Annotated in this window: 54 protein-coding genes (1 of these 54 running past the window's edge); 25 read left to right on the forward strand and 29 right to left on the reverse strand. The window is 58.2% G+C overall.

Annotation, left to right across the window (positions count from 1 at the left end):
* Together E6W33_RS23205 and E6W33_RS23210 are read left to right on the forward strand one after the other, a co-directional pair.
* On the forward strand, window positions 1-438 hold a 438-nt coding region (locus E6W33_RS23205), incomplete at its 5' end, for an acyl-CoA dehydrogenase family protein (protein WP_282183711.1).
* An 89-nt stretch (window positions 439-527) separates the two neighbouring features.
* Window positions 528-800 carry a SemiSWEET transporter gene (locus E6W33_RS23210; protein ID WP_136419756.1) on the forward strand — a complete coding sequence of 91 codons (273 nt, stop codon included), beginning with the start codon at window positions 528-530 and terminating at the stop codon, window positions 798-800.
* A 21-nt stretch (window positions 801-821) separates the two neighbouring features.
* Here the strand turns inward: E6W33_RS23210 and E6W33_RS23215 are convergent, their stop codons facing one another.
* The 10 genes from E6W33_RS23215 to E6W33_RS23260 all read right to left on the reverse strand — a co-directional run bounded on the left by E6W33_RS23215 (window position 822) and on the right by E6W33_RS23260 (window position 10,830).
* Window positions 822-1,880, reverse strand: a complete 1,059-nt coding sequence (locus E6W33_RS23215) for an SGNH/GDSL hydrolase family protein (protein ID WP_136419757.1) — start codon at window positions 1,878-1,880, stop codon at window positions 822-824.
* 213 nt (window positions 1,881-2,093) lie between these two features.
* The gene (locus E6W33_RS23220) at window positions 2,094-3,131 is read right to left on the reverse strand and encodes an L-threonylcarbamoyladenylate synthase (RefSeq protein WP_136419758.1); all 1,038 of its coding nucleotides are present in this window, start codon (window positions 3,129-3,131) and stop codon (window positions 2,094-2,096) included.
* A 19-nt stretch (window positions 3,132-3,150) separates the two neighbouring features.
* Complete coding sequence (locus E6W33_RS23225; protein ID WP_136419759.1) at window positions 3,151-4,344, reverse strand: 5-(carboxyamino)imidazole ribonucleotide synthase; 1,194 nt, start codon at window positions 4,342-4,344, stop codon at window positions 3,151-3,153.
* Window positions 4,341-4,853 (reverse strand): 5-(carboxyamino)imidazole ribonucleotide mutase, encoded by a 513-nt coding sequence (gene purE / locus E6W33_RS23230; RefSeq protein ID WP_136419760.1) that lies wholly within the window; start codon window positions 4,851-4,853, stop codon window positions 4,341-4,343. The genes E6W33_RS23225 and purE overlap by 4 nt, the downstream gene beginning before the upstream one ends.
* Before the next feature lies 1 nt (window position 4,854).
* Window positions 4,855-5,751: a phosphoribosylaminoimidazolesuccinocarboxamide synthase gene (locus E6W33_RS23235; RefSeq protein ID WP_136419761.1), complete on the reverse strand. Its 897-nt coding sequence runs from the start codon at window positions 5,749-5,751 to the stop codon at window positions 4,855-4,857.
* Between the two features lie 196 nt (window positions 5,752-5,947).
* On the reverse strand, window positions 5,948-7,012 hold the full coding sequence (gene fba / locus E6W33_RS23240; protein WP_136419762.1) for a class II fructose-bisphosphate aldolase: 1,065 nt from the start codon (window positions 7,010-7,012) through the stop codon (window positions 5,948-5,950).
* Between the two features lie 23 nt (window positions 7,013-7,035).
* Window positions 7,036-8,469 (reverse strand): pyruvate kinase, encoded by a 1,434-nt coding sequence (gene pyk, locus E6W33_RS23245; protein WP_136419763.1) that lies wholly within the window; start codon window positions 8,467-8,469, stop codon window positions 7,036-7,038.
* Between the two features lie 43 nt (window positions 8,470-8,512).
* Complete coding sequence (locus tag E6W33_RS23250) at window positions 8,513-9,703, reverse strand: phosphoglycerate kinase (RefSeq protein WP_136419764.1); 1,191 nt, start codon at window positions 9,701-9,703, stop codon at window positions 8,513-8,515.
* Window positions 9,704-9,781: 78 nt separating this feature from the next.
* Complete coding sequence (locus E6W33_RS23255) at window positions 9,782-10,105, reverse strand: AzlD domain-containing protein (RefSeq protein ID WP_136419765.1); 324 nt, start codon at window positions 10,103-10,105, stop codon at window positions 9,782-9,784.
* Window positions 10,102-10,830: an AzlC family ABC transporter permease gene (locus E6W33_RS23260; RefSeq protein WP_247869753.1), complete on the reverse strand. Its 729-nt coding sequence runs from the start codon at window positions 10,828-10,830 to the stop codon at window positions 10,102-10,104. The genes E6W33_RS23255 and E6W33_RS23260 overlap by 4 nt, the downstream gene beginning before the upstream one ends.
* A 338-nt stretch (window positions 10,831-11,168) precedes the next feature.
* On the opposite strand from E6W33_RS23260, the gene E6W33_RS23265 reads away from it, so the two are divergent.
* The 5 genes from E6W33_RS23265 (at window position 11,169) to E6W33_RS23285 (ending at window position 14,703) form a co-directional block, all read left to right on the forward strand.
* Window positions 11,169-12,089: a branched-chain amino acid transaminase gene (locus E6W33_RS23265; RefSeq protein ID WP_136419767.1), complete on the forward strand. Its 921-nt coding sequence runs from the start codon at window positions 11,169-11,171 to the stop codon at window positions 12,087-12,089.
* A 19-nt stretch (window positions 12,090-12,108) separates the two neighbouring features.
* Window positions 12,109-12,309 carry a zinc-finger domain-containing protein gene (locus E6W33_RS23270; protein WP_136419768.1) on the forward strand — a complete coding sequence of 67 codons (201 nt, stop codon included), beginning with the start codon at window positions 12,109-12,111 and terminating at the stop codon, window positions 12,307-12,309.
* 369 nt (window positions 12,310-12,678) lie between these two features.
* Window positions 12,679-13,110: a nuclear transport factor 2 family protein gene (locus E6W33_RS23275; protein ID WP_136419769.1), complete on the forward strand. Its 432-nt coding sequence runs from the start codon at window positions 12,679-12,681 to the stop codon at window positions 13,108-13,110.
* Window positions 13,111-13,149: 39 nt separating this feature from the next.
* Entirely contained in the window at window positions 13,150-14,103 is a 954-nt protein-coding gene (locus tag E6W33_RS23280; RefSeq protein WP_136419770.1) for an alpha/beta fold hydrolase, read from the forward strand.
* Window positions 14,104-14,703: a DUF2946 family protein gene (locus E6W33_RS23285; protein WP_136419771.1), complete on the forward strand. Its 600-nt coding sequence runs from the start codon at window positions 14,104-14,106 to the stop codon at window positions 14,701-14,703.
* Window positions 14,704-14,714: 11 nt separating this feature from the next.
* Here E6W33_RS23285 and E6W33_RS23290 read toward each other — a convergent pair whose 3' ends face one another.
* Window positions 14,715-16,157 (reverse strand): M48 family metalloprotease, encoded by a 1,443-nt coding sequence (locus E6W33_RS23290; RefSeq protein WP_247869764.1) that lies wholly within the window; start codon window positions 16,155-16,157, stop codon window positions 14,715-14,717.
* A 149-nt stretch (window positions 16,158-16,306) separates the two neighbouring features.
* On the opposite strand from E6W33_RS23290, the gene moaC reads away from it, so the two are divergent.
* The 6 genes from moaC (at window position 16,307) to E6W33_RS23320 (ending at window position 24,413) form a co-directional block, all read left to right on the forward strand.
* Window positions 16,307-16,831: a cyclic pyranopterin monophosphate synthase MoaC gene (gene moaC, locus E6W33_RS23295; protein ID WP_136419772.1), complete on the forward strand. Its 525-nt coding sequence runs from the start codon at window positions 16,307-16,309 to the stop codon at window positions 16,829-16,831.
* Window positions 16,832-17,076: 245 nt separating this feature from the next.
* The gene (locus tag E6W33_RS23300) at window positions 17,077-17,805 is read left to right on the forward strand and encodes a glycosyltransferase family 25 protein (RefSeq protein WP_136419773.1); all 729 of its coding nucleotides are present in this window, start codon (window positions 17,077-17,079) and stop codon (window positions 17,803-17,805) included.
* Between the two features lie 59 nt (window positions 17,806-17,864).
* Window positions 17,865-18,158, forward strand: a complete 294-nt coding sequence (locus E6W33_RS23305; RefSeq protein ID WP_136419774.1) for a hypothetical protein — start codon at window positions 17,865-17,867, stop codon at window positions 18,156-18,158.
* Between the two features lie 23 nt (window positions 18,159-18,181).
* Window positions 18,182-19,741, forward strand: coding sequence for a tetratricopeptide repeat-containing glycosyltransferase family protein (locus E6W33_RS23310; protein ID WP_136419775.1), 1,560 nt, complete (start codon window positions 18,182-18,184; stop codon window positions 19,739-19,741).
* 65 nt (window positions 19,742-19,806) lie between these two features.
* Window positions 19,807-21,915, forward strand: coding sequence for a tetratricopeptide repeat protein (locus tag E6W33_RS23315; RefSeq protein WP_136419776.1), 2,109 nt, complete (start codon window positions 19,807-19,809; stop codon window positions 21,913-21,915).
* Between the two features lie 116 nt (window positions 21,916-22,031).
* On the forward strand, window positions 22,032-24,413 hold the full coding sequence (locus E6W33_RS23320) for a tetratricopeptide repeat protein (RefSeq protein ID WP_168798733.1): 2,382 nt from the start codon (window positions 22,032-22,034) through the stop codon (window positions 24,411-24,413).
* Window positions 24,414-24,647: 234 nt separating this feature from the next.
* Here the strand turns inward: E6W33_RS23320 and E6W33_RS27905 are convergent, their stop codons facing one another.
* The 8 genes from E6W33_RS27905 to recA form a co-directional block, all read right to left on the reverse strand.
* Window positions 24,648-25,067, reverse strand: coding sequence for a prepilin-type N-terminal cleavage/methylation domain-containing protein (locus E6W33_RS27905; protein WP_136419778.1), 420 nt, complete (start codon window positions 25,065-25,067; stop codon window positions 24,648-24,650).
* 178 nt (window positions 25,068-25,245) lie between these two features.
* Window positions 25,246-25,857, reverse strand: a complete 612-nt coding sequence (locus tag E6W33_RS23330) for an FHA domain-containing protein (RefSeq protein ID WP_136419779.1) — start codon at window positions 25,855-25,857, stop codon at window positions 25,246-25,248.
* 32 nt (window positions 25,858-25,889) lie between these two features.
* Complete coding sequence (locus tag E6W33_RS23335; protein ID WP_136419780.1) at window positions 25,890-26,717, reverse strand: Stp1/IreP family PP2C-type Ser/Thr phosphatase; 828 nt, start codon at window positions 26,715-26,717, stop codon at window positions 25,890-25,892.
* Window positions 26,718-26,890: 173 nt separating this feature from the next.
* Window positions 26,891-27,772 carry a succinate--CoA ligase subunit alpha gene (sucD, locus tag E6W33_RS23340; RefSeq protein WP_136419781.1) on the reverse strand — a complete coding sequence of 294 codons (882 nt, stop codon included), beginning with the start codon at window positions 27,770-27,772 and terminating at the stop codon, window positions 26,891-26,893.
* A gap of 17 nt (window positions 27,773-27,789) precedes the next feature.
* Complete coding sequence (gene sucC / locus E6W33_RS23345; protein WP_136419782.1) at window positions 27,790-28,956, reverse strand: ADP-forming succinate--CoA ligase subunit beta; 1,167 nt, start codon at window positions 28,954-28,956, stop codon at window positions 27,790-27,792.
* A gap of 48 nt (window positions 28,957-29,004) precedes the next feature.
* A complete protein-coding gene (locus tag E6W33_RS23350) occupies window positions 29,005-29,586 on the reverse strand; it encodes a DUF2889 domain-containing protein (RefSeq protein ID WP_136419857.1) in 582 nt (193 codons plus the stop codon).
* A 295-nt stretch (window positions 29,587-29,881) separates the two neighbouring features.
* A complete protein-coding gene (recX, locus tag E6W33_RS23355) occupies window positions 29,882-30,337 on the reverse strand; it encodes a recombination regulator RecX (protein WP_136419783.1) in 456 nt (151 codons plus the stop codon).
* A 72-nt stretch (window positions 30,338-30,409) separates the two neighbouring features.
* Entirely contained in the window at window positions 30,410-31,453 is a 1,044-nt protein-coding gene (recA, locus tag E6W33_RS23360; protein WP_136419784.1) for a recombinase RecA, read from the reverse strand.
* Between the two features lie 227 nt (window positions 31,454-31,680).
* Here recA and E6W33_RS23365 point away from each other — a divergent pair, with 227 nt between their 5' ends.
* Genes E6W33_RS23365 through E6W33_RS23380 form a run of 4 tightly spaced genes read left to right on the forward strand, consistent with a single transcriptional unit; the run spans window position 31,681 to window position 36,257 of the window.
* Window positions 31,681-32,382 (forward strand): response regulator transcription factor, encoded by a 702-nt coding sequence (locus E6W33_RS23365; RefSeq protein WP_136419785.1) that lies wholly within the window; start codon window positions 31,681-31,683, stop codon window positions 32,380-32,382.
* 8 nt (window positions 32,383-32,390) lie between these two features.
* Window positions 32,391-33,950, forward strand: coding sequence for a sensor histidine kinase (locus tag E6W33_RS23370; RefSeq protein ID WP_136419786.1), 1,560 nt, complete (start codon window positions 32,391-32,393; stop codon window positions 33,948-33,950).
* Window positions 33,947-34,231, forward strand: coding sequence for a DUF4212 domain-containing protein (locus E6W33_RS23375; protein ID WP_247869754.1), 285 nt, complete (start codon window positions 33,947-33,949; stop codon window positions 34,229-34,231). The genes E6W33_RS23370 and E6W33_RS23375 overlap by 4 nt, the downstream gene beginning before the upstream one ends.
* A complete protein-coding gene (locus E6W33_RS23380; RefSeq protein ID WP_136419787.1) occupies window positions 34,221-36,257 on the forward strand; it encodes a sodium:solute symporter family protein in 2,037 nt (678 codons plus the stop codon). Before E6W33_RS23375 ends, E6W33_RS23380 begins: the two co-directional genes overlap by 11 nt.
* 94 nt (window positions 36,258-36,351) lie before the next feature.
* Here E6W33_RS23380 and purM read toward each other — a convergent pair whose 3' ends face one another.
* Complete coding sequence (gene purM, locus E6W33_RS23385) at window positions 36,352-37,395, reverse strand: phosphoribosylformylglycinamidine cyclo-ligase (RefSeq protein ID WP_136419788.1); 1,044 nt, start codon at window positions 37,393-37,395, stop codon at window positions 36,352-36,354.
* Between the two features lie 97 nt (window positions 37,396-37,492).
* Between purM and E6W33_RS23390 the strand changes: the two genes are divergently transcribed.
* Genes E6W33_RS23390 through panB form a run of 8 tightly spaced genes read left to right on the forward strand, consistent with a single transcriptional unit; the run spans window position 37,493 to window position 43,590 of the window.
* Window positions 37,493-38,584, forward strand: a complete 1,092-nt coding sequence (locus E6W33_RS23390) for an AI-2E family transporter (protein ID WP_136419789.1) — start codon at window positions 37,493-37,495, stop codon at window positions 38,582-38,584.
* The gene (gene hda, locus E6W33_RS23395) at window positions 38,581-39,264 is read left to right on the forward strand and encodes a DnaA regulatory inactivator Hda (protein ID WP_136419790.1); all 684 of its coding nucleotides are present in this window, start codon (window positions 38,581-38,583) and stop codon (window positions 39,262-39,264) included. Before E6W33_RS23390 ends, hda begins: the two co-directional genes overlap by 4 nt.
* Window positions 39,264-39,935, forward strand: a complete 672-nt coding sequence (locus E6W33_RS23400) for an HAD family hydrolase (RefSeq protein WP_136419791.1) — start codon at window positions 39,264-39,266, stop codon at window positions 39,933-39,935. Before hda ends, E6W33_RS23400 begins: the two co-directional genes overlap by 1 nt.
* On the forward strand, window positions 39,928-41,289 hold the full coding sequence (gene pcnB / locus E6W33_RS23405; protein WP_136419792.1) for a polynucleotide adenylyltransferase PcnB: 1,362 nt from the start codon (window positions 39,928-39,930) through the stop codon (window positions 41,287-41,289). Before E6W33_RS23400 ends, pcnB begins: the two co-directional genes overlap by 8 nt.
* Window positions 41,286-41,771, forward strand: coding sequence for a 2-amino-4-hydroxy-6-hydroxymethyldihydropteridine diphosphokinase (gene folK, locus E6W33_RS23410; RefSeq protein WP_136419793.1), 486 nt, complete (start codon window positions 41,286-41,288; stop codon window positions 41,769-41,771). The genes pcnB and folK overlap by 4 nt, the downstream gene beginning before the upstream one ends.
* Before the next feature lie 3 nt (window positions 41,772-41,774).
* Complete coding sequence (locus E6W33_RS23415) at window positions 41,775-42,122, forward strand: DMT family protein (protein WP_136419794.1); 348 nt, start codon at window positions 41,775-41,777, stop codon at window positions 42,120-42,122.
* Complete coding sequence (locus E6W33_RS23420; protein WP_136419795.1) at window positions 42,119-42,760, forward strand: deoxynucleoside kinase; 642 nt, start codon at window positions 42,119-42,121, stop codon at window positions 42,758-42,760. Before E6W33_RS23415 ends, E6W33_RS23420 begins: the two co-directional genes overlap by 4 nt.
* 2 nt (window positions 42,761-42,762) lie before the next feature.
* Entirely contained in the window at window positions 42,763-43,590 is an 828-nt protein-coding gene (gene panB / locus E6W33_RS23425) for a 3-methyl-2-oxobutanoate hydroxymethyltransferase (RefSeq protein WP_136419796.1), read from the forward strand.
* Here panB and can read toward each other — a convergent pair.
* The 9 genes from can to E6W33_RS23470 form a co-directional block, all read right to left on the reverse strand.
* A complete protein-coding gene (can, locus tag E6W33_RS23430) occupies window positions 43,587-44,264 on the reverse strand; it encodes a carbonate dehydratase (protein WP_136419797.1) in 678 nt (225 codons plus the stop codon). The two genes, panB and can, sit on opposite strands and share 4 nt — an antisense overlap.
* A gap of 242 nt (window positions 44,265-44,506) precedes the next feature.
* Complete coding sequence (locus tag E6W33_RS23435) at window positions 44,507-45,190, reverse strand: chalcone isomerase family protein (protein ID WP_247869755.1); 684 nt, start codon at window positions 45,188-45,190, stop codon at window positions 44,507-44,509.
* Between the two features lie 105 nt (window positions 45,191-45,295).
* Window positions 45,296-49,507 (reverse strand): EAL domain-containing protein, encoded by a 4,212-nt coding sequence (locus tag E6W33_RS27960; protein WP_136419798.1) that lies wholly within the window; start codon window positions 49,505-49,507, stop codon window positions 45,296-45,298.
* 254 nt (window positions 49,508-49,761) lie between these two features.
* A complete protein-coding gene (gene dnaJ, locus E6W33_RS23445) occupies window positions 49,762-50,898 on the reverse strand; it encodes a molecular chaperone DnaJ (RefSeq protein ID WP_136419799.1) in 1,137 nt (378 codons plus the stop codon).
* A 117-nt stretch (window positions 50,899-51,015) separates the two neighbouring features.
* Window positions 51,016-52,956, reverse strand: coding sequence for a molecular chaperone DnaK (dnaK, locus tag E6W33_RS23450; RefSeq protein ID WP_136419800.1), 1,941 nt, complete (start codon window positions 52,954-52,956; stop codon window positions 51,016-51,018).
* 98 nt (window positions 52,957-53,054) lie between these two features.
* Entirely contained in the window at window positions 53,055-53,588 is a 534-nt protein-coding gene (gene grpE, locus E6W33_RS23455; RefSeq protein ID WP_247869756.1) for a nucleotide exchange factor GrpE, read from the reverse strand.
* Window positions 53,589-53,998: 410 nt separating this feature from the next.
* The gene (gene hemH / locus E6W33_RS23460; protein WP_136419801.1) at window positions 53,999-55,105 is read right to left on the reverse strand and encodes a ferrochelatase; all 1,107 of its coding nucleotides are present in this window, start codon (window positions 55,103-55,105) and stop codon (window positions 53,999-54,001) included.
* Window positions 55,106-55,145: 40 nt separating this feature from the next.
* Window positions 55,146-56,795, reverse strand: a complete 1,650-nt coding sequence (gene recN / locus E6W33_RS23465) for a DNA repair protein RecN (protein ID WP_136419802.1) — start codon at window positions 56,793-56,795, stop codon at window positions 55,146-55,148.
* 30 nt (window positions 56,796-56,825) lie between these two features.
* Window positions 56,826-57,671, reverse strand: partial view of an NAD kinase gene (locus E6W33_RS23470; protein WP_136419803.1) — the 3' portion only. Its footprint extends 72 nt past the window's final position; only the last 846 of its 918 coding nucleotides appear in the window; the start codon falls outside the window, past its right edge; its stop codon occupies window positions 56,826-56,828.

The raw sequence follows: 57,671 nt of genomic DNA on the forward strand, positions 1-57,671 counted from the left end.
AATTCGGCGCGTTACGGCATTGCCTGGGGTGCGCTGGGTGCGGCGGAAGACTGCTGGTTCCGTGCCCGCCAGTATGTGCTGGACCGCAAGCAGTTCGGCAAGCCCCTGGCGGCAAACCAGTTGATCCAGAAGAAGCTGGCCGACATGCAGACGGAGATCACGCTCGGCCTTCAGGGTTGCTTGCGCTTGGGCCGCATGAAGGATGAAGGCACTGCATCGGTGGAAATCACATCAATGATGAAGCGCAATTCCTGCGGCAAGGCATTGGACGTGGCGCGCATGGCGCGTGACATGTTGGGCGGGAACGGCATTTCGGATGAATTCGGCGTGATCCGCCACATGGTGAACCTCGAAGTGGTCAACACCTACGAAGGTACGCATGACATCCATGCGTTGATCCTCGGACGTGCGCAAACGGGCATCCAGGCATTCCAGTAACCCTGCACTGCCGAAAAAAAACCGCATCCGATGCTGTGCATCAGATGCGGTCAAAGCTCGATACTCCTCACACACATCAACACATTCGCATGACTTTTTCACTGTTCCGGCACTTCGATGAACTCGTCGGCGCGCTTGCGGCGACATTCACCACCATCGCATTTGTCCCTCAAGCCTGGCTTACCTGGAAGACACGCCGTGCTGATGGCGTGTCGCTGGGCATGTACAGCATTTTCACGACCGGCGTTGCGCTGTGGTTACTGTACGGCCTGCTGATCGGTGCGTGGCCGGTGATCATCGCCAATCTGCTCACGCTGGCATTGGCGCTTTTCATCCTGACGATGAAACTCCGCTTCGGATGATGGCGCCAATACCGTGATGGTTTACAGCCAGCCCTTCTTGGCCAGCTCCGCAGTGACCAGGTCGGCCAGCACGCGATAGCCATACGGCGTCGGATGCACGCCGTCAGCGAACTCATAGTTGTCGACAGAACCGGCAATCAGATTATTCCGGGTACAAACGAGCGAGGATCCAAGCGGATTCTTTTGCGGAGAGAGATCGCATGCCGGCGAAGTGGTGTTGGTGAAACCGTATTTCGCCGGATTGGCGCTTTCGTCCCGGCTGGCCGTATAGGCGTCGATCGTCAGCACATCGACACCAGACAACCCGGCCGACAATTGCGCATTGAACGTCGTGACCATGGTGTTGATCAATGCCTGGGTCTGCGCACTTTCCGCCAGGGCGAACGGCGTCTTGCTCACGTCAGGCAAATTGATGACGGCAACGTATTTCGCTCCCTTGGCGACGATCTGATTCTTGATGTAGCCTGCCAGCTGGGTGCCGGCAGTTCCCATTGCGGTCACCGCGGCAGTGGATGCCGCATTCGCGTCGCCACCAGCGGCTACCGTCGCACTGAGAGTGGCCAGCTGGATGAATACATCGTTGCCGCCGGCCAGCACAAAGACGATTTCCGAACCGCCGAAGCTCCCGCCTTTGCGGGTGAGGTGGGTCTGAATTTGCGTCGCGACCGGCACGGTGAGCTGGCCCAGAACGGCGTTGACACCGCCGAGCAATTTGTTGCCAGGACCGACAGGATCGGTCACGCGGGCGCCGCCCTGTGCGTAAGCCGTGCAGTTGGTGGAGTTGGTGACCGGAACCGAAAAGCCTTGCGCGGCGTCGCCGTCCAGCCCGGTTTGCGCGGGGCAGGGCGCACTCAATCCAAATTTCGGCGCCATCAACTCGATCCAGTTCTTGCCGTCCGGACCATTGATGGTGTACTTCCCGCCGCCGAGTTGCGCGACCGTACCGACGGCATAGGTGCCGACGTCGCTCAGACTGTCACCGAATGACACCAGGGAAGTGAATTGCGGCTTGACATCGCCGCCACAGGACGCAAGGAATGCTGCGGCCAGTAGCGCCGCTGCGAATTTGGATTGACGCATTGTATCTCCTCTGATTATTCGTATTTATACGAGGAATGAAAAACGAACGAGCGTTCCATTCTCGGTCGCCTAGTATGGCATTGAAGTTCGCGCCTTGACTAGGCAAGTGCGGCGTAAATATTTAGAGCGCGGACTCTAAGCTTCCCGCATGGAAATAAATGAAATGAGTGAAGACAGCGCCTGCGTGGTCAAGCGATGCGCCAGGAACAGCAACTACCGCGCTTCATCCAGCAAGCGAGCAAGAATGCCGGACGAGTCATGCGCCGCCCTGCGCAAACGGTCGTTGACGCCCTGCCACTGTTCGTCCACGGGAGGCGATTCGACGAGAATAATGTCTGCCCCCGCCTCGTCCATCATGCGCAAGGCGGCATACAAATCATGAGCGTAACCCTCAGGCGTTGCCGGCAAGCCGAACTGGGCAACTGCGAGCGGCATCGGCGGCATTGTCCGGCGCAGCGATGCAACGCGGCGCTTGTTGAGGACCAAGCGATCATGAACATGGTTCCACTGCTCCGGCGCGACCAGCGCAACCGGGGTGTTCGGCGCGTAATGCGATTCCAGCGTTCCGGAAGCTCTTGGCGCAGCGGCATCAGGCATACGCGGTCGCATTCCGATGACGCGGGCGATATCGGCCGTACTGATGTGTCCGGGACGCAGCAGCACCGGACCATGACTTGCCATGCGCGACAAGTCGAGAATGCTTGATTCAATGCCGACTTCGCTCTGCCCGCCATCGAGGATGCAGGCAACGGGGCCATTCGGTACGGTACCGAATTCATCTTGCACGTGCCGTGCAGTCGTCGGGCTGACATGGCCGAACCGGTTTGCTGATGGGGCCGCGACACCGCCCTTCCCGCCTTTGAATTCCCGAAGCAATGCCTGCGCAACCGGATGCGATGGACAGCGCAGCCCGATGGAATCCTGTCCACCCGACACCGCATCGGGGATGTGTGCGGCGCGACGAAGAATCAGGGTCAACGGACCGGGCCAGAAGGCATCGATTAGCTTGTTTGCTTCAGGCGGAATCGCCTCTGCCCAGTAACCGATGTCGGCGCCCGGCGCGAGGTGAACGATCACAGGATGATTGGCAGGCCGGCCCTTGGCCGCATAAATCCTGGCAACTGCGGCGGGATTTTCTGCATCCGCACCCAGGCCATACACCGTCTCGGTTGGAAAGGCGACCAGTTCGCCCTCTTCCAGCTTGCGCGCGGCCAATCGAATGGCATGCATATCCAAAGTCATGTCAGGCATGGCGCGCCATTCTTTTCCATCAGAGCGCGATTCCGAGGATTTCGCAGGCGGCACGCAGGCTTTCCTGCGCCTGCGCAAGTTCGGGCGCGACAAAGGTGACGTGTCCCATCTTGCGTCCGCGCCGAGCATCTTCCTTGCCGTACAAATGCAGGTTGGCGCCGGGCAGCGCGAGCACCTTGTGCCATGCCGGCTCGCGCACTTTGTCGCTATCGCCTTCAAACCACACATCACCCAGGATGTTGAGCATCACCGCCGGCGAATGCTGCCGCACATCGCCCAGAGGCATGCGCGCCATCGCGCGTACCTGTTGCGCGAACTGGCTGGTGATGCAGGCATCAATCGTGTAATGCCCGCTGTTATGCGGACGCGGTGCCATCTCGTTGACCACGAGCGATCCATCCTGCAGCACGAAAAATTCGATGCACAGCACGCCGACGTAACCGAGCTGCGCAATGATCGCCAGCGCGGCTGCCTGTGCCTTGCCCGCCGCCTCCTGGCACACGTTCGGTCCGGGTACCGTCGTCGTGAAAAGAATACCTTCACGGTGCACATTCTCGGCAATCGGATAGACAACCGATTGACCATCCGCGCCGCGTGCGGTCAGTACCGAAATTTCATAGGCAAGCGGCAGCATCTTTTCCAGCACACAGTCGACGCCGTTCAAGGCTGCGAACGCCGCGCGCGCCTCTTCACGCGTTTTGACGCGAATCTGGCCCTTGGCGTCATAACCCATGCGCGCCGTTTTCAGGATGCCGGGGAAAAGCGTCTCGGGGATGATCTCGATGTCATCGGCACTAGTTATCGCCTTGTAGGGTGCCGGCAGCACGCCCGAAGTCGACGCGCATTCGGTGAAGAAGCGTTTTTCTTCGAGTCGGTTCTGAGCAATCGACACGCATGCCGCAGACGGCGCGACAAAAGTTCTTTCCGCGAGAAACGCCATACTCTGTGACGGCACGTTTTCAAATTCAGTCGTCACCGCAACGCATTGCTCCGCCAGTTCCTTGAGCGCCGCCTCATCGGTGTAATCCGCGCACAGCAAATGATCGGCAGCATGGCCCGCCGGGCAGTCGCGTGCCGGCTCCAGCACGGCAACCTTGTAACCCATTTTTTGCGCTGCATGGGCGAACATGCGGCCCAACTGGCCGCCACCCATCACGCCCAGCCAAGTTGGGGGCGTCGCGGAGGGAACGAAAGGAGTTAATTTGTCGCTCATGCCGGTAGTGTCATTGCAAGGGCTGCTTGCGTCTGCTTCGCGCGGAATTCCTGCAGACGCGCCGCCAATTGGTCATCAGTGGTCGCAAGGATCGCGATTGCCGTCAGCGCCGCATTGGCCGCGCCTGCCTCGCCGATCGCGAAGGTCGAAACCGGAATACCCTTGGGCATCTGCACGATCGACAGCAGCGAATCTTCGCCGCGTAAATATTTCGATGGGACCGGCACGCCCAGAACCGGGACGATGGTTTTCGCCGCGATCATTCCCGGAAGGTGGGCGGCGCCGCCGGCGCCAGCGATGATCGCGCGCAGGCCGCGCTGCCGTGCCGTTTCCGCGTAGGCGAACATCTGATCCGGCATGCGATGCGCGGAAATCACCTGCGCTTCATGCTCGACGCCGAATTCCTTCAACATTGCGACCGCATGCTGCATCACATCCCAGTCGGAAGACGAACCCATCACCACACCGACCAGCGGTGCAGCGGCTTGATTGGCAGCTTGCTTCGTCATGTCAGTCCCTCAGGGTTTCGCCAGTCAGGCGCTGCAGCGCCTCGCGGTACTTTGCGCCGGTCTTCTCGATCACATCGGCAGGCAAGGCCGGCGCCGGCGCGGTCTTGTTCCAGTCCGTGAGCGTCTCCAGGTAGTCGCGCACGAATTGCTTGTCAAACGACGGCGGCGACATGCCTGGCGCGTAGGAATCGGCTGGCCAGAATCGCGATGAATCCGCGGTGAGCACTTCATCCATCAGGTGCAGGACGCCGTTCTCGTCCAGCCCGAATTCGAACTTGGTATCGGCAATGATGATGCCGCGCGTGGCCGCGTAATCAGCCGCGGTCTGGTACAGCTTGATGCTGACTTCACGGATCTTCCCAGCAAGTTCCTTGCCGATGCGATTTTCCATGTCAGCGAAGCTGATGTTTTCGTCGTGCTCGCCCATCTCTGCCTTGGCGGCTGGCGTGAAAATCGGGGTGGCGAGCTTGTCGGCCTGACGCAATCCCTTGGGCAAGGCAATGCCGCAAATCGAACCGGTCGTTTGATAGTCTTTCCAGCCCGAGCCGATGATGTAGCCGCGCACAACCGCCTCCACCAGAATCGGCTTCAGGCGCTTGGCGACAACCGCGCGTCCGCGCACCTGCTCCACTTCGCCCGCCTGCACCACGGATTCCGGTGCGATGCCGGTCAGATGGTTGGGGACAATATCGCCCAGCTTCTGGAACCAGAAATTCGACATCTGGTTAAGGACCTTGCCCTTGCCGGGGATCGGTTCGTTCATGACTACGTCAAATGCGGACAGGCGATCCGTGGTGACAATCAGAATCTTGTCGTCACCGACGGCGTAGTTGTCGCGCACCTTGCCGCGGCCGAGCAGCGGGAGAGACTGGATGGTGGACTGGTAAAGGCTGTTCATAAAGGCTTTCCAAAAAAGCTAAACCGGCGGGTGCCTGACACGCCGCCGGTTGTTTCTTTCCAAGGCTAGGAATCCGTTCAAGATCCGTCGCGAGCGGTCCGAGGTCGGATCGAGAAGCGCAACCGTACAGATGGTACGGCGAGCATCGCAGGTCCGGGCTTGGACTGCGCAGCAGGATATTGAGCGGGTTCCAATTTTACTGCACGATCTGGGCTAACTCACCCTTTTTGTACTTTTCGGCCATCTTTTCCAGCGAAATCGGCTTGATTTTGGCAGCCTGGCCTTCGCAGCCGAAAGCGATGAAGCGCGACTTGCAGATCACCTTGGCGGCTTCACGGGCTGGCTTCAGGTATTCACGCGGATCGAACTTGGAGGGGTTCTCGATGAAGAAGCGTCGAATCGCACCGGTCATCGCCAGGCGGATGTCGGTATCGATGTTGATCTTGCGCACGCCATGCTTGATGCCTTCCTGGATTTCCTCGACCGGCACGCCATAGGTTTCTTTCATGTCGCCGCCGAACTGGCGGATCTCGGCCAGCAATTCCTGGGGTACGGAAGAGGAGCCGTGCATCACCAGGTGCGTGTTCGGAATGCGCGCATGGATTTCCTTGATGCGCTGGATGGCGAGGATGTCGCCGGTCGGCTTGCGCGAGAATTTGTAGGCACCGTGGGACGTACCGATCGCGATGGCAAGTGCGTCGCATTGCGTCAGCTTGACGAAGTCGGCAGCCTGGTTGACGTCGGTCAGCAGCTGTTCGCGGGTCATCGTGCCTTCCGCACCGTGGCCGTCTTCCTTGTCGCCCTTCATGGTTTCCAGCGAACCCAGCACGCCCAGTTCCGCCTCGACCGTCACACCGATCGCATGCGAGAACTCGACCACCTTGCGCGACACTTCGACGTTGTATTCATAGCTGGCCACCGATTTGCCATCTTCCATCAGCGAGCCGTCCATCATCACGGAAGTGAATCCGGACTTGATCGCGGCCATGCAGACTGCCGGCGACTGTCCGTGGTCCTGGTGCATCACGACCGGAATATGCGGGTAGGCTTCGACAGCTGCTTCGATCAGGTGGCGCAGGAAGGCTTCGCCGGCATACTTGCGGGCGCCTGCGGAGGCTTGCATGATCACCGGCGCGCCAACTTCATCGGCAGCCTGCATGATCGCGGTGACCTGCTCCAGGTTGTTGACGTTGAATGCGGGCAGACCGTAACCGTTTTCAGCAGCGTGGTCGAGCAGTTGACGCATGGATACGAGAGGCATGTTGTTTCTCCAGACAATAAAATTTAGTATTCGCCGATCTTCATGATCTTGAGGGCATTCGTGCCACCGACCTGGCCCATGGGTTCGCCCCAGGTGACCACAATCATGTCGCCTTTCTGCACCACGCCTTTGGCGAGAAGCAAATCCTGCGCGGCTTTCAAGACGGCTTCGCGATCGGTGGAATGCGCCAGTTCAAAAGGCGTCACATTGCGGTACAAGGCGGCCTTGCGCTGCGTGGCCAAAATCGGCGTGATGGCGAAAATCGGGATGTCGATGTTGTGACGGCTCATCCACAGCGCGGTCGAACCGGATTCGGTCAGCGCGACAATCGCCTTGACACGCAAATGGTAGGCCGTGAACAGCGCACCATAGGCGATCGACTGGTCGATGCGAGTGAAGGTGGCATTCAGGAAGTCGGCGTCGAGTTTCACCACATCGGATTTTTCTGCCTCGAGGCAGATCGCGGCCATCGCCTCCACGGTTTCAACGGGATACTTGCCGGAAGCCGTCTCAGCCGAGGTCATGACCGCATCGGTGCCGTCGAGCACGGCGTTGGCAACGTCCGACACTTCGGCGCGCGTCGGCACTGCATTGACGATCATCGATTCCATCATCTGCGTCGCGGTGATGGTCAGCTTGTTCGATGCGCGCGCCATCTTGATCATGCGCTTCTGCAGTGCCGGTACGGCTGCGTTGCCGACTTCCACTGCCAGATCGCCGCGCGCCACCATGATGCCGTCGGACGCATCAAGGATATCCTGCAACAGCGGGATCGCTTCCGCGCGTTCGATCTTGGCGATCATCTGCGGCTTGTGCCTGGTGGCTTCGCCGGCAATGTTCGCGAGCTGCCGCGCCATGATCATGTCGGTCGCATTCTTCGGGAAGGACACGGCAACGTAATCCGCCTGGAAGCTCATCGCGGTCTTGATGTCTTCCATGTCCTTGGCAGTCAGGGCCGGCGCCGACAAACCGCCGCCGAGGCGATTGATGCCCTTGTTGTTCGACAGTTCGCCGCCGATCCGCACCGTGGTATGGATCGCGCTGCCGACGATCTTGTCGACCACCAGCACGATCAGGCCATCGTTGAGCAGCAGCACATCGGCCGGTCTCAGATCACGGGGAAGCTCCTTGTAGTCGAGGCCGACCTGCGCCTGGTTGCCCAGCTCGCAATCGGCGTCGAGGATGAACTTGCTGCCGTTTTCAAGGAAGATCTTGCCTTGTTCGAACTTACCGATTCGGATTTTCGGACCCTGCAGGTCGGCCATGATCGCCACTTCGCGGCCGCACGCGGCGGCGGCCTGTCGGACCAGGCTGGCGCGTTCAATATGGTCCTGCGCCTTGCCGTGCGAAAAATTCAGGCGCACGATGTTCACCCCGGCCTTGATCATCCGCACGAGGATCTCGGGATCGCTCGATGCAGGGCCAACGGTGGCGACGATTTTGGTAGCTCTGATCATTTGACAGCCCTTGATGGGCGGCGCTCAGCCGCTCCCGACGGTTTTACTTCGCGCGCTGCTGCAGAATATCGACAGCAGGCAGTGTCTTGCCTTCCAGGAATTCGAGGAAGGCGCCGCCACCGGTCGAGATGTACCCGATCTTGTCGGCGATGTTGTACTTCGCAATCGCAGCCAGCGTATCGCCGCCACCCGCAATCGAGAATGCCTTGGAATCGGCAATCGCCATTGCCAGCTTCTTCGTTCCTTCGCCGAACTGGTCGAACTCGAATACGCCCACCGGTCCGTTCCAGACGACCGTGCCGGCCTGCGCGATCTGCTGCGCCAGTTGTTCGGCGGTCTTGGGGCCGATGTCGAGGATCATGTCGTCGTCGACCACATCCTTCACATCCTTGACGGTCGCGGCCGCGGTCGGCGAAAACTCCTTGGCGCAGACGACATCGACCGGAATGGGTACCGAAGCACCGCGCTTGGCCATCATATCGATGATCGCTTTCGCTTCGCTGACAAGGTCCGCTTCCGCCAGAGATTTGCCGATCTTCAGGCCGGACGCCAGCATGAAGGTGTTGGCGATGCCGCCGCCGACGATCAGGTTGTCGACCTTGTCGGCGAGGGTTTTCAGGATCGTGAGCTTGGTCGACACTTTGGAGCCGGCGACGATGGCGGCCAGCGGACGTTTCGGCTGGCCGAGCGCCTTGCCCAGGGCATCGAGTTCCGCCGCAAGCAACGGACCGGCGCAGGCGATGGGAGCGAACTTGGCGATGCCATGCGTGGTTGCTTCCGCGCGATGGGCCGTGCCGAACGCGTCGTTGACATAGACGTCGCACAGCTTCGCCATTTTCTGCGCCAGCTCGTCGCTGTTCTTTTTCTCGCCCTTGTTGACGCGGCAGTTCTCCAGCAGGACGACCTGGCCGGGTGCGACATCCACACCATCAACCCAGTTCTGCTTCAGTTCGACCGGCATGCCGAGCAATTCGGAGAGGCGCTTGGCGATCGGCGCGAGCGAATCTTCCGGCTTGCACTCGCCTTCAGTCGGGCGGCCCAGATGGGACGTCACCATCACGGCAGCGCCGGCTTGCACGGCCTGCTGGATGGCTGGCACCGAAGCGCGGATGCGCGTGTCTTCGGTGATATTGCCCGCGTCATCCTGCGGTACGTTGAGATCGGCGCGGATGAAAACGCGTTTGCCCTGGAGTTGGTTGCGTGCGATGAGGTCGCTCAATCGGTTGAATTGCATGGCTGCCAGACAAGTATTGAAAGAATGGAAAAATCGCTATTTTACCGCACCCGACAAGCCCGAAAAACGATTTTCCGCTTACAAAATGATGCGGAGCAAGGTGTACAAACCCATCCCTGCAACGATGGTCCCAAGCAAATGCCGCGTCGTCAGAAAAAACAGCGCCGCGCCAAGCCCCGCCATCAACTTCGGATTGGCCCAGGTCAACTGCAAGGTATTGTTGGCAAGCACCAGGTCCGGGGCGACAATCGCGGCCAGCGCGGCTGCAGGGGCATAGCGCAGCGCATGCTGTACCTTCGGCGGCAACTTCACTGCGTGTCCCAGGAAGAAGAACGAGCTTCTCGTCAGAATGGTAGCGACAGTCAGCAAGCCGATCGTCAGCCAGATATCGCTCTCGCTCATGCATTCTCCTTTTTCTTGTCCAGAGCGGTGTCGACAATCATCGCCGCAACCATGCCAAGAATGACCGCGACCAGCAAACCGAGCCGATAGGGCATGGACGCGGCCACCACAGCGGTAATACCTGCCACGACGACACCGACCAGCGCCGCGGAGTTGATGGTCAGCGGGATGGTGACTGCCAGCAAGGCAAGCGTGCCAGCAAATTCGATGCCCCAGCTTTGCGGAATCTGGCTCGCCATCAGGATTCCGAACACCGAGCCGGCCTGCCACGCGCACCAGTTCGGATAACCGATGCCATTGAAGTAGCCCACCTTTCCTTCAGTCTGATGTACCGTGTCCGCGGAAAAGCGGACCGGGAACAAGGCCATCGTGATGTCGGCATTGAAATAGCCGTGCCAGACACGCTTGTACCAGGGCAGGTGGGCAAAATGCGGCGCGATCGCTGCTGCAAAAATGACAAAACGCAGGTTCACCACAAGGGCAGTCAGGAACACCACCCAGACAGGCGCACTGGCAGCCATCAGCGGCAAGGCCGCCAGTTGCGCCGAACCCGCGAAGACCAGGAAAGTCATCCCGAGCGCCTGCCAGATGGTCAGGCCGGTTTTGACCATCGCCATGCCGGTCACCATACCCCAGGCGAAGATGCCGGCCATGGTCGGCGCGCATGCCTTGAAGCCTTCGCGAAACGCGCGCTTCTCCATATCAATGGAGGCCGGCTGTGTCATTACTGCTTCTGAATTGCTCATGGTTTGAGAAACAAATCGCCTGCAGAAAGCGCGCGCTGGATTGCAAGGGACGCCTTCATGCTTGAAGATTTGATAATGGTAGTGGTTGCAGACCGAAACGACATGAAGCGAATTGCCATAGTCAGACACGGATGGCCTGCAAAAATGTGAAGGCCACATTCTACCCATGAATTTTTCAGGCTGCCGGAACCGCCCGTGAATCTGACGCGACCTTCGCGTCGCGCGGGAAGACATTCGAATTCACTTGAGCCCCCTCTCTCCTGCGGAAATATCCGGAGTAAAATCGAGGCTTTGCGACAATTTTTGGAGAACACGACATGTCCATGGCCGACCGCGACGGAAAAATCTGGAAAGACGGCGAACTGATCGAATGGCGCGACGCCAAGGTGCACGTGCTGACGCATACCCTGCACTACGGCATGGGTGTATTCGAAGGCGTGCGGGCCTACAAGACGTCGCAGGGCACGGCGATCTTCCGTCTCAAGGAGCACACGCAACGCCTGTTCAACTCGGCCAAGATTTTCCAGATGAAGATCCCGTTCGACATGGAAACCATCGTCGAAGCACAACGCCAGGTCGTGCGCGAAAACAAGTTGGAGTCCTGCTACCTGCGTCCTCTGGTCTGGATCGGTTCGGAGAAGCTCGGCGTGTCCGCCAAGGGCAACACGATTCACGTTGCGATCGCCGCATGGCCGTGGGGCGCCTACCTGGGTGAAGACGGCATCACCAAAGGCATTCGCGTGAAGACGTCGTCGTTCTCGCGTCACCATGTCAATGTCTCGCTGGTGCGCGCAAAGGCTTGCGGTTACTACATCAACTCCATTCTCGCCAATCAGGAAGCGCTGGCCGACGGCTATGACGAAGCATTGCTGCTCGATACCGAAGGTTATGTATCGGAAGGTTCCGGCGAAAACGTTTTCGTCGTCAAGAATGGCAAGATCTATACGCCCGACCTCGCATCCTGCCTCGATGGCATCACGCGCGATTCGGTGCTGACCATGGCGCGCGACCTCGGAATTGAAGTGATCGAAAAACGCATCACGCGCGATGAAGTGTACTGCTGCGATGAAGCCTTCTTTACCGGCACCGCAGCAGAGATCACGCCGATCCGCGAACTCGACAATCGCCAGATCGGCGAAGGCAAGCGCGGCCCGATTACGGAAAAGCTGCAGTCGCTGTTCTTCGATGTGGTCGCCGGCAAGGCGCCGCAATACCAGCACTGGCTCACATTGGTTTAACCCCCTTCTGGAAAATGCCATGAACCAAGCAAAACAAAACATGAGCTACGTCGAACTGGATGGCCACGACCTGCCGGCCTATTGCCCCAACCCGGCAATGCCGATCTGGTCGTCGCATCCGCGCGTGTTCATCGCTCTCGACAATCATCATGAAGGCAAGTGCCCGTACTGCGGTACGGTGTATCGCCTCAAGCCCGGCGCGGTCGTCAAAGGCCATTGACCGGGAATCTCCCGCAGTCTTGTTTCTCTGAAGCCAGGCTGCGGGCGACACCTTCGACGTCAACTTACAGTTCAGCAAAACGCGCTCAGAACAAGGGATCTTCCCGAGTCGCTCTGTTTTCTGCCGCCCACTTCTGGCCCCACCCGCAGTCGATATTTCCCCAAGCTTTCCTGATTTTCCACAGGCCATCCTTTTCGACTGCATCGGTCGCCCCGACCCTACGGGTTTATCGTTCGGAAAGCCGAACAGCGAATGATCTTGAACATCCTTTGTTCAGGTGGTCCGCACCGTCCGCCGGCGACGTTCATGGAATAGGCCTTAAAATAATCTTGTTAGCGCATTAAGTCTGCGCATTTCCCGATACCTGCCATGCCAAAAATAAACAAGTTGCTCGAAACCGCGGAAGAAACCGAATCTCTCTTCTATGACGCCATCAGTCGCGCGGACATCGAGGCCGTCATGTCCCTATGGGCAGACGATGACGAGATCGTCTGCATCCATCCAGGTTCGCCGCGACTGGTCGGACATGCGTCGATTCGTTCATCGTGGGAATCCATTTTCGAACAAGGCGGCGTCCATATCCGCCCGGTGCAATTGCATGTGACACAGAACATGATGACTTCAGTGCACAACATCATCGAAGAAGTGCATCGGACCGCGACGCGCCAGCAGGACATCCATATCCTCGCGACCAACGTCTATATGAAAACGCCGCAGGGCTGGCGTATCGTGGCGCATCACGCCTCCGTGGTACCTGGAGAGGCGCCGGCGGACGCGAAGGTGTCAGCGCTGCTGCATTGAGCTGGATCGCACCATGAGCCCATGCGTGAAGATTGTCGAATGAAATACTCTGCACCCTCCTGGCTGCCCAGCGGGCATCTGCAAACCATCTATCCGGCAACCTGCATTGCGAAGCCGGAAGTGGCATATCGCCGCGAACGCTGGCAGACACCGGACAGCGATTTCATCGATATCGATTTTGTCGATGGCCAGCAAGGCCGGCCTTTCATCGTGATGTTCCACGGTCTGGAGGGCTCGTCCGACAGCCATTACGCGCGTGCACTGATGGCGCATGTCACCTCCTTGGGATGGTCGGGGGCAGTACCGCATTTTCGCGGCTGCTCGGGCGAACTGAATCACGCGCCGCGCTTCTATCATTCCGGCGACGCACAGGAAGTGGATTGGATTATTCGACGCCTCTCGGATCGGTACAAGACGCGCGTCAGCAAATTCTATGCAACCGGCGTTTCGCTCGGCGGCAATGCGCTGTTGCGTTGGCTGGGGGAGTCCCAGCACCATGCAGAAATCGTCGATGCTGCCTGCGCGATTTCCGCACCGCTTGACCTGGCCGGCGGCGGTGCCGCGCTGTCACGCGGCCTGAACATGATCTACACCCGGATTTTCCTTCAGACCCTGAAACCCAAATGCCTGCAAAAACTCAAGCAGTTTCCATCGCTGTTCGACCGCGAAACCATGCTGCGCGCCCGGACTCTGTATGAATTCGACAATATCGTTACTGCGCCATTGCACGGCTATCGGGACACCGACGATTACTGGAACCGCGCCAGCGCCAAGCATGTGCTGTCGGACATCACGGTTCCGACACTGGTGTTGAACGCGCAGAATGATCCGTTCCTGCCGCCGCAGCACCTGCCGAGCGCCGCATCGCCCTGTGTCACTCTGGATTATCCCGCGCACGGCGGACATGTCGGCTTCGCCGTCGGAGGTCCTCCCGGTCGCATCGACTGGCTGCCGCAGCGCATGCTGCATTTTCTCGAATGCAAGGGAAATTAAATGGATGACATCGTCAAACAGGCAATGGCAAAGTGGCCGAATGTGCCGCACTGTTATGGCTGGCTGGCGCTCGATGCGCGCGGCAACTGGCGCATGCGCGACGAGCGCGCACAAGCACTGAAACTGCCCGGCGACAAGATCACCAATCCGGCGCTGGTCGGTTTCATCAATCGCAATTACACGCACGAGCAAGGTCGCTGGTATTTTCAGAACGGACCGCAACGGGTGTACGTCACGCTTGAAATCGCGCCCTTTATAGCCCATAGCGATCCGGTGGAAGGATTCGTCCTGCACACGCGCGAACCATTGACGCAGGTGGATGCGGCCTGGATGACCGAGACCGGTCAATTGCTCTTGCAAAGCGGGAGAAAAATCGCCGCCGTTGACGACCGCGATATGGCGCATTGCCTGCAGCACCTGCATGTCGGAGACATGCAGGTGGGGGACGAGCAGCTGCTGGCGTGGCTGGAACAACCGCAGCCCTCAGACATCCTGACCTTGACCTTCAAGGGCCAGCGGATACCGGTAAAACGGATTGCCTCGGACGCAATCGCAAAACAATTCGGATTCGTTCTCGAACCGCAGCCAGCGGCAGCCTGAGGGCGGGATGCTTACCGCTCCTGCTGCCCTTCTTTCATTTCTTCCATCCAACGCGCCTTGAACTCGCGTTCGCGCGCATCGATCACAGCCTGATCGTAAAAAGAGGCGTCCGACGAACGCCGCGCAATGCCGAGCTGATCGATCGCGGCAGGCATGCTGCCGGAGAGCGCGTACGATTCCGCGAGGGCGATATGCTGCAAGGCCTGCTTGCCTTGCGCCGCATACGCCTTTGCCAGTTGCTCCTGCACCTTGGGTTCCTGCCGGTACAACTGGGCCTGGTCGCGCAGATAGCCTATCGCGTCGTCGAGATGGTCCGCAGCAATCAAGGCATCCGCATACTGCTGCGCAATCCCGCGCGACAATGGGTATTTCGTCCGCGCTGCTTCAGCCTCCTTGAGTGCCTCGGCGGATTTGTTCGCGGCAAGCTTGATCTCGATCGACAAGCCGGTCAGTATCGGGCTCTGCGTCCCGCTCGGCGACATGGCGGCGTACACATCCTTGAGCAGTTCCTGCGCCTTGGACGGCGCGCCCTGGCGAAGCGCGACCAGCGCCTGGCCATATTTCGCTGCAATGATTTGCATGCGCGCCTTTTGCTGCAATTGCTTCTCGAATGCCACCTCGGCATCCAGCAATCCCTGCGGCGATGGATCCTGCAACACCCGCACGCGCGAGCGGATCAGGTAGAAATCAATGCTGTCGGCGTGTTGCCGGTAAGGCTGATCGCGAATGCGCGCCTGGATATCGGCGATACGCTCGGTCGTCAGCGGGTGCGAGCGCAGATAGGCCGGCGCTGCATCCGTGTATGAGCGCGTCGCATTCTGCATGCGACCGAAGAATGCAATCATGCCGGAGGTATCGAACTGCGCCTCGCGCAAGATCTGCAAACCGATCCGGTCGGCTTCGCGCTCGGCGTCGCGGCTGAAATTGAGCTGGCGCTGCAAGGCCATGCCCTGTCCGCCCATGAGCAAGGCAGCCGAGGCATCCGGATTGGAGCGCGCCGCCAGCGCAGCCAGCACCGCCGAAGCCAATGGAATCAAGGCATCCTGACGCTGCTTGCCCAGCATGCGCGCGATATGGCGCTGCGCAACGTGACCGATTTCATGCGCGATAACCGAGGCCAGTTCGGACTCGTTCTGCGCAGCCAGAATGAGTGCCGAATGCACACCGATGAATCCTCCCGGCAGCGCGAAGGCATTCAGCATCGGATCGCGCACAGCAAAGAAGAAGAAATCATAACCGGCCTCACCGCGCGCCTCGGGTCGCGCCGCGACAAGGCCCGAGCCGAAGTTGTTGAGGTATTCCAACAGCGGCGCATCGTCCAGATAATCGCGATCGCGACGAATGTCGCGCATGATCTGTTCGCCAAGCTTGCGCTCCATCAGCGGAGACAATTCGCCGCGCTCGGTGTCGCCGAGGCTGGGAAGGCTTTGCGCAAGCACCGACCGTGGCACCATTATTGGCGGCACTGCACAAGCGATCGAGAGAGTGGCTGCGCTGACGAAGCGCATCACTGTATTCCCCGTAAAGAAGGTAGATTTAGGTTTCACGGTGCTATGATAACCCGACCTGCCAACCACTGAAAAATCATCGCACATTGTTACCAATGACTAGCAAAAAGAATAACCCCCCTTCCGCCACAAGCCATGAAGGGTTGACACATTTCGACGCAACGGGGCAGGCCCACATGGTGGACGTGGGGGAAAAGGACGCCACCCATCGGGTTGCCGTCGCCAGCGGCACCATTCGCATGAAGCCGGAAACATTGGCAATCATCCAGTCCGGCGCCGCGAAAAAGGGCGATGTTCTGGGGATCGCCCGGATCGCGGCCATCATGGGGGCCAAGCGCACGAGTGACTTGATTCCACTCTGCCACCCGCTTGCGATTACTCGCGTAACAGTTGACTTCCATGTCGACGCTCCGTCGTTGAGCGTGACGTGTACTGCACAAGTAGAAACCCATGGCCAAACGGGCGTGGAAATGGAGGCACTCACTGCCGTGCAAGTCGGTCTGCTCACTATTTACGACATGTGCAAAGCGGTGGACCGCGGCATGATCATGAGTGATATCACCTTGTTGGAAAAGCATGGCGGCAAGTCGGGCAGCTGGGCAAAATCCGGGAGCCGCTGACCTTTCCGTCCACACCGAACACGATATTCATTGACTGGGCGATTTTACGATTGCTAGAATTTTCCGGATGCAACCCTGATCAAGGGCATTATTGCCATCTGATACACTGCCGCGGACATATCAACCGGACGGCAGGCGGCTTTAGGCAAAAATCGCACGACCGATAATAAAAAGATACGGCATCGCGATGTCGGCCCGCGCGATTCGACAATCGGACATCCTGAAAACATATCCTGAACCTTGCCATGAAATGCTTTGTCATCAGCCTCAACCGCACGCCAGAACGTCTGAAGCGCTTTTATGCATTGAATGGCAATCGCGACCGAATTGAAGCGTTCGAGGCCGTTGATGGTCGCACCATGGACCGCTCTTCCCTTGTGCGTGAGGGCGTGATTGAAGAAGGACTGCCTTATTACTCCGATGGCGCTATCGGTTGTGCCCTTTCGCATAAACGCCTGTGGGAAATGGCAATCGAACTTGACCAACCCATAACGGTTCTCGAAGACGACGCAATCCTGAATCATCGTTTTCTAGAAAAAACCGAAGAAATTTGTACACGCACCGAGAATTGGGACTATATCCAATGGGGATGGAACTTTGATTCGTTTCTGACCTTCATGCTTCCAGGGGATCTTTCCCCGTGCGTTGCGCATTTCAGTCAAGATGACATGCGTTCGAATGCGCGGCGTTTCCAGGACCAGACCATGGAACATCCCTTGTACCGCATTCTGGCTGCCTTTGGCACACCCGCATATAGCATCAGCCCGACGGGCGCGCGAAAGCTGCTGGAGTGGTGTTTCCCGTTGTGCGAGCTCAACGTCTACTTCTGGGGCTTGAACCGACACCTGCCGAATAATGGTATCGATATCGTCATGAACGATTTCTATCGGCAGCCGCATGCAAACGCATTCGTTTCATTTCCGCCCTTGGCAATCACGCCGAATGAGCACGCCGGCTCGACGGTTTCAGGCTAGCGTGATCAAGGCTTTCGCTTATTGGACAATCAATTTTATGAGTCATTCGAGGAGCAAGCATGTTCAGTTGGTTTGATGCAAAAGACGCGGAAAAATTCGGCACCTCCTTGGCCGACTTTTTTATTGAAAGAATTCCGTCGGAAAGCCTTCAAAAGAAATCCGTATCCTTGGCCAAGCAAAAGGATGTCTTGAACAAACTGGTGTACAAGGTGCAACTGTATGGTACCGAACACAAGCTCAATATCTACAAAAAGGCAAAATTGGGGAACGCATTCAAGTGGAAAATGCGCGAGGCGCACTATGACCCGGCATTCATCGATGAAGTCACGAAAATGCTGATGGTAAAAATGTAAGTTTGGCGATCGCGTACGAAACCATGTTTAACTGGCTCAAGGATTTGCTTGCGCATCGCGTGAATGCCAAGGAAACCGATGAGCTTTTCATTCCGACTCGGAATACCTCATCGACTCGGTCAGGAGCTACTGACGATTACTTTCGCCAGGCCTTAACGCTGCAAGATCTTGGCCAACATGAAGACGCGCTCGCATGTTTTGACCGGACTTTGCAGATCCAGCCAACTCACGTCGACGCACTCAACAAGCGCGGCATCACACTGCGAATGCTCAAGCGGTACGATGAGGCGATCGGCTCCATCGATGCAGCATTGACTCTGGAACCCGACCATGTCCCGGCGCTCAACAACCGCGGCAACGCACTGCAAGATCTGAAACAATTCGAAGGCGCGGTAATCTGGTACGATCGCGCGCTTCATCTCAGGCCGGACTATGCCGACGCGTGGTACAACCGCGGACTCGCATTGGCTGAACTCGACCGCTTCGAAGACGCAATAAGGAGTTTCGACAGCGCGCTTCAATTCAAATCGGACCATGTTGACGCGCTCACCAACCGAGGCTTGGCACTGCGAAGCCTTAATCGCCTGAGAGAAGCACTCGCCTGCTTCGAACAGGCGCTGCAAATGAAACCCGACCACCCCGAAGCCCATTTCAATGAAGGTTCATGTCGCCTGCTGATGGGCGACCTTGAACTGGGATGGCAAAAATATCATTGGCGTTGGAAATGCAAGCAGTTCAACAGCATCAATGCCACACTGACCTGTCGTCCGTGGCTTGGCGACGAGCCCATACGCGGAAAAACCTTGTTTGTGCATGCGGAGCAAGGTCTTGGAGATACGATCCACTTTTGCCGCTATATCAAGCTTCTTGCAGAAAGAGGTGCAACGGTATTACTTGCCGCGCAAGCTCCTCTGACCTCTCTGCTGGCCGATCTGGATGGTGTGCACATGATCTATGCCATGGGTGAATCCTTGCCGGAATTCGACCTTTACTGTCCATTGCTGAGTCTGCCACTGATTTTCAACACGCGCCTGAACTCCATCCCTGCCAATGTCCCCTACCTCCACAGTGACCCTGATCGCACTGCACTCTGGCGCAGGCGTCTGGGTCACGGCACCCTGCCGCGCGTTGGTATCGCCTGGGCCGGCAGCCTCATACACGAGAATGACCGGAACCGCTCAATCGCCCTGTCCGTATTCAGCAGAATCGTTTCCCGTCACGCACAGTTTGCAAGCCTCCAGAAAGAGGTCAGGGAATCCGACAAGGCGGAACTCGGTCGCCGCGGCGACATCCTCTTCTTTGGTGATTTTCTCGACGATTTCGCCGATACAGCCGCGCTCGTGGAGTCGATGGATCTCGTGATTACCGTGGACACTTCGGTGGCGCATTTGGCGGGAGCACTTGGGAAGCCCGTCTGGATATTGTTACCATTCATCCCGGATTGGCGGTGGATGCTCGATCGGAGCGACAGCCCATGGTACCCAAGCGCGCGTCTGTTCCGTCAGCCGCGAATGGGTGATTGGGATAGCGTCATTGCCGCGGTTGCAAATGAGCTTGGCCGATTCGCTAAAGATGCAGCATAGGTTCCGCTGCTGGACGTTGAAATACTCGTGCATTTTCCCTGCATCAGGGATCATCGACTGAATAAATGCTCAATTGGATTAAAAACTTCTTTGCAAGCTCAGAGACGGCAGACACCGGCAATGTTGGCACCAATGCACAGGCCGGGCTACAGGCGGATCGCGTGACCATGGCCGCCATCGCCGTTGAAGTCGGCGCAGTTCGTGGTTCGGATGGGATTGATCTCGATGACGCTGTGCGATCCTGCCGAGAGGCGATTGAACTCAATCCCCGGGATGCGAAATTGCTGCGGTCTCTCGGCCTGATATTGATGCAGCATGGTCATCAGGATGAGGCAGAAGCCTATTTGCAGCGCGCCCTGTCCCTCGACCCGACGCTGGCTGACGCACATCACGCGCTGGGCTTGATCCTCCAGAGGCGAGGCCAGCCGGATGACAGCATCCGCCACCTTGAGATGGCGGTGGAAAAGGACCCGGGTCATGCGGTCGCTCACCGCGACCTTGCCTTTTCCTTCATTCAGCGCGGACTGTTCGACAACGCCCGGCGCACTCTGCTAACAGGAATGGCGCGCCGACCCGATATTGCCGACCTGCCCTGCTTCTTGGGGAATGTCTATAACCAGGAAGGCAAGCATGGCGAGGCGCTTGCCTTTTATCGACAGGCGCTGTCGATCGATCCGAACCACCTGGACGCACACTTTAACAGTGGCGTTGCACTTCGCTCACTGGATCGGCATGAAGATGCGCTGCTCAGCTTTGACCGCATCCTTCAAATAAAGTCGGGTCACGTCGACGCCATCAACAATCGCGGTATAACGCTCAAAGACCTCAAGCGACCAGAAGAAGCACTTGCCTGCTTCGATCACGTCTTGCAGCTCAAAGCCGACCATGTCGACGCGATCATCAATCGCGGCAATACCCTGCAAGACATGAAGCGATACGACGACGCGCTGACCTGCTATGAGCAAGCACTTCAGCTTAAACCCGACTATGCCGATGGATGGTACAACTGCGGTGTCGCATTACTTGCGCTAAAACGTCCCGATGAAGCACTGGCCAACTTTGATCGGGCAATCCATTTCAGACCAAACTATGCACAGGCCTACCACAACCGGGGTTTCGCGCTTCAGGAACTTAAGAGGTATGACGACACCCTGGCCAGTTTTGCAGCAGCGCTTCGACTGAATCCCGGTCATCCTGATACCCGCTTCAATGAGGGGCTGTGCCGCCTGCTGATCGGCGATTTCGCACTGGGTTGGCAACAATGCGAATCGCGATGGCAGAGCACGCAACTCAAGGCTGCACACCGGAAATTTTCTCAGCCGCTCTGGCTCGGCGAGGAGCCGGTGAACGGCAGGACAGTGCTGCTGCACTCGGAACAGGGACTGGGCGATACCCTTCAGTTCTGCCGCTACGCCAGCCTTCTGGCCGCGCAGGGCGCGACCGTGCTGCTCGAAGTCCAGCCAGCCCTGACCTCCCTGCTGGGAGAACTCGACGGCGTGCACATGATCTACGCCAAGGGCGAAACCCTGCCGGCGTTCGACTATCACTGCCCGCTGCTGAGCCTTCCCCTGGCATTCAAGACCCGCCTCGACACCATCCCCGCCAGCGTGCCCTACCTGCATTGCGACCCCGATCGACTCGCCATGTGGCGTACCCGGCTCGGTCATGGCCCGGGGCCCCGCATCGGCCTCGTTTGGTCCGGTAACCCGACCCACCAGAACGACCACAATCGCTCGATCCCACTCGCCGATTTCAGCAGGATCGTCTCGTGCCAGGCCCAATTCGTCTGCCTGCACAAGGAAGTGCGCGACAGCGACCGAGCATTTCTGGATCAACGCGACGACGTCCTCTTTGTCGGTGACGACATCGACGATTTCGCCGACACGGCTGCGCTGATAGAATTGATGGACCTTGTCATTACGGTGGATACTTCGGTTGCCCATCTGGCCGGGGGAATGGGCAAGCCGGTATGGATTCTCTTGCCGTACAACCCGGACTGGCGCTGGCTGTTGGACCGTTCTGACAGTCCATGGTATCCGACTGCCCGGTTGTTTCGACAGCCGCGTCCGGGAGATTGGGACAGCGTACTGGCTGCGCTTGCCGATGAAATTTCACAATCCATTCTGCGCGCGACGATCAATGCGCAGGCGGGATTTTCGCAACATGCGCACTGACGGCGATGTCATACATTTTTTACTAACTCATGCTCACTTGGTTCAAGAATTTCCTTACTTCGTCGCGAGCGTCAGATAGAAACGCGCCGTCACAGCCAGTGTTCGCCGAAGAGAGCATGAAGTGCAAACAGCAAGGTGACACCTTCCTCGACCAGGGTCTTCTGGACGACGCGGCAAGGTGCTACCGACGGGCAATTGAACTCGACCCTCGCAACGCAGCGGTGCACCGCACGCTCGGTCTGATCTTGCACGGCCAAGGCCAAGGCCAACTCGAAGAAGCAGAATCCTGCCTGAAACACGCGCTGACTCGCGATCCGAATATGGCCGACGCACACCACGCGTTGGGCCTTATCTTGCAGATGCGCGGGAATTTCGCGGAAAGCATTTCCCACTACAGGATGGCGCTGAACGCGGATCCGAACTTCGCTGCGGCGTATCGCGACTTCGGTTATGCATATGTTCAGAACGGTCAAATGGACAATGCCAAACAAATTCTTCAAACCGGCATGGCTCGCCTTCCCTCATTCGTCGACCTTCCTTACTTTCTCGGAAATGTGCACGCTCATTCAGGGGACTACGAGCAGGCTCTTGTGCATTACCGGAACGCGCTTGCTATCGAGCCAGGTCATGTCGATGTGCACTACAACTGCGGAATAGCATTGCAAGGGCTGGGGCGACATGAAGATTCGCTTGCCTGCTTCGAACGCACGCTCCAACTCAAAGCGGATCATTGTGATGCGTTCAACAAGCGTGGCGTGGCACTACGCGCACTCAAGCGATTCGACGAGTCCCTGGCGTCCTTCGACCAAGCCTTGCAGGTCAAGCCCGATTTTGTCGAAGCACTCAGCAATCGCGGCAGCACCCTGCATGAGCTTGGGCGATTTGAAGAAGCGCTTGCCTGTTATGACCGTGCGCTTGAATTCAGGCCCGATCACGCCGGCGCGCGATACAACCGAGGACTAGCATTGCATGCCCTCGATCGCTTTGAAGACGCACTTATCGAGTATGGTCGGGCGATACAGCTCAAACATGACAATATCGATGCGCTGAACAATCGCGGAGCGATTTTACTCAAGCTGCGGCGTTACGACGAAGCTCTGACGAGTTTCGACAACGCGCTTCAGGTCCGTCCTGACGATATCGATGCCCTCAATAACCGCGTTGTGGCATTGCAGGATCTCAAGCGGTACACCGATGCATTGGCGGGCTGCGAGCGGCTTTTGCGGGATGATCCGGACAATGTCATCACACTCAATAATCGCGCTGTTGTGCTGCATAAGCTCAGTCGCTACGAAGAAGCAATTTTGTGCTGCGATCGGATATTGGAGTTGGATCCGAATCATATTGGTGCGTTTCTTATAAGAGGCAATGCGTTCCGCGGCGTGAACAAGTTTGAAGAAGCGTTAGTTAGCTATGATCGCGTGCTTGAGCTTGATCCGGCCCAGCACGACGCGCTAAACAATCGCGGCAACGCACTCACCGCGCTCAAACGCACGGACGAAGCACTGGAGAGTTACCGGAGAGCGCAAGAGTCCAAGTCCCCGTCAGAGTTTCCCGATGGTTATTACAACGAAGCGCTGACTCGCCTGCTGATCGGAGACTTTGCCCTCGGTTGGCCGAAGTATGAGTTTCGGTGGCAAATCAATCAATTCGATATCACCTCCCATCAATTTTCTCAGCCGCTCTGGCTCGGCGAGGAGCCGGTGGACGGCAAGACAGTGCTGCTGCACTCGGAACAGGGACTGGGCGATACCCTTCAGTTCTGCCGCTACGCCAGCCTTCTGGCCGCGCAGGGCGCGACCGTGCTGCTCGAAGTCCAGCCAGCCCTGACCTCCCTGCTGGGAGAACTCGACGGCGTGCACATGATCTACGCCAAGGGCGAAACCCTGCCGGCGTTCGACTATCACTGCCCGCTGCTGAGCCTTCCCCTGGCATTCAAGACCCGCCTCGACACCATCCCCGCCAGCGTGCCCTACCTGCATTGCGACCCCGATCGACTCGCCATGTGGCGTACCCGGCTCGGTCATGGCCCGGGGCCCCGCATCGGCCTCGTTTGGTCCGGTAACCCGACCCACCAGAACGACCACAATCGCTCGATCCCACTCGCCGATTTCAGCAGGATCGTCTCGTGCCAGGCCCAATTCGTCTGCCTGCACAAGGAAGTGCGCGACAGCGACCGGGCATTCCTGGATCAACGCGACGACGTCCTCTTTGTCGGTGACGACATCGACGATTTCGCCGATACGGCTGCGCTGATAGAATTGATGGACCTTGTCATTACGGTGGACACTTCGGTTGCCCATCTGGCCGGGGGAATGGGCAAACCGGTATGGATTCTCTTGCCGTACAACCCGGACTGGCGCTGGCTGCTGGACCGTGCCGACAGTCCATGGTATCCGACTGCCCGGCTGTTTCGGCAGCCATGTCCGGGAGATTGGGATAGCGTGCTGGCTGCGCTTGCCGATGAAATTTCACAATCCATTCTGCGCGCGGCCTAGGCACATTCGAGGATTTGCTCGCCCCTAACCTTCTGTTTTTTATACCGTGGTACTTGAACGCCGATTATGAAATCCCTCGGCCGGAATCATAGTCGGTCACCTAGCGAAAATCTTTCGGAGAGTTCCGGATTGGCCCAACCAGATTCGCTCGCGGTAATCACGGGTCCCTGAAAGCAAAACACCCCACGAATGGGGTGTTTTGATCTTCCAACCAAAAACTCTGTAATTCCCGGATCAGGAAACTGTGCAGCCTTTGATCGTAACGCCAGTACCAACGCCGGTAATCGAGCAGTTCCAGCTGACGGTGCCACCAGCATCGGCAGGAGCGGTCGGGGTAAGCGTCGCGCTGGCACCTTGATAAGAAGTCGCCAAGACACCAGAACCCGAGCACATCGCGATGGAGTTGCCACCGGAGTCGACGCATCCCATCGTTCCAGGTCCTGCCGAATTGGTGCCTAGGTTATAGGCTTCGACAACTTTGAGCTTCTGTCCTTCCAATTCACCAACTGCCTTGCCGGCGTTGGCTTTCTTGACGTAGTCCTGATATGCCGGCAACGCGACGGCCGCCAAAATACCGATAATCGCAACGACGATCATCAATTCAATCAAGGTAAAACCGCGCTGAACGCGTTGTTTCATTGTCATTGGTTTCATATTTACGCTCCCATGGAAATAGGCAGAACGTCTGCCCTACATACCGTGCAGCAATTTCTATGCCGATAGAAAAATATAGGTTTTCGATATGAAGCACTGACAATTTTTGTCAGCCCGTGGTGATGAGTGACAAGAAGTGGCAAGAAAACTAGAAATTTGTCATGCTGAGCTGACAATATTATTCCACTAGAAACTGCATTTTGACACCAGATAGTTCGATCACATCCCCGTGGACGATGAAATGACGCCCCGGATTAATCGAAACGCCATTGACCAAGGGATAAGCTTTACCCTCTACATGGGTAAGGCAATATCCATTCGATCGCCTCGAGATGACCGCGACTTGCAAACCGGGGCGACCAATGGTGGTGAGGGATTTGGACAGTACCGTTTCCTTGCCTGTATTAGCGCCGTTCAGCACCTTGATAACACCAACCCCGCTCGATCCTCGCGCGAAGACACTCTCGATGAGTCTTGGAGCTGGAACGTGATCACCGGGAGTCGCGCAGGAAACATAGGTTGCCCGGAACTGCGCCAGCTCGATGATGTCATTCTCCTGCAAGAAATGCTTTTTTATCGGCTGGCCATTCACTTGCGTACCATTCGTGCTATTCAGATCTTCGAGAAAAGCATCCTTATCCACAGTGACAATAACTGCATGCTCGGCGCTGATTGCACGATCGTCGATAACAATGTCGTTATGCGGGCTGCGTCCGATTGTCGTCCGTTCCTTCAACAGCGATATTTCCCGCATAACGACGTTGTTCATTGCAAGGATTATCTTCGCCATATACCTCTCCGCCCGCATGTTCTTTCAAGACTTCAAGCAACCCAGTTAAGGATCCGCCCCAGCAACCCTGCCGACTCCGGAGTGAACGACTGAATCCTGATCAAAATCACGGAAATGTTGTCATGCCCGCCGTTCTCATTCGCTCGTTGTACCAGTGCATTGCAGATTTGTTCCAAGGAATCCGGTCGGGACAAGAGGATCTCACCAATTTCCTGCATAAGCAGCATGTCGGACAGACCGTCCGAGCATAAAAGATAGAGATCCCCAAGCTCAACCTGATGTTCATGAACCTCCACCTCCATGTCTGGACCGACACCGAGAGCGCGCGTTACCAGGTTCTTGTTCTGAGAGAAACGCGCCCATTCAGGACTAATCAGGCCTGCGTCGATTTGCTCTTGGAGCAGGGAGTGATCCCTCGTAAGCTGAGTCAGATCGTTCCCTCGCAATCGATAGGCGCGTGAATCGCCGACATGGGCGATGATGGCTTTATCATGGTGGAACACCGCCGCCACAAGCGTCGTACCCATTCCACTGTATTGCGGCTCGCTGCGCGCAGCCTCAAGAATTGCCGAGTTGGAGCGTTGAATGGAATCGATCAATAATTGCTGAATTTGCCGCTGGCGATGCGCGCGCGAATCTCCCTGTTGACCTTGCAGCCGCGCGAGTCCTTCTACCAGTAACTGCTTTGCAACAGAGATCGCAATTCCACTGGCAACCTCCCCGGCACTATATCCACCCATGCCATCTGCAAGTACGGCAAAGCCGTATATCGGGCTGGTCGCAATCGCATCTTCATTATGCGGTCGCACCAATCCGGTATCGGTTCTCGCAGCGAATTCTAACCCGACATTGTTTGCCATGTGACGATTATACGTGGAGCATCGAATCGAAGCATAACGCCGAAGCGGCCTCGATCATTCGTCGCCAGTTTTGTGATGACAATCGATTTGTTCTGCCAAAGAGTGCGCAAAATAAAACAGGGAGCCAAAGCCCCCTGTCTTGTCACAACTTGAGCTTGCCGCTCAATGACGAATTACAGTGCCGCCTTCAACAACCGCCCCATTTCCGACGGGTTCTTGGTGACTTTGATGCCGCAAGCTTCCATGATTTCCAGTTTTGCTTGCGCGGTGTCTGCACCACCGGAAATCAATGCGCCGGCGTGGCCCATGCGCTTGCCGGGAGGCGCGGTGACGCCGGCGATAAAGCCGATCACCGGTTTCTTCATGTTGTCCTTGATCCAGTATGAAGCATTGGCTTCGTCGGGACCACCGATTTCGCCGATCATGATGACGGCATCTGTGTCGGGATCGTCGTTGAACATCTTCATGACGTCGATGTGCTTCAGGCCATTGATCGGATCGCCGCCGATACCGACTGCGGAGGATTGGCCGAGGCCGAGCGCGGTGAGTTGCGCGACTGCTTCATAGGTCAGCGTGCCGGAACGCGACACGACGCCGATGCGGCCCTTCTTGTGGATGTGACCCGGCATGATGCCGATCTTGATTTCATCCGGCGTGATCAGACCGGGGCAGTTCGGGCCGAGCAGCAAGGTCTTGCTGCCGGACTTCTTCATGCGGTCTTTCACTTCGAGCATGTCACGAACCGGGATGCCTTCGGTAATGCAGATCGCAAGATCGAGCTCGGCTTCGACAGCTTCCCAGATTGCAGCAGCGGCGCCCGCCGGCGGAACGTAAATGACGGAGACGTTTGCGCCAGTCTTTTCCTTGGCTTCCTTGACGTTGGCGAAAATCGGAATGCCTTCGAAATCCTCGCCAGCCTTTTTCGGGTTCACGCCGGCGACAAAGCAGTTCTTGCCGTTGGCGTATTCGCGGCACATGCGGGTGTGAAACTGGCCGGTCTTGCCGGTGATGCCTTGCGTGATGACTTTGGTGTCTTTGTTGATCAGAATCGACATTTGTATTCCCTTAGCGATTATTTACCGTTGGCTGCAGCGACGACCTTCTGCGCTGCTTCTTCCATCGTGTCAGCGGAGATGATCGGCAGGCCGGATTCAGCCAGCATCTTCTTGCCGAGATCTTCGTTGGTGCCCTTCATGCGCACGACCAGCGGCACGCCGAGCGATACCGCCTTGGACGCGGCAATCACGCCTTCGGCGATCACGTCGCAACGCATAATGCCGCCGAAGATGTTGACCAGGATCGCTTTCAGATTCGGGTTCTTCAGCATGAGCTTGAAGGCTTCGGTCACTTTCTCGGTCGTGGCGCCGCCGCCGACGTCGAGGAAGTTCGCCGGCTCGCCGCCGAACAGCTTGATGGTGTCCATCGTGGCCATCGCCAGGCCCGCGCCGTTCACGAGACAGCCGATGTTGCCGTCGAGGGAAATGTAAGCGAGGTCGAACTTGGACGCTTCGATTTCAGCGGGATCTTCTTCGTCCAGATCGCGCATTGCGACGATTTCCGGGTGACGATACAGAGCGTTGGCATCGAAGTTGAACTTGGCGTCGAGGGCAATCACGCGACCGTCGCCGGTCAGAATCAGGGGGTTGATTTCTGCCAGGGAGCAGTCAGTCTCCCAGTATGCCTTGTACAGTCCCTGCATTTGCTTGCGTGCATCGGGGATGGAGCCTGCCGGTACGCCGATCTTGGCAGCGATCGCGTCGGCATCGGCATCGGTCAGGCCGGTTGCCGGATCGATGACGACTTTGTGGATCAGGTCAGGATGCTTTTCCGCGACTTCTTCAATATCCATGCCGCCTTCGCTCGATGCCATCAGCACTACGCGCTGGCTGACGCGGTCGGTGACCATACTGACGTACAGTTCCTTCTTGATGTCGGCACCTTCCTCGATCAGGAGGCGACGCACCTTCTGGCCTTCCGGGCCGGTCTGGTGCGTAACGAGCTGCATACCCATGATGGCGTGCGCATATTCTTTCACCTGGTCGAGCGATTTGGCGACTTTCACGCCGCCGCCCTTGCCGCGGCCGCCGGCATGGATCTGAGCCTTGACGACCCAGACCGGGCCTCCAAGAGTCTCGGCCGCCTTGACCGCTTCATCAACGGAAAAGCACGGGATACCGCGCGGAACCGTCACTCCATACTTACGGAGGATTTCTTTGCCCTGATACTCATGGATTTTCATGCGAGCTTCCCTTCAGACGCTTATTGAAAAAAACAGACTTGATTGAAACTAACTGGATTCGGATTCTGCCAGCGACTTCACCGCCCAGCGCGGATAATATTTGGCGACCGCTTCGCCATCGGTACGCAGGGCGTGACAGCGGTCGAGTTGAAACGGCTTATGGCTTTGCTCATCGGCGCTTGCGCCATCGCGCGTATCGAGCACATCGCCGGCAAACGCCTGGACAACGGCGGTTGGCAGGACTTGTGCGAGTTCCGTCAGATGAGTGCAGCCCTGTATACCGGACAAGCGGTGCCTAACGCCTTCACGGAATCCCTTCAGAAGATTAAGGCCAACCAGTTTTTTGTAGGCAGGGCCAATGGTGTCGCAAAAACCGGGATAAGGAACGGCGTCGGAAACCGCATCGGCGGCGATGATGTTGAACTGCGTATCGACAGTCAAGCGCACCCAAAGGTCATGAATCGGCGAGCCGGCGGCTCTGGTGCCGGAAGCGAGTTGGGTAGCGCGAGTTTTAATGTCGGTGATATGGGCGTCGATATCCCACAAGCCATCGTCGCGAGCGAATGCTTCGACCTGGATTGCGCGCGTGTGCTTTAACGCACGACGAGATGTGGGCGATGGTAAGGGCATAAAGGCACAATGCCGTTGGAGCGGCAATAAAAAAGCCGCAATTGCGTGTCGTTGCCGCAGCTTCTACGACAACAGCCGCTCATGCGGCGCTGCAAAAACCTCGAAAGTGTAGCACAGGTCAGGAAGCTTTAACCATCGTGGCAGCTCTGCCACTGCCAGCTTGGCGAGAATTCATGTTGCTTCGAACGACGCAACACCTGTTTGCATGAGTACCGCGTGCGCCGGAACAAGTAGCAATAGGCTCCGGGTCAAGCTCGGGCTGACGACATTGAATGCAAGGAGATGTCCTGCGCTTTCAGTCTTCAGCATCGCCAGCGGCGCGCATCGCCGCCTGAATCGCCCTGTGGGAGAACCCTCGCTGTTGCAGAAAACGCATTTGTTTCGCGCGTTCCGAGGCATCGGCAGGAGGCTGGTCGAATCGCTTTCGCCAGACCTCTCGTGCGCGCGATACCTCGTCCTGCGTCAGACTCGCCTTGATCTCGTCAAGTGCATCACCGTCGATGCCGTGGGTCTGCAACTCCGACAGGATACGGTTGTTCCCGAAGCGCGACGCGCGACGATGAACGAGAGATTCGGAAAAACGGGACTGCGATAACAGCTTGGCGGCTTCCAGCGCGTCGAGCAAGCCTTCGACGTCGTCACCCTCCTGGGCGTAACGAGAAAGCTTGCGCGTCAGCTCCAGCCGGCTGTGTTCACGAGCGGATAAATACTTCAGAGCCCGCGCTTTTAGACTCATTTGCAGCTTTGCCATGGTGTTCCAGCAGCGCGGGCTCCCTCACGTGAAGTATTTTGGGGAAGCGGGATATTCTCCCGCAAGGATGACTTATTCGGCCTCTGCCACGGCGGGCGGAAGCTCAGGCACGCCAAGCGCAGCGCGTACCTTGTTCTCGATTTCACGGGCAAGCTCCGGATGCTCCTTGAGGTAATTGCGCGCATTGTCCTTGCCTTGGCCGATACGCTCGCCGTTGTAGCTGTACCACGCCCCGGATTTCTCGACGATTTTCGCTTCTGAACCGAGATCAAGAATTTCGCCTTCGCGAGACGTACCTTCTCCGTAAAGAATATCGAAATGCGCTTCCTTGAACGGCGGCGCAACCTTGTTCTTGACGACCTTGACTTTGGTTTCGTTACCGATCACCTCGTCACCCGACTTGATGGAGCCGGTGCGGCGAATGTCGAGACGAACGGAGGCATAGAACTTCAAGGCATTGCCGCCGGTCGTGGTTTCCGGATTGCCGAACATAACACCGATCTTCATGCGAATCTGGTTGATGAAGATTACCAGCGTATTAGTACGATTGATGCTGCCGGTCAGTTTACGCAGCGCTTGCGACATCAAACGGGCTTGCAGGCCGGGCAGCGAATCACCCATATCTCCTTCGATTTCCGCGCGCGGCGTCAGCGCGGCTACCGAGTCGATCACCACGAGGTCAACACTGCCGGAGCGCACCAGTGCATCGCAAATTTCCAGAGCCTGTTCACCCGTATCCGGCTGCGAAATCAGCAGGTCCGACAAATTGACGCCCAGCTTTTGCGCGTAGACCACGTCGAGTGCGTGCTCGGCGTCGATGAACGCGCAGGTGCCGCCGAGTTTTTGCATTTCGGCGATTGCTTGCAAGGTAAGCGTCGTTTTACCGGAGGATTCAGGTCCGTAAATTTCCACGACGCGACCGCGCGGCAAGCCGCCAACCCCCAGTGCAATATCCAATCCGAGCGAGCCGGTTGATACCACTTGCACTTCTTCTGCCACGGCGCCATCGGCCATGCGCATCACGGAGCCCTTGCCGAACTGCTTTTCGATTTGCGCCAACGCCGCTGCGAGCGCCTTTGCCTTATCCGGGTTCTGCGCAGATTTCTTTTCGTCCATATGTATTCTTTCGACGGTTAGGTATGAGTAGATTCCAAATTGATGTTCTGGAGCCTGCTTTTGACGTCACAGACCGTACTGTATAAAAAACCAGTGCTTTATGCAAGCGTAAATTTTCAATCGCGGGAAAGTTTATTACGATAGTGAGAGATAATGGATTCCGCTCTGCCTTGCTGCCATTTGCGAAAAGCAATAGACTACCTTCAACTGATTGCAGAGTGCCAACCATGCGTATTTTGCTTGCCGAAGACGATAGTGTACTAGCCGACGGACTGACTCGGTCGCTGCGTCAATCCGGCTATGCCACCGACTGCGTCAAAAACGGCCTTGAAGCGGACTCCGCATTGTCCACGCAGGATTTCGACCTTCTCATCCTTGACCTGGGCTTGCCGAAAATGCCCGGACTGGAAGTGCTGCGGCGGCTGCGTGCGCGCAACTCTCGCCTGCCCGTGTTGATCCTGACCGCAGGCGACTCCATCGAACAGCGGGTCAAAGGCCTGGATCTGGGCGCAGACGACTTCATGGCCAAGCCTTTCGCCCTGTCGGAACTGGAAGCGCGCGTACGGGCGCTGACCCGGCGCGGGGCCGGCGGCGGGCCGACGGTGATCAAGCACGGGCCTTTGTCGTATGACCAGGTCGGACGTATCGCTTACATGAACGACCAGATGCTGGACTTGTCGGCACGCGAACTCGGATTGCTGGAAGTGTTGTTGCAACGCACCGGCCGCCTGGTATCAAAGGAACAGCTGGTCGATCATTTGTGCGAATGGGGCGAGGAAGTCAGCAACAACGCCATTGAAGTGTATGTGCATCGTCTGCGGAAGAAGATAGAAGTCGGCGGCGTGCGCATCGCGACGGTACGCGGTCTGGGCTACTGCCTGGAAAAATTCTCCGATTCCGCTCCGCAAGCCGCGCCTCCCTCTACCTGATACCTTCCATGAGCGACGCACAACGTCTGGATGCGAACGCTCGCGCCGCATCCGACTCGTCATCCCACCCGGACCACGCGGAGTCGGTCGCCACGGAGCCCGAAGAGCGCATACAGCGATCCTTGTTCGGAGAAATCCTGGACTGGATGCTAGTGCCTCTTCTGCTGCTGTGGCCTATGAGTATTGCCATTACCTACCTGGTTGCGAAATCCATTGCCAATCATCCTTTCGATCGCGCGCTTGATGACAGGGTGACGGTACTGGCGCAACAGGTCAAGGAAGTCAACGGCAAGCTTGCGGCTCCGCTTTCCAGTTCAGCGCGCGATATTCTGCGTGCCGATGATGTGGACAACGTCTATTTTCAGGTCCTCGGTCCGCGTGGCGAATACGTTGACGGGGATCGCGACCTGCCGTCCCCTCCTGCGGAGGACGACAAAGTACCGACCGGATCGGTTCAATTTCACAACAACACCATGCGCGGAACCGAAGTCCGCGTCGCCTATGTCTATGTCGACCTGCGCCGTAACCGGATGGGCCGCGCCGCGCTGAAGGAGCCGTACCTGGCGTTGGTGCAGGTAGGCGAGACATTGGACAAGCGTGCGCATCTCGCCAACGAAATCATCAAGGGCGTGATCCTGCCGCAATTCATCATCCTGCCGATTGCGCTCGCGCTGGTCTGGTTTGCGTTGTCGCGCGGACTTTCGCCGCTGGCCGAGTTGCAGCAGCGTATCCGGGCCCGGCGTCCGGACGATCTGAGCCCGATCGAATCGGGACAGGTCCCCGAAGAAATCTCGCCGCTGGTTCGCTCGCTCAATGACATGCTTGAACGGCTTTCGCAGAGTATCGAGATGCAAAAGCGCTTCATTGCCGATGCGGCACACCAGATGAAGACGCCGCTCGCGGGGATGCGCATGCAGTCGGAGCTGGCCATGCGCGAGACCAGCCAGGCGGAGATACGACGATCGCTGGAGCAGCTCTCCAAGAGCTCTGAGAGCGCCACCCGCCTGGTCAATCAGTTGCTCGCCCTGGCGCGCGCCGAGAACCAGACGCCGGAAGCCAAGCCTTTCGTCCCGCTGGAACTGTCCGAACTGGCACGCAAGGTCGTGCAGGACTGGGTGCAACCTTCGTTTACGCGCCGCATCGATCTCGGCTTCGAACAACCCGGACATCCGATCATGGTGCGCGGCAATCCGGTCATGCTGCGCGAATTGCTGAGCAATCTGATCGACAATGCGCTGCATTACACGCCCGAAGGCGGGAGTGTGACCGTACGTGTACGGGCCGATGTCGTCGATGGCTTTGCGTTCCTCGAGGTGGAAGACACCGGCCCCGGCATTCCTGCTGCGGAACGCGGGCATGTGTTTGAACGCTTTTATCGCATCCTGGGAAGCAATGCGGAAGGCAGCGGGCTGGGGCTATCGATTGTGCGTGAAATCGCACAGCAGCATGATGCGAGTGTCGAAATTCTGAATAATCCGCATAGCCACGATCCGAAGTTTCCCGGCTGCCTGGTACGGGTCTGCATGCATATGGAGCAGCGTCCTGAATTTATCGAGGATATAGGTTGATTCCGCAAAATACTGAAAAGATGACGCAACTGCGCGATCTGTACTGGGGCAAGGTGCGCCGCTTCACGGTAATGCTGATCGCCGTGTGGTTCGGGGCGACCTTTGGCATCATTTTCTTCGCGCGCGAGCTCTCGCAATTCAGCCTGTTCGGATGGCCGCTTCCGTTCTATATGGCGGCACAAGGGCTGACCTTGTTTTACCTCCTCATACTGGCGCTGTACGTGAAGCGCATGCGGAAACTGGACCAGATCATGAAGGGCGACGGCAAAGATGTCGAATAAATCGTTTCTCAAACGTCTGGTACGTTACTACAGCTGGTACAGCCTTGGCTTCGTCGTTTTCCTGCTTGCTCTGGCCGTTCTCGAAAAGGAAGGATTTCCGCGCGCCTGGATCGGCTACATGTTCATGTTCTCGACGATTGTGCTGTACGCCGGTATCGGCGTCATCAGCCGGACCTCGGACGTCTCGGAATATTATGTGGCGGGCCGCCGCGTTCCGGCGCTCTTCAATGGCATAGCAACAGCGGCTGACTGGATGTCGGCCGCCAGCTTCATCAGCCTGGCCGGCGGCTTGTACGTGATGGGATTCGACGGGCTCGCATACATCCTCGGCTGGACCGGTGGCTACTGCCTGGTCGCATTCCTGATTGCGCCTTTTCTCAACAAGTTCAGCCAGTACACGATTCCTGATTTTCTCGCAGCTCGTTACGTTAGCCGCAATGGCGGCAATCTGGTCAGGATTGTGGCGGTCACCGCGACGATCCTCGTGTCGTTTACCTATGTGGTCGCGCAGATTTACGGCGTTGGCCTGATCACGTCGCGCTTTACCGGCGTGGATTTTTCGGTCGGCATATTTCTCGGGCTGGCGAGCATCCTGGTCTGCTCCTTTCTGGGTGGCATGCGCGCCATCACCTGGACGCAGGTGGCGCAGTACATCATCATCATCATCGCCTACATGATTCCGGTGGCATGGCTGTCGGTAAAGCATACGAACATTCCGATTCCCCAGATCGCCTATGGCAGTGCGTTGTCGAAGCTGAGCGCGCGCGAAAAGCAGCTCAACAACGACCCCAAGGAACAACAAGTGCGCGCCATCTTCCAGAAGCGTGCGGCGGAATACGAAACCAGGATCAATACGCTGCCGAAGTCATGGGAAGAAGGCATGGTGGAGCTGCAGCATCAGGTTGATGATCTGAAGCGGAGCAATGCCTCGCTGATCGAGATCAAGGCAGGCGTGCGGGCGCTTGCCGACTATCCCAAGGACGTCGATGAGGCGCGGCGCAAGTGGACCGAAGCCAAGGCATTCAATCTGGCACGGGCCGAGCCGGTCATCGCGCACACCGCGCCCTTCCCCGGTGCGACGAAGGCGATTTCGGACGTCAAGCGCAACAACTTCCTTGCACTAGTCCTGTGCTTGATGATGGGGACGGCTGCCCTGCCGCATATTCTGGTTCGTTTCTATACGACGCCATCGGTACGGGAAGCGCGGCGCTCGGTATTCTGGACCTTGTTTTTCGTAATGCTATTGTATGTCACCGTGCCGGCGCTCGCCGTGCTGGTCAAGTACGACATCTACACATCGCTTGTCGGCACGCAGTTTTCGCACATGCCGGCGTGGGTCTCCTACTGGGCGAGCGTCGACAAGATCAATCCGCTCGTGTCAATCACCGACATGAACAAGGATGGCATCGTTCAGCTCGCCGAGATCGTCATGGATGGCGATATCGTCGTGCTTGCAACGCCCGAGATCGCCGGATTGCCGTACGTGATTTCCGGACTTGTCGCCGCTGGCGGACTGGCCGCTGCCCTGTCAACCGCGGATGGTCTGCTGTTGACGATCTCGAATGCACTGTCGCACGATGTTTACTACAAGACGGTCGACCCGAAGGCCTCGACGCAAAAGCGCGTGACGATTTCCAAGCTGCTGCTGCTCGTGGTCGCATTGATCGCAGCCTATGCCGCGTCGCTCAAGCCCGGCGATATTCTTTCCATGGTGGGTGCGGCGTTTTCGCTGGCGGCTTCGACCTTGTTCCCTGCACTGGTCTTGGGTGTTTTCTGGAAGCGAGCCAACCACGAGGGTGCAATTGCCAGCATGGTGACGGGTTTTTCGGTTTGTGTGTATTACATGCTCCGAACTTACCCGACGCTCGGCGGCTCGGTCGCGAATCAATGGTTCGACATCGCCCCGATTTCAGCGGGTGTCTTTGGTGTGCCCGCCAGCTTCCTCGTGTTGGTAGTGGTCAGCCTGCTTACGGCCCCGCCCGATCAGCGGACCAAGGCACTGGTCGATCATGTCCGCATGCCTTGAAATGCAGTGACGAAGAAAAACGGCCGCATGGGAGTCCCGGCGGCCGTTCTTGTTTCGCGGACATCACTGCAAGGCGCCAAGCGCCCGCTAACGATCAAACAACGATCGTCTGCGCTTCATTCTCCTGGCGCTCACGGATTTCGCCGATTCGTGTGACGGTCTCGCCGGCCGCCTTCAATTGTGCCATTGCGGCATCCGCATTTTCTTTCGCGACGATCACGACCATGCCGATCCCGCAATTGAAGACACGATGCATTTCCGCGTCCGCCACGCCGCCATGCTGCTGCAGCCAGGTGAACAAGGGTGGCATGGCCCAGGCGTCGCGATGCAAGACCGCGGTCAGGTTGTCGCGCAACACGCGCGGCACATTTTCAACCAGTCCGCCGCCGGTGATATGCGCCATGCCTTTGACTTCGAGTTTTTCCATCAACGCCAGCAAGGGCTTGACGTAGATGCGCGTAGGCGCCATCAGCACGTCGGCGAGGCGACGGCCGTGGAAGTCGGCATTCAGGTCGGGCTGAGCAACCGAAATGATTTTGCGCACCAGCGAATAGCCGTTGGAATGTGCGCCGGAAGAAGCCAGTCCCAGCACAACGTCGCCCGGTACGATCTTGCTGCCGTCGATGATCTTCGATTTCTCGACAGCGCCGACCGCGAAACCGGCCAGATCGTATTCGCCATCCGGATACATGCTCGGCATCTCCGCGGTTTCGCCGCCGATCAATGCGCATCCGGCCTGCTCACACCCCTGGGCGATGCCCTTGATGACGTCCGTCGCCGCCCCCACATTCAGCTTGCCGCAGGCGAAATAATCGAGGAAAAACAGCGGTTCGGCACCCTGCACCAGAATGTCGTTGACGCTCATTGCCACCAGGTCGATACCGACCGTGTCGTGCTTGTTCAGATGGAACGCCAGCTTCAGCTTCGTGCCGACGCCGTCCGTACCGGACACCAGAACCGGCTCCTTGAACTTCTTGCTGATTTCAAACAAGGCGCCGAAACCGCCGATACCGCCGAGCACGCCCTCGCGCATGGTACGTTTGGCAAACGGCTTGATCGCTTCGACCAAGGCGTCGCCTGCGTCAATGTCAACACCGGCGTCGCGGTAGGAAAGGGAGACGTTGGAAGTGGAACTCATGATGTGAATAGGTGCAGAGGCGGTAAAATAGGCGGTTAAGGCAAAAATGCCGGACCAAACCGCTATTTTAACAAACCGTTCGTCCAACTCGCGATAGATGCCGTTTTCTTTGAATTCCGAACAAAAGCAGACCGCCTTGTGGCTGGCGGTCGGGCTTGTGCTGGCGGCATTGTTGGTGAAGCTGGGGCCGGTACTGGCGCCCTTCATTGCAGCAGGCATCCTGGCCTACGCACTCAATCCGACAACGGACTGGTTATCAACGCGACAACTCGGCAAGATTCGCATGCCGCGCACCTTGGCGGCGATCATCGTCATCGTGCTGCTGCTGGCCGCAATACTTGCGCTCGTGCTGATCGTCTTGCCGATCATGCAAAAGCAGATTCCCCTGTTGCAGGAACAAATTCCGCATTTCCTCACGCGCCTGAACACTTTTCTCGCGCCCAGGCTGCAGGAAATCGGCATCAGGGTTCGACTGGACGAAGTCGGGATCAAGCGCATCGTCTCGCAATATTTCACGAGCAGCGGCGATGAAATCTGGAGCGCGCTGCTTGCCTCGGCAAAAGTCGGTGGCATCGCGATGCTCGGCTGGCTGGCGACCTTGTCGCTGATTCCGGTCGCGCTGTTTTACCTGCTGCTCGACTGGCATGCCGTCGTCAACAGAATCGAGAGCTTCATTCCGCGCCGCTGGATCGGCAAGGCGTCCGATTTCGGCCGCGAGGTGGACGGACTCCTGGCGCAATACCTGCGCGGACAACTGGCGGTCATGATGATCCTGGCCATTTATTATTCCGCGGCGCTGGCGATTGCCGGATTCGACGTCGCCGTGCCGGTCGGCGTTCTGACAGGAGTCCTGGTATTCATTCCCTACCTTGGCTTCGGCTTCGGCCTTGGCCTGGTATTGGCGCTGATTGCTGCGGTCCTGCAGTTCGACGGCCTGCATGGCCTGCTGCTGGTCGCCGGCATCTACGGCGCCGGGCAGGTCATCGAGGGCTTTTTCCTGACGCCTCGCCTGGTCGGCGAACGTATCGGATTGCATCCGCTGGCCGTGATTTTTGCCTTGCTCGCATTCGGCCATCTGTTCGGCTTCGTCGGCGTCTTGCTGGCCCTGCCCGCGTCGGCCATTGTCGCCGTCGCGTTCAGGCACTTGCGACTCCATTACATCAATAGCAGCTTTTATCGTCAGTCATGAGGCAACTACTGCTCGATTTGGGTGCGGAAAAGCCGCAGACCCTGGATACCTTTGTCGTTGGACAAAATGCGGAGCTGCTGCAATTGCTGCGTCAGTTCGAGCACCCGTCCGAAGCGCCGCCCGGCGAACGTTTTGTCTACGTTTGGGGAGAGGCCGGCGCGGGCAAGACCCACTTGCTGAACGCGCTCGCGATGCATCCCCGTGCCCGCTATATCCCCGCCGGCGCCAGCGAAAGCGATTATCTGTTTGACACAAATACGAGCCTGTACCTGGCAGACGATTGCGATCAATTGTCGCCCGATGCACAGATCGCGGCGTTCGGCCTGTTCAACCAGGTGCGGGAAAACGGCGGCGTGCTCGTTACCGCGGGCAACAAACCACCTGCCGGCCTGTCCTTGCGCGAGGACTTGCGCACCCGCCTCGGCTGGGGGCTGATTTACCAGGTGCATGGCTTGACCGACGACGAAAAAATCGCCGCGCTGACCCAGGCAGCCCAGTTGCGCGGCATCACTTTGTCCCCCGGCGTGTTACCCTATCTGATCACGCATTTCCGTCGAGATATGCGATCCTTGTCGGCCATGCTGGATGCGCTGGACCAATACTCTCTGGAAACGCAACGACCGATTACGCTGCCGCTCCTGCGCAACCTGCTGCAACTCGAAGGTGAACCCAAAGCATAATGAATCTCGCTTTATTCGATCTTGACCATACCCTGATACCGATTGACTCCGATTACGAGTGGGGTCAGTTCCTGGTGCGTATCGGTGCGGTGGATGCCGAAGCATTCGCCAAGCGCAACGCCGATTTCTATTCCCAATACGAGGCAGGCACACTCGACCCGGTGGAGTACCTGGAGTTCGCACTCGGTACGCTGGCGCAGTTTCAGCGCAGGCAACTGGACGAATGGCACCGGCAATTCATGGAGGAAGTGATCGAGCCCGCCATCCTTCCCGTGGCGCGCGATCTCGTGAAACGGCATCAGGACGCCGACGATCTGGTTGCAATCATTACCGCAACAAATCGCTTTGTCACCGAACCGATCGCCAGGGCCTTCGGTGTGCGCAACCTGATCGCGGCCGAACCCGATGTCACGGACACTGGCGAGATTACCGGCCGGCTGCGCGGCATTCCCACTTCCGGTCCGGGCAAAGTCGCTCACACCAATGAGTGGCTCGCATCGCAGGGAAGATCGCTCGACAGCTTTGGCCGCAGCTACTTTTACAGTGATTCGCAGAACGACATTCCACTGCTGTCGGCAGTCACCCATCCGGTTGCAACCAATCCCAACGCCTTGCTGAAAGCCCATGCGCAGGCACAAGGCTGGCCTATCCTGACCTTATTCGATGATTAAAAAGTTTATCAAGCGCATTCTTGGCGTTAAGAACAAAGCGAATAGTCAACAACCGCAAGTGCTCGGACCGAAGGAGCACGGTATTGATCCAACGCTGCTGTCCACCAACGCGGTGCGCGTGACGCAGACGCTGCAGGAGGCCGGCTTCAAGGCGTTCGTCGTTGGCGGCGCGGTGCGCGATTTGCTGCTGGGCGTGAAGCCGAAAGATTTCGACGTGGCGACCAACGCCACGCCGGAACAGGTGAAACGCCTGTTCCGCCGCGCTTTCATCATCGGCAAACGCTTCCAGATCGTGCACGTGATGTTCGGCCAAGACCTCATCGAGGTCACCACCTTCCGCGGCGCGTCATCGGAAGGCGCGCCCAAGGACGAGCATGGCCGCGTCCTGCGCGACAACACCTTCGGCGAGCAGCACGAAGACGCCGCGCGGCGTGACTTCACCATCAACGCGATGTACTACGATCCGGCCAGCCAGACTGTGCTCGATTATCACAATGGGATCGCCGACATCCGCAGCCGGACGCTGCGCATCATCGGACTTCCCGAAGCGCGCTTTCGCGAAGACCCGGTCCGCTTGCTGCGCGTAGTGCGTTTTGCAGCCAAACTCGGCTTTGTCATCGATCCGGACACGCGCGAGCCGATCCAGGTGATGGCGCCGCTGATCAACAACGTGCCGGCCGCACGCGTGTTCGATGAAATGCTGAAGCTGCTGATGAGCGGGCATGCGCTCGCTTGCCTGCAGCAGTTGCGCAAGGAAGGACTGCATCACGGCCTGCTGCCGCTGCTGGACGTGGTGCTGGAACAACCGCTCGGCGAAAAATTCGTCACGCTGGCACTGGCCGGCACCGACGAGCGCGTCCGCCAAGGCAAGGGCGTGTCGCCCGGCTTCCTGTTCGCTGCCCTGCTCTGGCACCAGGTACTGGAAAAGTGGAATGCCTACCAGGCCGCCGGTGAGTACCCGATTCCGGCACTGCATCTCGCAGCCGACGACGTGCTGGATGCGCAGACCGAGAAACTCGCGCTGCAGCGCCGCATCGCAACCGACATGCGCGACATCTGGGCCATGCAGCCGCGCTTCGAGCGGCGCACCGGCAAGTCACCCTACAAGCTACTGGAACACCCGCGCCTGCGCGCCGGCTATGACTTCCTGCTGTTGCGCTGCGAATCCGGCGAAATCGATCCGGAGATCGGCGAGTGGTGGACTGCCTTCATTGCCGCAGATGGCCCCGGCCGCGCCGAACTGCTGACCAGAAAGCCGAAGGTCGAAGGGGAAAGCCCCGCACCGAAGAAGCGTCGTCGCCGTGGTGGGCGCAACAAACAGAAGGCGGCGCCTGCCGAAGGCAGCAGTACATGAGTGCGGCGCAGACCTCCTGCCATATCGGGATCGGGTCGAATCTCGGCGATGCACGCGCCAACGTGGAGCGCGCTATTGAATGCCTGAAGCAGCTGCCTCAGTCGACGCTGAGCGCGCAATCCAGCCTGTTTCGGACAGCGCCGATCGATGCAAGCGGCGATGATTACATCAACGCCGTGGTCCGTATCGATACAGCGTTGCCGCCGGAAGACTTACTGAATGCACTTCAGGCGATCGAGCGGGGTTTCGGGCGTGAGCGCCCCTATCAGAATGCGCCGCGCACGCTCGATCTGGATCTCCTGCTGTACGGTCGGCAGACGATCTCGTCGCTCTCGCTGACGGTGCCGCATCCGCGCATGACGCAGCGCGCATTCGTGCTGATTCCTCTGCTGCAGATTGATCCGCTGATTAGCATCCCTGGACTCGGGCCGGCGCATACCTTCGTACCGAATGTTGCCGGACAAGCGATTCAAAAAGTCTGAACCATGCAAATTCCTGTCGTCGCCCAAACCGTCGGCCTGCTGACGCTATCGAATGTATTCATGACCGTCGCCTGGTATGGCCACTTGAAGAACCTCGCGAGCAAGGCGTGGTGGATCGCCGCACTGGTGAGCTGGTCGATCGCCTTGTTCGAGTATCTGTTGCAGGTACCCGCCAACCGCATCGGCTACACCGAACTAAGCCTTGCGCAACTCAAGATCATGCAGGAAGCCATCACGCTGACCGTCTTCGTACCGTTCGCGATGATCTACATGAACCAGCCGTTCAAGCTGGACTACATATGGGCCGGTCTGTGCCTGGTGGGCGCTGTTTACTTTATCTTCCGCACATGAGTCTCGATCGATACAAATACGTGGTGGTCGAAGGACCGATCGGCGTCGGCAAGACGACCTTTACGCGCAAGCTGGCGGAGAGCATGAAGGCACAGACGCTGCTCGAAATGCCGCAGGAAAATCCGTTTCTCGAAAAGTTCTACCGCGATCCCGCACGCTATGCGCTGCCGACGCAGATGTTCTTCCTGTTCCAGCGCATGAACCAGTTGCGCGACCTGGCACAGACCGATCTGTTCGATACGCGCGTGGTGTCGGACTTCCTGCTCGACAAGGACCCGATCTTCGCGCATCTCACACTGGGCGACGACGAACTTCATCTTTATCAGCAACTGTATGACCATCTGCGCCCGCAAGCCGCCGTTCCCGATCTGGTGATCTACCTGCAGGCGCAGCCGGAGACACTGGTCGAACGGGTCAAGAAGCGCGGCATCGCGATGGAAGCAGGGATTTCCGAAGTGTACTTGTACCGGCTCTGTGAAAGTTACAGCCGTTTCTTTTATCATTACGACGCCGCGCCGCTGCTCGTCGTCAATACCGAGCGGCTGAACCCCGTGGACCGCGACGAGGATTTCGCATTGCTGATCAGCCGCATCAGCAACATGCGTGGCAAGCGGGAATTTTTCAACCTTGGGGAATGATTATGTCGGGATATCTGCAAGACGCTGCAAGCACCGTGCGCAAGGCAGTCACCGGACCGTCGCTGCTGGCCATGCGCAATAACGGCGAGAAGATTTCTGTGCTGACTTGCTACGACTCCAGCTTCGCTGCGCTGATGGACCGTTGCGGCGTGGAAGTATTACTGGTCGGAGATTCTCTGGGCAATGTCTGCCAAGGCCACAGTTCGACCCTGCCGGTGACGCTGGCGGATATCGCCTATCACACTGCATGCGTCGCACGCGGCAATCAGACTGCGTTGCTGGTTGCCGACATGCCTTTCGGGACGTATGCGACGCCGGAATCAGCATTCGACAATGCGGTGAAACTGATGCAGGCCGGTGCGCAAATGGTCAAGCTGGAAGGCGGTACCTGGCTGGTCGATACCGTACGATTCCTCACCGAGCGTGCCGTTCCGGTGTGCGCACATCTCGGGCTGACACCGCAGTCGGTGCATCAGCTTGGCGGGTTCAAGGTGCAGGGCAAAACGACAGAGGGCGCGGACCGCTTGAAAGCCGATGCGCTTGCCTTGCAACAAGCCGGTGCGTCGATTCTCGTGCTGGAAGCAATTCCTGCCCCGCTGGGACATGAAGTCACGCAACTGCTCGCAATTCCGACCATCGGGATCGGTGCCGGTCCTGAATGCTCCGGTCAGGTATTGGTAATGCACGACATGCTGGGAGTGTTCCCCGGCCGCAAGGCGCGTTTCGTGAAGAACTTCATGGAAGGCCAGACCAGCATTGAAGCGGCGGTGCGCGCCTTTGTCGCGGCAGTCAAGGACAAGTCCTTCCCTGCCGCGGAACACTGCTTCTAATCCGGGCTGTCCTCGTAGCGCGCGAAGCACGCCGGCAGTTTCGCCGCCAGCTCCTCGGTACTGCTGACAGTCAGCCCGAGATCGTGCAGCAAACCATCCTGCAATCCGTAGATCCAGCTATGCACGATCAGGTTCTGGCCGCGATCCCACGCATCTTGCACGATCGTGGTCTGACAGACATTGACCACTTGCTCCAGCACATTCAGCTCGCATAGACGATCGTGCTTGACCTTCGCCGGCAGGGCTTCGCCCAGGTAGCGTTCATGCTTTGAATGCACGTCCTGCACATGTCGCAACCAGTTGTCAGCCAGGCCGATACGTCGGCGCGTCAGAGCGGCATGCACGCCCGAGCAGCCATAGTGTCCGCACACGATGACATGCTTGATTCCAAGCACATCGATAGCGAACTGCAGTACCGACAGGCAGTTCAAATCGGTATGCACCACGACGTTGGCGATATTGCGATGGACAAACATCTCGCCGGGAAGCAGATTGACGATTTCGTTGGCGGGGACGCGGCTGTCGGCGCAGCCGATCCAAAAGTATTCAGGCGACTGCTGAGCGGCCAGCGTCTTGAAGAAGTCGGCGTCCTTGGCCACCATGGACGCCGCCCACTCGCGGTTACTTTGGAACAGTTGTTCCAACATCAAATTATCCTTGTCTTGTCCTGTCATTGTTCAGATGCTCGGAAAATGGGGATCGGGTCCTCGGCATGAAGGAGCGTGCGGGCCGCCGGTGGAACTCGGCAGATATTGGCGCGCTGGGAGGGTCGTCGTTGCCGAGGTTGTACCGCCATTATACAGACGTTGCGGATGTTGTTTGAATGGCAGGGAAAACCGGCGGAGGAGGATTTAGAGCAGCGACGGTGCCGGGGCGACACCGCCGCAATATTGACGCGCCTGTTGAAAGGCGTAATTCAGTAGCTGTTTCCGCGCTGAGGCTCCTCGGGCTGCTCGCCGAGCAAGAGAGGCTTGAGCCGGGAATCCACTGGTTTCTCGCCCAGCCAGATTTTCAGGAGCGAGTTGTAGAAGATGACGTCAGGAAGGGGATCCGATACCTTTTTGCCGTTCAGATGCACGACAGTGCCGGTACCAGGAATCCAGTCCGTGGTGAGTACATCCCCCTTTTTCAACTCCGGGATAGATGCAAAAATCTCGCCGAATTTTTGCAGCTGCAGCACGATCTTCGATTTTTCCGCCCTGTCGCTGTTCTGATGAATTCCGCTCATGAAGCCGCGGCCCAACTCCTCGTTGCTGATATCCCGCAGCATGACGATGGTGACGCGCTTGGCACCGGGGACGGAGAGTACATCTTGTACCGTGCGCTTCTTGTCTGCCAAGTAGAGGCCGGCGACATAAACTTTGAAAATCGCCTTGTAGCGTATGCCGGCGCCGTTGAGCTTGAGATCCTGATTCGCCAGACGAATCGTGTCGTCGAGTTTCACGCCTGCGACCTCCGCAGCAAGAACGTTGGCGCCCATCGTCAGCGCAGCAGCCATGCTGATAACACCAAGTACACGAGAAATACGGACGCGAAGATTCATATTCCCTCCCGAAACACGGCGCAACAGCGCGAAAAATAGCACGAATGTCTTTTTCATTATCCGGCGAAAAAATAGAGAAGAAGCTCTAATTTCGTGCTTTGATGCAATATTTCGCGAATAGCGATCGCCGGGCAATGTTCATTTCAGCTCGGACAGGTCCGTTTATCCGATCCCGAGACCCATGACAGACGCCTGCGACAGCTCAACCGTGGCAACGCCGTGCACCAGCTCGTAATGCTGAAACGCCTCGCGAATATTCAGACGCAATACTTCGTCGTCCCACGGCTTGAGGAAGAACCGGTAGATCGCGCCGCGATTGATCGCATTCATGATGGTTTGCAGATCGGCTGAATCGGACAGGACGATACGATGGGTTTCGGGATACAGCTCGTTTGCCTTGCTCAGGAATTCGGTGCCGCACACTCCTTGAACAATCTGGTTGCAGACAATGACATGCACCTGATGACGCGCCAGCAGTTCGAGCCCTTCCCCCGCCGAACGCGCGGTCAGGATGCGGTAGCCTTCATGGCGCAACAACCGGTTCAAGGACGAGATGGATTCGTCATCGTCGTCGACGATCAGCAAGGTTGGCCTTGGCGCGGATTGGTCCTTCGGTTCGACCGACAGCTTCTTGCCCTGCCGCAGCGCGTCTTCGAGGTCCTCCGCTGCGATCGGCCGGCTGAAATAATATCCTTGCATCTGGTCGCAGGCGTGGCGTTGCAGGTAGGCCAGCTGTGCCTCCGTTTCCACACCCTCGGCGATCACATTGATGCGCAAGCTGTGCGCCAATGAAATGATCGACCTGACGATCGCGGCATCGTCGGGATCGATCGTGATGTCTTGCACGAAGGACTTGTCGATCTTGAGCACGTCGACCGGAAAGCGCTTCAAATACGCCAGACTTGAATACCCGGTGCCGAAATCATCGATCGAGATCTTGACACCCAGGCTTTTGAGCTCACCCAGGATTGTCACCGCGCGATCCACATCCGCCATGACCAGGCTCTCGGTCACTTCAATGTCGAGATAGCGTGCTTCGAGACCGGTTTCTTCGAGGATTGCGGCGATCGATTGCACCAGGTCGGCCTGGGCAAACTGCCGCACAGAGAGGTTCACCGCCACGCGTGCGTCACCGAGTCCGGCGTCGTGCCAGGCCTTGTTTTGACGGCAGGCGGTTCGCAACACCCAGGCGCCGATCGGCTGGATGAGCCCCGTTTCTTCCGCCAGTCCGATGAAGCGCGCTGGCGGAACCATGCCGAACTCGGGATGTCGCCAGCGGATCAAGGCTTCGACGCCGACGATGCGGCCGCTGCGCATATCGACTTGCGGTTGGTAATGCAGCAAGAGCTCATTGCGTTCCAGCGCATTGCGCAAATCGGTTTCGATGCGCAGCCGTTCCATTGCCCGCTCATTCATGGCGGGCGCATAGAATTGGAAATTGTTGCTGCCGACCTCTTTTGCGCGATACATGGCGATATGCGCATGCTTGACGAGGATTTCGGCTTCCGCGCCGTCTGCCGGAAAGGCAGCCACCCCAATGCTGCAGGATGGGAAGATCTCGTGGCCGGCAATGACAAGTGGCTTCGCGATGGCATCCATGATACGTTGCACCGCGGTTGCTGCGAGCGTTTCATCGGTGCGTTCCGGCAGTATCAGCACGAACTCGTCGCCGCTCAGCCTGCCGACCGTATCGGTGTCGCGTACCGTTTCCTTCAAGCGTTCGCCGATTTGTTTCAGCACCGTGTCGCCCGCCTCGAAGCCAAGCGTATCGTTGACCAGTTTGAAGCGGTCAAGATTGATGAACGCCACCCATACCAGATGCTCGTAGCGAGAGGCATAGGCGATGGCCTGGCTCAGGCGGTCGCGTACCAGGTTGCGATTTGCCAGTCCGGTCAGCGCATCGCGATTGGCCTGGAACTCGAGCTCCGCTTCGTATTTCTTGGTCGCGGTGATGTCATATTTGGCGGCGACGAAATGGGTGATGTCGCCCGCATCGTTCCTGACCGGCGCGATATGCACGTCGCTCCAGAACGGCGTGCCGTCCTTACGGTAATTGCGTACGATCGCATGGCCCTCGCGCTTCTCGATGACCAGGTTGCGAATCTCTTCGAGCCCGGGCTGCTCGCGCTCGGCCGCGTGCAGAAAGCGCAGACTGCGGCCGACGACTTCCGAGGCGCTGTAACCGGTAATGCGCTCGAAGGCCGAGTTGACGTATTCGACCGGGTAGTCCGGTGCCTGCGCGCTGGTGATGATGATGGCATTGGCGCTGGCTTCGATGGCCCGCTCGCGCAAGTGCGACGATGCCTCCGCCATCTTCCTGCCGCTGCGATGACGCAGCGCCTGGACAGCGACCGTGACACTCTGCGCAAGATCGGTCAGCAGCTCGACCGCCTCATTGTCGAAGGAGTCAGGTTCGCTGGCATACACATTGAGCAGGCCGATGGCCCCTTCCTCGTGAAACAAGGGCAGCGCAATCTTGGAATTGAAGCCGCGGCGCAATGCTTGTTCGCGCCAGGGACGTTGCGCAGCATCCTGATGGAAGCGATTTGCGACAGATGGACGCCCCGTACTGATGGCTGCGCCGATCGTGGAGAACTGCTCCAGCTCGCCTGCCTCCAGCAGGCCCCTGATATCGTCCAGATACCCGTCGTGCCGGCCGGCCACACCGACCGGAACGATGCGGGTGCCGCCTTTGTCCGGCAGCACGCCGACCCAGGCCATGCGATAGCCGACTTTCACTACCACATCGCAGATGCCTTGCAGCAGAACCTTTTCATCGTTGCTTGCCGCGATCACCTCTTCGCATTCATGAAAGGCACGCAAGGCACGGTTACTCCTCCGCAGGGACTGTTCCAGCCGGCGTTGTTCGGTGATGTCTGTATCAATGCCATTGATCAATCCGCTTCCGGGGTTGTCCCCTGGCGTGAAGTGCGCCTCGCAGCGCATCCACCTCACTTGGCCATCAGGGCGAACGATACGGTATTCGAAGGTATCGTGCTCCTTGCTAGTGATGCGCGGGGAAATGGCAACGACCTTGCGCCGGTCTTCCGGATGAAGGCACTTCAACCACAGGAAGGGGCGATTGTAGAAGGCCTCCGCAGGATAACCGCAGACGCGCTCCACCGCGACGCTCACATATTTGAGCTTGCCCGAGGGTAGCTCGATCGTCCACAGTACGGCATCGATCGCCTCCGTAATCCGCGCCAGTTGCGTTTCCTTCGAATGCAGGACGCTCTCGACCTCCCGTGCGTGCTTGTCCAGGTGCTGGCGTGAGCGCTCCAGCTTCTGAATGAAGAAAAAAATCAGCAGGCTCAACAGCCCCGTGGCAAGGGCCGCAACCGGCGGCAGCCAGTTCTGGGTGCGGTGAAGGAACTCAGGTAGCGCAGTGACTTGGAGGTGCCACTGACCGCCCCCGATGTTGATTTCGTAGCTGCGAAAATCGGGAAATGCTGCATTGCCTGAGTGCAGCGCCTCGGCGTGACGATAAGCGCCACTGTCAAAAACGAGATTATTCTTGTCATGCGTTGCAGCGCGGAGGTCCGCAGCCTGCATGTCGTAGATCTCGACATCCAGATCACTGAGCAACGATTGCCCAAACACCTTGCCGAGCATCTCGTCAACCAGAATGACCAGGGAGACTGTGCCAAGGAATTGCTGACGCCGCTGCTCGACACCGACAGGCGTGATGCCCCCACGGTACACTGGCAGGAAGAAGATCACGCCGTCGAACGGCACTGGCAATACCGACAACCGCACTCGTCCGGTGGCACTCCAGTCGCCCGTATCTCTCGCCCGCATGATGGCCGCGCGCCGCTTCGGCTCACTCCCCTGATCAAACCAGGCACCGGCCTGGTTCGTATCCATCGGCTCGGTATACCGGACCACGAATGCTTCCTCCGACGGCATGCGGGGATGAATGACAGGCGGTGGATAGCCAAGACTATCTTCCTGCAATTCTTCACGCGCATACTCCTCAAAGACTGGCCCATCACCCGGTGCCACACGCTCGGTATAGACAAGCGCCTGAATGCCTGGGAACCGACTCTGAAGGTTCAAGGATTCGGCGACATGCTTGAAAGCTTGTCTCGAAAGATCGGGATTGACGACGAATTGCGCCTGCAAGCCCCGCAGGACTTCCGCATAGCTGTTGATTTCGCGTTTGAGGCTGTATTCTGCCTCCCTCGATCGCAGGTCAAGCTCCGAGGACAGCTCTCTGTCGACAAACAGGCGGCTCTGCCAATAGACGATTCCGGCGGCGGACAAGCCAAGTACCAAGAAAACCCAAGGCAGTCCCCATCTGGCACGGCGGGCGGAGCGCCCGGTAGAAACCGCTGCTTCCATCTGGTCTTCACCTATCCTGGTCATTGGCTTCATACCGCTGTTCGATGTCAAGCGAAGAGGCACGGCGACATGCTTTAGCAACCGACCAGAGTGCCGGCAGATAACAAAGCTTCGACATGATCCGGCGAGCAATCGGAAAAAGAATTGCGCCAGATCAATTCTTTCAGAAATTTTCCCGCAAGGAAATAATGTGTATGCATTTGGCGAAAAAAAACCGCTGATCGGTTTGAATCAGCGGTTCGTGACAGATCGTCCGTTCGGCAGACGATGACAGGAGTTTTCCCGGATTACTCGAAAAACTCCTTCACCTTGTCTTTCCAGGATTTGCTTTGCGGACTGTGCTTGGACCCGCCGGCTGTTGTCAATCGCTCAAACTCCTGCAACAGCTCTTTCTGGCGATCGGTCAATTTCACTGGAGTCTCGACCACGACATGGCAGAACAAGTCGCCTGCATAGCCGGAACGCACGCCCTTGATGCCCTTGCCGCGCAGGCGGAAGGTCTTGCCTGACTGTGTGCCTTCCGGCAAGGTGAATGAAGCCTTGCCGTTCAGGGTCGGCACCTCCACCTCTCCGCCCAGCGCGGCCTTGGCGAACGACACCGGAATTTCACAGTGCAGATCGTCGCCATCGCGCTGGAATACCTGATGCTGCTTGATGCGAATTTCGACATACAGATCGCCCGGGGGGCCGCCGTTCATGCCGGGCTCACCGTTGCCGGACGAACGAATGCGCATGCCGTCGTCGATGCCGGCCGGAATCTTCACTTCCAGCGTCTTGTTGCGCTTGATGCGTCCTGCGCCGCTGCAGCTCGGGCAGGGATTCGGAATGATCTTGCCGGTCCCGTGGCATTTCGGGCAGGTTTGCTGGATGCTGAAGAAGCCTTGCTGCATGCGGACCTGGCCCTGCCCGCCGCAGGTCGAGCAGGTAGTCGGCGAAGTGCCGGGCTTGGCGCCCGAACCGTGGCAGGTGTCGCATTCGCTCCAGGAAGGTACGCGAATGGTCGTGTCGAAGCCATGTGCCGCCTGCTCCAAGCTGATTTCGAGGTTGTAGCGCAGATCCGCGCCGCGATAGACCTGGGGTCCGGAGCTGCGTCCGCGCGCACCCTGGCCGAAGATATCGCCGAAGATATCGCCGAAGGCGTCCGAAAAGCCGCCGAAACCGGCACCGGCACCGCCGAAACCGCCGCCGCCCATGTTCGGATCCACACCGGCATGGCCATACCTGTCATAGGCCTCGCGCTTGCCGGGGTCGGACAGCATCTCGTAAGCTTCCTTGGCCTCCTTGAATTTCTCTTCCGCGCCTTTGCTATCCGGATTGCGGTCCGGATGGTATTTCATGGCGAGCTTGCGATATGCCTTCTTGATATCTTCATCCGAGGCATCTTTCGCTACGCCCAGTATTTCGTAAAAATCACGCTTTGCCATCTTGTCGGCGTCCTGTTATCTAAGCGAAAACGCCGAGCCGAGGATCGCATGACGATCACTACGGCTCGGCGGGTCAGCGCGGTGTGGGGTTAAGCCCTCTGCCGCGTGACTACAACCTTATTTGTCTTTGACTTCCTTGAAGTCCGCGTCGACGACATCTTCTTCCGCCGCCTTGGCTTCGGAGGCACCTGCGCCCGCAGCGCCTGCTGCACCCGCAGCACCGGCCTGTTGCGCCTGAGCGTCAGCATACATCTTCTCGCCCAGTTTCTGTGCAGCGGTCGACAAGGCAGCCACCTTGGCATCGATCTCGGACTTGTCGTTGCCTTTGAGGACTTCTTCCAGATCCTTGATCGCTGCTTCGATCTTCTCTTTCTCGCCGCCGTCGAGCTTTTCGCCGTACTCGGTCAGAGCCTTGCGCGTCGAGTGCACCAGCGCATCGCCCTGATTGCGGGCATCGGCCAGCTCCTTCAGCTTCTTGTCCTCGTCGGCATACAGCTCGGCGTCCTTCACCATCTTCTGGATTTCATCCTCGGTCAGACCGGAGTTGGCCTTGATGGTGATCTTGTTTTCCTTGCCGGAAGCCTTGTCCTTCGCGCCGACATGCAGGATACCGTTGGCGTCGATGTCGAAGGTCACCTCGATCTGCGGAATGCCGCGCGGCGACGGCGGAATGCCTTCCAGGTTGAATTCACCCAGCAGCTTGTTGCCGCTCGCCATTTCGCGCTCGCCCTGGTACACCTTGATGGTTACCGCCGGCTGATTGTCGTCCGCCGTCGAGAACACCTGGCTGAACTTGGTCGGGATCGTGGTGTTCTTCTGGATCATCTTGGTCATCACGCCGCCCAGGGTCTCGATACCGAGCGACAGCGGGGTCACGTCCAGGAGCAGCAGGTCCTTGCGATCGCCGGACAGCACCGAACCCTGGATCGCGGCACCGACGGCCACGGCTTCATCCGGGTTGACGTCCTTGCGCGGCTCCTTGCCGAAGAATTCCTTCACCTTTTCCTGCACCTTCGGCATGCGGGTCATGCCGCCGACCAGGATCACGTCCTGAATATCGGAAACCTTGACGCCTGCATCCTTGATCGCGATGCGGCACGGATCGATGGTACGGGAAATCAGTTCCTCGACCAGCGATTCCAGCTTGGCGCGGGTGATCTTCATGTTCAAGTGCACCGGCGCGCCGTTGACCATGGCGATGTACGGCTCATTGATTTCAGTCTGCTGCGAGGACGACAGTTCGATCTTGGCACGCTCGGCGGATGCCTTGATGCGCTGCAGCGCAATCGCGTCCTTCGACAGATCAAGGCCGTTGATCTTCTTGAACTCGTCGATGATGTAGTCGATGATGCGCTGGTCGAAGTCTTCGCCACCGAGGAAGGTGTCGCCATTGGTCGACAGCACTTCGAACTGCATTTCGCCTTCCACGTCGGCGATTTCGATGATCGAGATATCGAAGGTGCCGCCACCCAGGTCATACACCGCGATCTTGCGGTCGCCCTTGCCGCTCTTGTCCAGGCCGAAAGCCAGTGCAGCCGCGGTCGGCTCGTTGATGATGCGCTTGACATCCAGGCCGGCGATGCGGCCGGCGTCCTTGGTTGCCTGACGCTGCGCGTCGTTGAAGTAGGCAGGCACGGTGATCACGGCTTCGGTCACTTCTTCGCCGAGATAGTCTTCCGCGGTCTTCTTCATCTTGCGCAGGACTTCTGCGGAAACCTGAGGCGGCGCCAGCTTCTTGTCGCGCACTTGCACCCAGGCGTCGCCGTTGTCGGCCTTGACGATCTGGTAGGGCATCAAGTTGATGTCCTTTTGCACTTCCTTCTCATCGAACTTGCGGCCGATCAGGCGCTTGACGGCGTACAAAGTGTTCTTCGGATTGGTCACGGCTTGGCGTTTGGCTGGCGCACCGACCAGGATCTCGCCGTCTTCCTGATAGGCGATCACGGAAGGCGTCGTGCGGGAGCCTTCGGAATTCTCGATAACCTTCGGCTGACCGCCTTCCATGATAGCGACGCAGGAGTTGGTCGTACCCAAGTCAATGCCAATAATCTTGCCCATGATGATGTTCCTTTAAAACGATGGTTTGTTTTCTGATGTGTTGAATATGTGGAACAAAGTGCCGGTTTCAAGCACTTTAAACACGTTTTGTGATCTTTTTATTGTGCTACCGTGACCAAGGCCGGCCGCAACAGACGATCGGCAATCATGTAACCCTTCTGCAGGACGCTCACAATCGTGTTGGCATCCTGCTCGGCGGGAACCATGGAAATCGCCTGGTGCTTCATCGGATCGAGCTTTTCGCCCGGTACAGGATTGATTTCCTGCAGACGGTTGCGCTCAAAGGCTGCAGACAGTTGCTTGAGGGTCATTTCCACCCCTTCCTTCAGGGATTCCACCGAGGGCGAGTCCAGCTTCAGCGCCATCTCGAGGCTGTCCTTGACCGGCACCAAGGCTTCGGCAAAGTTTTCGATGGCGAATTTGTGCGCCTTGGCGATATCCTCCTGGGCGCGACGGCGGATGTTCTCCGAGTCGGCCTTGGCGCGCAGGAAGGCATCCTGCATCTCACTGATCTTTGCCTCGGCAGCCGCCAGCTTTTCTTCCAGACCGTCCGGCGCTTTGTCCATCACCACATTGTCTTGGGACTGGGTGGCCTGTTCCGCCTGATCCTGCATCTTTTCCTGGTTTTCCATCACAAAAAATCTCCAACAATCAATGGCTTAGTCTCAATTGCGATAGTAAATAGGGGTATTCCGCGGGTTTTCAAGGGGAATTCTTGATTTTATTGCACCCGCTCTACCCGCTCGTTCGACTCGGCTGAAAGCGTAAAGCCTTGTTACACACTTTACCGGTTCACAGGCTTCAAATTGCCGGGCTACGTACTAGGATGATGTTATCGGCGTTGCAACCGTCTGCCTCCCTGGTTGCAAGGAGAAACACCATGAAACTACCTCTCATTTCGGCGTCCGTCGTGGCTTATACCCTGCTCGCGACCGCATGGATCTGCCAGACAAACCTGATTCCGCCCTACTTCCACTAAAGCAGGCGGCAATCTCTGCCAGCCCGCTATCGGCATCAAGGACTGCGCCCTGACGGCAACTTTCTATTTGTCCGCGCCCAGGAGCATGGCTTGCTCGCGGGAAACTTGCGCATCGCGGTTGCGTTCTTCGCGCGCCTGCGGCGTGAGCATGGTGGGCCAGCCGATCATGTGCTGCTCGACGATCTCGGCCAGCCCGGCAATCCACGCCGGAGAATCGTTCAGGCAGGGAATGTAATGAAACTCCTTGCCGCCAGCGGTCAGAAAATCGCGCCGGACTTCCATCGCGATTTCTTCCAGCGTTTCCAGACAATCGCTCGTAAAGCCAGGGCAAATGACATCCACGCGCCGTACACCCTCCTTCGCCAGTTTGACCAGCGTCGGCGCCGTGTAAGGCTGCAGCCATTCGGCCTTGCCGAAGCGCGACTGGAACGTGACCAGATACTCGTTCGCGGAAAGCTGCAACTGCGCTGCCAACAAACGTGCCGTCTTGTAACACTCGCAATGGTAAGGATCGCCCAGCAGCAGCGTCCTTTTCGGGACGCCGTGAAAGCTCATCACGAGTTTGTCAGGCCGGCCGTTCAGGTCCCAGTGGGCAAGTACCGACTTGCTCAATGCGTGAATGTAAGCCTCGTGGTCGTGATAATGCTTAATCAGACGCAATTCCGGCACGTTGCGCACGCGGGAATAATGGCTGAACACCGCGTCGAAAATCGATGCGGTCGTCGTGCCGGAGTATTGCGGGTAGGCGGGAAGAACGAGAATGCGGTCGCACCCGTCGGCCTTGAGCTTGTCGAGAACTTCCCGCATGGACGGATTACCGTAGCGCATGGCGTAGGCAACTTGCACCTCGTGTCCGCGCTCGCCAAGAAAACCGCGCAACAGGCTTGCCTGCCTTTCGGTATACACCTTGAGCGGCGAACCTTCCTTGGTCCAGATCGATGCGTATTTGGCGGCTGACTTGCCGGAGCGCAGCGGCAGGATGATGCCATTCAGGATCGGCCACCATGCCAGCTTCGGAATTTCGACCACGCGCGGATCGGAGAGGAATTCCTTGAGATAGCGACGCAGCGCCGAGGCGGTCGGCGCATCCGGCGTGCCGAGATTGACCAGCACCACGGCGGTCTTAGCTACCGCGCCGTGCGTGTAAGGAGGTTCCTGATTCTGAGACATTGTGTTCGGCTATCCTGTTCTTGCGCGACGCCGCCCGCTTCTAGGAAGCAAGCAGCTCGCGCGCATGTTTGCGTGTGGTCGCAGTGATTTCCAGACCGCCCAGCATGCGCGCAATCTCCTCGATACGCGCCTTGGAATCGAGCGCGTCGATGCGCGACATGGTCTTGCCGTCAGTACTGCGCTTGCTGACCTGGAAATGCTGATTGGCCTGGCTGGCCACCTGCGGCAAATGGGTCACGCACAGCACCTGGCGGTCCTGGCCCAAACGCTTGAGCAAGCGACCGACCACTTCCGCGACCGCACCGCCGATACCGCTGTCGACCTCGTCGAAAATCAAGGTCGGCGTTGCCGTCGCGCTCGATGTAATCACCGAAATGGCGAGCGAAATGCGCGCCAGTTCGCCACCGGAAGCCACCTTGGCCAGCGGTCTCGGCGAGGTACCGGCGTGCGCGGCAACCATGAACTCAACCTGTTCCAGACCATAACCCGCGGGCTCGATCGGATTCAGTGCCACTTCGAAACGTCCGCCGGCCATGCTCAGATCCTGCATGGCGGCCGTGACCGATTCACTTAATGCCTTTGCGGCCCTGGCGCGGGACTTGGACAGAGCCTGTGCTACACCCATGTAGGCCGCTTTCAATTTCTCTTCCTGAGCGCGCAAGGCGTCGATGTCGGTGGCATCCGCCAGTTGCCGCAATTGCGTCGAAAGCGTTTCATACTCTTGCGGAAGGTCTTCCGGCGCAACGCGGAATTTGCGTGCCGTGGAATGGATGGCATCCAGCCGTGCCTCGACCTCGTGCAGTCGATCCGGATCAAGTTCGACGCGGCCCAGGTAATCATTGAGCGCGTAGACCGCTTCCTGCAACTGGATGCGCGCCGGCTCCAAGGCTTCGACGACCGGCTTCAACGCGGCGTCGATGTCAGCCAGCTTGCCGAGTTTCAAAGTAAGTGCGGAAAGATGCGACAGGATCGGATTGCTGTCCGACTCCGAGATCGCGTTCAATGCTTCCTGCGCGCCTTCGATCAGACTGGCAGCATGCGACAGTCGACTGTGCTCATTGCTGACTTCGGTCCATTCGCCGGGTTTCACCGCCAGTTTTTCCAGTTCCCCGACCTGCCACTCGAGGCGTTCGCGCTCCAGCAGCACGCTCTTGGCGTTGGCCTCGAATTCCTCGCGTTGTTTGGCGAGGGCGCGCCACGCCTTGTACGCGACGGCAACCGCCCTGCTATCGTCGAGCAAGCCGGCCTGGCTGTCGAGCAGCACGCGCTGCGCGTCGGCTTTCAGCAGTGACTGGTGGGCATGCTGTCCATGGATATCGACCAGCATTTCGCCGAGTTCGCGCAATTGCGCGGCAGTGGCGGCAATGCCGTTGATGAAGGCCTTGGAGCGTCCCGCGTTGTCGATCACCCGGCGCAGCAGAGCGCCGCCGTCGTCATTGCTGAACTCATGTTCGGCCAGCCAGGCGTCGACCTCGTCGTTCGTGCTGAATTCCGCGGTGATGTCCGTTTTTGCGGAGCCCTCGCGCACGACGCTGGCGTCGCCACGCCCGCCCAGGGCAAGCGCAAGCGCGTCGATCAGGATCGATTTTCCCGCGCCGGTCTCGCCGGTAAACACGGTAAAGCCAGGCGCAAATTCAAGCTCGATCGAATCGACGATCACGAAATCGCGAATGGAGAGTGTGCGAAGCATGTTGGAAATGTAATTCTTGTGGCGGGTTCGCTATTTTAACTGCCCTGCCACGGATGGATATTCGTGCCAGTGCAGCTTTTCGCGCAGCGTATCGTAATAGCTCCACCCTTTCGGATGCAGGAAGGTAATGGTGTGTGCCGAGCGCCTGATGATAATGCGATCATGGTGCTGCAGGCTGGCAAGCGATTGCATGTCGAAATTGACGCTGATGTCGCGTCCGCCCATGATTTCGATGTCGATCGTACAGGAGTCGGACACAACGATCGGGCGATTGGACAAGGCATGCGGCGCGATCGGCACCAGGACGATGCCGGACAAGTTCGGGTGCAGCAAGGGACCGCCGGCCGACAAGGCGTAGGCAGTGGAACCTGTCGGCGTGGAAACAATCAGACCATCCGAGCGCTGGTTGTACATGAAATGTCCGTCAACCTCGACTTTCAGTTCCGCCATGCCTGTCGTCGCGCCGCGCGCCACGACAACATCATTGAAGGCAAGTGCATGAAAAATCGTTTCGCCGCCGCGGATGACCGAACCTTCGAGCAGGCTGCGCTGCTCCGAGTCGAGTTTCCCGCACAGCATGTCGGCAAGGACCGGCATCATGCCTTCCTGCGAAATGTCGGTCATGAATCCCAGGCGTCCCTGGTTGATGCCGATCAGTGGAACCTTGTAGGGCGCGAGTTGACGCGCGATGCCGAGCATGGTGCCATCGCCGCCGACCACGATGGCCACGTCGGCGTGCTCACCGATTTCCGTCGGCGTCATTTTGGCGACCCCATCCAGCGCAACGTTCTGCGCGGTCTCGGTCTCGAACACGACCGTATGCCCGGCCTTCGTCAGGAAATCGGCGATCTCCGACAAGGAGTGTTCGATACCGGC

The sequence above is a fragment of the Herbaspirillum sp. ST 5-3 genome, from assembly GCF_004804275.1.
Classification (GTDB): Bacteria; Pseudomonadota; Gammaproteobacteria; order Burkholderiales; family Burkholderiaceae_D; genus Noviherbaspirillum.

Coding starts and splice junctions, on each gene's coding strand:
- E6W33_RS23210 (WP_136419756.1), top strand. CDS start 528: ATGACTTTTTCACTGTTCCGGCACTTCGATGAACTCGTCGGCGCGCTT.
- E6W33_RS23215 (WP_136419757.1), bottom strand. CDS start 1,880: ATGCGTCAATCCAAATTCGCAGCGGCGCTACTGGCCGCAGCATTCCTT.
- E6W33_RS23220 (WP_136419758.1), bottom strand. CDS start 3,131: ATGCCTGACATGACTTTGGATATGCATGCCATTCGATTGGCCGCGCGC.
- E6W33_RS23225 (WP_136419759.1), bottom strand. CDS start 4,344: ATGAGCGACAAATTAACTCCTTTCGTTCCCTCCGCGACGCCCCCAACT.
- purE (WP_136419760.1), bottom strand. CDS start 4,853: ATGACGAAGCAAGCTGCCAATCAAGCCGCTGCACCGCTGGTCGGTGTG.
- E6W33_RS23235 (WP_136419761.1), bottom strand. CDS start 5,751: ATGAACAGCCTTTACCAGTCCACCATCCAGTCTCTCCCGCTGCTCGGC.
- fba (WP_136419762.1), bottom strand. CDS start 7,012: ATGCCTCTCGTATCCATGCGTCAACTGCTCGACCACGCTGCTGAAAAC.
- pyk (WP_136419763.1), bottom strand. CDS start 8,469: ATGATCAGAGCTACCAAAATCGTCGCCACCGTTGGCCCTGCATCGAGC.
- E6W33_RS23250 (WP_136419764.1), bottom strand. CDS start 9,703: ATGCAATTCAACCGATTGAGCGACCTCATCGCACGCAACCAACTCCAG.
- E6W33_RS23255 (WP_136419765.1), bottom strand. CDS start 10,105: ATGAGCGAGAGCGATATCTGGCTGACGATCGGCTTGCTGACTGTCGCT.
- E6W33_RS23260 (WP_247869753.1), bottom strand. CDS start 10,830: ATGACACAGCCGGCCTCCATTGATATGGAGAAGCGCGCGTTTCGCGAA.
- E6W33_RS23265 (WP_136419767.1), top strand. CDS start 11,169: ATGTCCATGGCCGACCGCGACGGAAAAATCTGGAAAGACGGCGAACTG.
- E6W33_RS23270 (WP_136419768.1), top strand. CDS start 12,109: ATGAACCAAGCAAAACAAAACATGAGCTACGTCGAACTGGATGGCCAC.
- E6W33_RS23275 (WP_136419769.1), top strand. CDS start 12,679: ATGCCAAAAATAAACAAGTTGCTCGAAACCGCGGAAGAAACCGAATCT.
- E6W33_RS23280 (WP_136419770.1), top strand. CDS start 13,150: ATGAAATACTCTGCACCCTCCTGGCTGCCCAGCGGGCATCTGCAAACC.
- E6W33_RS23285 (WP_136419771.1), top strand. CDS start 14,104: ATGGATGACATCGTCAAACAGGCAATGGCAAAGTGGCCGAATGTGCCG.
- E6W33_RS23290 (WP_247869764.1), bottom strand. CDS start 16,157: ATGGTGCCACGGTCGGTGCTTGCGCAAAGCCTTCCCAGCCTCGGCGAC.
- moaC (WP_136419772.1), top strand. CDS start 16,307: ATGACTAGCAAAAAGAATAACCCCCCTTCCGCCACAAGCCATGAAGGG.
- E6W33_RS23300 (WP_136419773.1), top strand. CDS start 17,077: ATGAAATGCTTTGTCATCAGCCTCAACCGCACGCCAGAACGTCTGAAG.
- E6W33_RS23305 (WP_136419774.1), top strand. CDS start 17,865: ATGTTCAGTTGGTTTGATGCAAAAGACGCGGAAAAATTCGGCACCTCC.
- E6W33_RS23310 (WP_136419775.1), top strand. CDS start 18,182: ATGTTTAACTGGCTCAAGGATTTGCTTGCGCATCGCGTGAATGCCAAG.
- E6W33_RS23315 (WP_136419776.1), top strand. CDS start 19,807: ATGCTCAATTGGATTAAAAACTTCTTTGCAAGCTCAGAGACGGCAGAC.
- E6W33_RS23320 (WP_168798733.1), top strand. CDS start 22,032: ATGAAGTGCAAACAGCAAGGTGACACCTTCCTCGACCAGGGTCTTCTG.
- E6W33_RS27905 (WP_136419778.1), bottom strand. CDS start 25,067: ATGAAACCAATGACAATGAAACAACGCGTTCAGCGCGGTTTTACCTTG.
- E6W33_RS23330 (WP_136419779.1), bottom strand. CDS start 25,857: ATGGCGAAGATAATCCTTGCAATGAACAACGTCGTTATGCGGGAAATA.
- E6W33_RS23335 (WP_136419780.1), bottom strand. CDS start 26,717: ATGGCAAACAATGTCGGGTTAGAATTCGCTGCGAGAACCGATACCGGA.
- sucD (WP_136419781.1), bottom strand. CDS start 27,772: ATGTCGATTCTGATCAACAAAGACACCAAAGTCATCACGCAAGGCATC.
- sucC (WP_136419782.1), bottom strand. CDS start 28,956: ATGAAAATCCATGAGTATCAGGGCAAAGAAATCCTCCGTAAGTATGGA.
- E6W33_RS23350 (WP_136419857.1), bottom strand. CDS start 29,586: ATGCCCTTACCATCGCCCACATCTCGTCGTGCGTTAAAGCACACGCGC.
- recX (WP_136419783.1), bottom strand. CDS start 30,337: ATGGCAAAGCTGCAAATGAGTCTAAAAGCGCGGGCTCTGAAGTATTTA.
- recA (WP_136419784.1), bottom strand. CDS start 31,453: ATGGACGAAAAGAAATCTGCGCAGAACCCGGATAAGGCAAAGGCGCTC.
- E6W33_RS23365 (WP_136419785.1), top strand. CDS start 31,681: ATGCGTATTTTGCTTGCCGAAGACGATAGTGTACTAGCCGACGGACTG.
- E6W33_RS23370 (WP_136419786.1), top strand. CDS start 32,391: ATGAGCGACGCACAACGTCTGGATGCGAACGCTCGCGCCGCATCCGAC.
- E6W33_RS23380 (WP_136419787.1), top strand. CDS start 34,221: ATGTCGAATAAATCGTTTCTCAAACGTCTGGTACGTTACTACAGCTGG.
- purM (WP_136419788.1), bottom strand. CDS start 37,395: ATGAGTTCCACTTCCAACGTCTCCCTTTCCTACCGCGACGCCGGTGTT.
- E6W33_RS23390 (WP_136419789.1), top strand. CDS start 37,493: ATGCCGTTTTCTTTGAATTCCGAACAAAAGCAGACCGCCTTGTGGCTG.
- hda (WP_136419790.1), top strand. CDS start 38,581: ATGAGGCAACTACTGCTCGATTTGGGTGCGGAAAAGCCGCAGACCCTG.
- E6W33_RS23400 (WP_136419791.1), top strand. CDS start 39,264: ATGAATCTCGCTTTATTCGATCTTGACCATACCCTGATACCGATTGAC.
- pcnB (WP_136419792.1), top strand. CDS start 39,928: ATGATTAAAAAGTTTATCAAGCGCATTCTTGGCGTTAAGAACAAAGCG.
- folK (WP_136419793.1), top strand. CDS start 41,286: ATGAGTGCGGCGCAGACCTCCTGCCATATCGGGATCGGGTCGAATCTC.
- E6W33_RS23415 (WP_136419794.1), top strand. CDS start 41,775: ATGCAAATTCCTGTCGTCGCCCAAACCGTCGGCCTGCTGACGCTATCG.
- E6W33_RS23420 (WP_136419795.1), top strand. CDS start 42,119: ATGAGTCTCGATCGATACAAATACGTGGTGGTCGAAGGACCGATCGGC.
- panB (WP_136419796.1), top strand. CDS start 42,763: ATGTCGGGATATCTGCAAGACGCTGCAAGCACCGTGCGCAAGGCAGTC.
- can (WP_136419797.1), bottom strand. CDS start 44,264: ATGACAGGACAAGACAAGGATAATTTGATGTTGGAACAACTGTTCCAA.
- E6W33_RS23435 (WP_247869755.1), bottom strand. CDS start 45,190: ATGAAAAAGACATTCGTGCTATTTTTCGCGCTGTTGCGCCGTGTTTCG.
- E6W33_RS27960 (WP_136419798.1), bottom strand. CDS start 49,507: ATGAAGCCAATGACCAGGATAGGTGAAGACCAGATGGAAGCAGCGGTT.
- dnaJ (WP_136419799.1), bottom strand. CDS start 50,898: ATGGCAAAGCGTGATTTTTACGAAATACTGGGCGTAGCGAAAGATGCC.
- dnaK (WP_136419800.1), bottom strand. CDS start 52,956: ATGGGCAAGATTATTGGCATTGACTTGGGTACGACCAACTCCTGCGTC.
- grpE (WP_247869756.1), bottom strand. CDS start 53,588: ATGGAAAACCAGGAAAAGATGCAGGATCAGGCGGAACAGGCCACCCAG.
- hemH (WP_136419801.1), bottom strand. CDS start 55,105: ATGTCTCAGAATCAGGAACCTCCTTACACGCACGGCGCGGTAGCTAAG.
- recN (WP_136419802.1), bottom strand. CDS start 56,795: ATGCTTCGCACACTCTCCATTCGCGATTTCGTGATCGTCGATTCGATC.